The organism is Streptomyces sp. UG1, from assembly GCF_049974585.1.
In the GTDB taxonomy this organism is placed as follows: domain Bacteria; phylum Actinomycetota; class Actinomycetes; order Streptomycetales; family Streptomycetaceae; genus Streptomyces.
This window is the reverse complement of the sequence record NZ_JBNGGG010000037.1, coordinates 1-56,269: the sequence shown is the minus strand read 5'-3', so window position 1 is coordinate 56,269 and position 56,269 is coordinate 1. Positions and strand designations below refer to the sequence as shown.

The 56,269-nt window shown below is 70.9% G+C and carries 49 protein-coding genes (1 of these 49 cut by a window edge); 21 read left to right on the top strand and 28 right to left on the bottom strand.

The genetic code is table 11. The features are described 5' to 3' along the window. Both aspS and ACP4J3_RS35235 read left to right on the top strand, forming a co-directional pair. A protein-coding gene (aspS, locus tag ACP4J3_RS35240; RefSeq protein ID WP_426540378.1) for an aspartate--tRNA ligase crosses the window boundary here: on the top strand, positions 1-1,010 show its 3' portion. Its footprint begins 754 nt before the window's first position; the window shows 1,010 of its 1,764 coding nt (coding positions 755-1,764); its start codon lies beyond the left edge, outside the window; its stop codon occupies positions 1,008-1,010. A gap of 127 nt (positions 1,011-1,137) precedes the next feature. Beyond that, complete coding sequence (locus tag ACP4J3_RS35235) at positions 1,138-2,064, top strand: intradiol ring-cleavage dioxygenase (RefSeq protein WP_426540377.1); 927 nt, start codon at positions 1,138-1,140, stop codon at positions 2,062-2,064. A 516-nt stretch (positions 2,065-2,580) separates the two neighbouring features. On the opposite strand, the gene ACP4J3_RS35230 is transcribed toward ACP4J3_RS35235, so the two are convergent. Beyond that, on the bottom strand, positions 2,581-3,996 hold the full coding sequence (locus tag ACP4J3_RS35230; protein WP_426540376.1) for a VCBS repeat-containing protein: 1,416 nt from the start codon (positions 3,994-3,996) through the stop codon (positions 2,581-2,583). Between the two features lie 214 nt (positions 3,997-4,210). Between ACP4J3_RS35230 and ACP4J3_RS35225 the strand changes: the two genes are divergently transcribed. Further along, positions 4,211-4,621, top strand: a complete 411-nt coding sequence (locus ACP4J3_RS35225) for a hypothetical protein (protein WP_426540375.1) — start codon at positions 4,211-4,213, stop codon at positions 4,619-4,621. A gap of 13 nt (positions 4,622-4,634) precedes the next feature. Here ACP4J3_RS35225 and ACP4J3_RS35220 read toward each other — a convergent pair whose 3' ends face one another. Then, on the bottom strand, positions 4,635-5,336 hold the full coding sequence (locus ACP4J3_RS35220; protein ID WP_426540374.1) for a nucleotidyl transferase AbiEii/AbiGii toxin family protein: 702 nt from the start codon (positions 5,334-5,336) through the stop codon (positions 4,635-4,637). 204 nt (positions 5,337-5,540) lie between these two features. Between ACP4J3_RS35220 and ACP4J3_RS35215 the strand changes: the two genes are divergently transcribed. From ACP4J3_RS35215 to ACP4J3_RS35205, 3 genes are read left to right on the top strand one after another with little or no spacing between them, the layout of a single operon-like run. Then, positions 5,541-6,143, top strand: coding sequence for a DUF4956 domain-containing protein (locus ACP4J3_RS35215; protein WP_426540373.1), 603 nt, complete (start codon positions 5,541-5,543; stop codon positions 6,141-6,143). Further along, on the top strand, positions 6,140-6,934 hold the full coding sequence (locus ACP4J3_RS35210; RefSeq protein ID WP_426540372.1) for a polyphosphate polymerase domain-containing protein: 795 nt from the start codon (positions 6,140-6,142) through the stop codon (positions 6,932-6,934). The genes ACP4J3_RS35215 and ACP4J3_RS35210 overlap by 4 nt, the downstream gene beginning before the upstream one ends. Further along, entirely contained in the window at positions 6,931-8,778 is a 1,848-nt protein-coding gene (locus ACP4J3_RS35205) for a carbohydrate-binding domain-containing protein (protein WP_426540371.1), read from the top strand. The genes ACP4J3_RS35210 and ACP4J3_RS35205 overlap by 4 nt, the downstream gene beginning before the upstream one ends. Before the next feature lie 37 nt (positions 8,779-8,815). On the opposite strand, the gene ACP4J3_RS35200 is transcribed toward ACP4J3_RS35205, so the two are convergent. The 5 genes from ACP4J3_RS35200 to ACP4J3_RS35180 form a co-directional block, all read right to left on the bottom strand. Continuing rightward, the gene (locus ACP4J3_RS35200; RefSeq protein WP_426540370.1) at positions 8,816-9,442 is read right to left on the bottom strand and encodes an RNA-guided endonuclease InsQ/TnpB family protein; all 627 of its coding nucleotides are present in this window, start codon (positions 9,440-9,442) and stop codon (positions 8,816-8,818) included. Between the two features lie 801 nt (positions 9,443-10,243). Further along, positions 10,244-10,609, bottom strand: a complete 366-nt coding sequence (locus ACP4J3_RS35195; protein ID WP_426540369.1) for a PH domain-containing protein — start codon at positions 10,607-10,609, stop codon at positions 10,244-10,246. Positions 10,610-10,649: 40 nt separating this feature from the next. After that, positions 10,650-11,126, bottom strand: a complete 477-nt coding sequence (locus ACP4J3_RS35190; RefSeq protein WP_426540368.1) for a hypothetical protein — start codon at positions 11,124-11,126, stop codon at positions 10,650-10,652. A gap of 209 nt (positions 11,127-11,335) precedes the next feature. Beyond that, positions 11,336-12,952: a methionine--tRNA ligase gene (gene metG, locus ACP4J3_RS35185; protein WP_426540367.1), complete on the bottom strand. Its 1,617-nt coding sequence runs from the start codon at positions 12,950-12,952 to the stop codon at positions 11,336-11,338. A 118-nt stretch (positions 12,953-13,070) separates the two neighbouring features. After that, positions 13,071-14,999, bottom strand: coding sequence for a VWA domain-containing protein (locus ACP4J3_RS35180; protein ID WP_426540366.1), 1,929 nt, complete (start codon positions 14,997-14,999; stop codon positions 13,071-13,073). 274 nt (positions 15,000-15,273) lie between these two features. On the opposite strand from ACP4J3_RS35180, the gene ACP4J3_RS35175 reads away from it, so the two are divergent. After that, positions 15,274-17,343: a PhoX family protein gene (locus ACP4J3_RS35175; protein ID WP_426540365.1), complete on the top strand. Its 2,070-nt coding sequence runs from the start codon at positions 15,274-15,276 to the stop codon at positions 17,341-17,343. Between the two features lie 16 nt (positions 17,344-17,359). Here the strand turns inward: ACP4J3_RS35175 and ACP4J3_RS35170 are convergent, their stop codons facing one another. After that, positions 17,360-18,304, bottom strand: a complete 945-nt coding sequence (locus ACP4J3_RS35170; protein WP_426540364.1) for a LysR family transcriptional regulator — start codon at positions 18,302-18,304, stop codon at positions 17,360-17,362. A gap of 172 nt (positions 18,305-18,476) precedes the next feature. On the opposite strand from ACP4J3_RS35170, the gene snpA reads away from it, so the two are divergent. Continuing rightward, on the top strand, positions 18,477-19,139 hold the full coding sequence (gene snpA, locus ACP4J3_RS35165; RefSeq protein WP_426540363.1) for a snapalysin: 663 nt from the start codon (positions 18,477-18,479) through the stop codon (positions 19,137-19,139). Between the two features lie 172 nt (positions 19,140-19,311). Here the strand turns inward: snpA and ACP4J3_RS35160 are convergent, their stop codons facing one another. Both ACP4J3_RS35160 and ACP4J3_RS35155 read right to left on the bottom strand, forming a co-directional pair. Then, positions 19,312-21,255: an FUSC family protein gene (locus ACP4J3_RS35160; RefSeq protein WP_426540362.1), complete on the bottom strand. Its 1,944-nt coding sequence runs from the start codon at positions 21,253-21,255 to the stop codon at positions 19,312-19,314. A gap of 60 nt (positions 21,256-21,315) precedes the next feature. Next, entirely contained in the window at positions 21,316-22,317 is a 1,002-nt protein-coding gene (locus tag ACP4J3_RS35155; protein WP_426540361.1) for an endonuclease/exonuclease/phosphatase family protein, read from the bottom strand. Positions 22,318-22,407: 90 nt separating this feature from the next. Here ACP4J3_RS35155 and ACP4J3_RS35150 point away from each other — a divergent pair, with 90 nt between their 5' ends. Then, positions 22,408-22,956, top strand: a complete 549-nt coding sequence (locus ACP4J3_RS35150) for a DinB family protein (RefSeq protein WP_426540360.1) — start codon at positions 22,408-22,410, stop codon at positions 22,954-22,956. A 57-nt stretch (positions 22,957-23,013) separates the two neighbouring features. Here ACP4J3_RS35150 and ACP4J3_RS35145 read toward each other — a convergent pair whose 3' ends face one another. Beyond that, positions 23,014-23,793: an alpha/beta fold hydrolase gene (locus tag ACP4J3_RS35145; protein WP_426540359.1), complete on the bottom strand. Its 780-nt coding sequence runs from the start codon at positions 23,791-23,793 to the stop codon at positions 23,014-23,016. 92 nt (positions 23,794-23,885) lie between these two features. Here ACP4J3_RS35145 and ACP4J3_RS35140 point away from each other — a divergent pair, with 92 nt between their 5' ends. Beyond that, positions 23,886-25,205 (top strand): PLP-dependent aminotransferase family protein, encoded by a 1,320-nt coding sequence (locus tag ACP4J3_RS35140; RefSeq protein WP_426540358.1) that lies wholly within the window; start codon positions 23,886-23,888, stop codon positions 25,203-25,205. Positions 25,206-25,238: 33 nt separating this feature from the next. On the opposite strand, the gene ACP4J3_RS35135 is transcribed toward ACP4J3_RS35140, so the two are convergent. Together ACP4J3_RS35135 and ACP4J3_RS35130 are read right to left on the bottom strand one after the other, a co-directional pair. Further along, entirely contained in the window at positions 25,239-26,183 is a 945-nt protein-coding gene (locus ACP4J3_RS35135) for a hypothetical protein (RefSeq protein WP_426540357.1), read from the bottom strand. 253 nt (positions 26,184-26,436) lie between these two features. Continuing rightward, the gene (locus ACP4J3_RS35130; RefSeq protein WP_426540356.1) at positions 26,437-26,898 is read right to left on the bottom strand and encodes a hypothetical protein; all 462 of its coding nucleotides are present in this window, start codon (positions 26,896-26,898) and stop codon (positions 26,437-26,439) included. A 179-nt stretch (positions 26,899-27,077) separates the two neighbouring features. On the opposite strand from ACP4J3_RS35130, the gene ACP4J3_RS35125 reads away from it, so the two are divergent. Both ACP4J3_RS35125 and ACP4J3_RS35120 read left to right on the top strand, forming a co-directional pair. Further along, complete coding sequence (locus ACP4J3_RS35125; protein ID WP_426540355.1) at positions 27,078-28,292, top strand: PP2C family protein-serine/threonine phosphatase; 1,215 nt, start codon at positions 27,078-27,080, stop codon at positions 28,290-28,292. Between the two features lie 70 nt (positions 28,293-28,362). After that, positions 28,363-29,562, top strand: coding sequence for a hypothetical protein (locus ACP4J3_RS35120; RefSeq protein ID WP_426540354.1), 1,200 nt, complete (start codon positions 28,363-28,365; stop codon positions 29,560-29,562). 31 nt (positions 29,563-29,593) lie between these two features. Here ACP4J3_RS35120 and ACP4J3_RS35115 read toward each other — a convergent pair whose 3' ends face one another. The 4 genes from ACP4J3_RS35115 to ACP4J3_RS35100 form a co-directional block, all read right to left on the bottom strand. Then, positions 29,594-29,848, bottom strand: a complete 255-nt coding sequence (locus ACP4J3_RS35115; protein WP_426540353.1) for a Txe/YoeB family addiction module toxin — start codon at positions 29,846-29,848, stop codon at positions 29,594-29,596. Beyond that, positions 29,845-30,120 carry a type II toxin-antitoxin system Phd/YefM family antitoxin gene (locus ACP4J3_RS35110; protein WP_426540352.1) on the bottom strand — a complete coding sequence of 92 codons (276 nt, stop codon included), beginning with the start codon at positions 30,118-30,120 and terminating at the stop codon, positions 29,845-29,847. Before ACP4J3_RS35110 ends, ACP4J3_RS35115 begins: the two co-directional genes overlap by 4 nt. A gap of 127 nt (positions 30,121-30,247) precedes the next feature. Beyond that, a complete protein-coding gene (locus ACP4J3_RS35105) occupies positions 30,248-31,027 on the bottom strand; it encodes an NPP1 family protein (protein WP_426540351.1) in 780 nt (259 codons plus the stop codon). A gap of 142 nt (positions 31,028-31,169) precedes the next feature. Then, positions 31,170-31,643, bottom strand: a complete 474-nt coding sequence (locus tag ACP4J3_RS35100) for an ATP-binding protein (protein WP_426540350.1) — start codon at positions 31,641-31,643, stop codon at positions 31,170-31,172. A gap of 86 nt (positions 31,644-31,729) precedes the next feature. Here ACP4J3_RS35100 and ACP4J3_RS35095 point away from each other — a divergent pair, with 86 nt between their 5' ends. Both ACP4J3_RS35095 and ACP4J3_RS35090 read left to right on the top strand, forming a co-directional pair. After that, entirely contained in the window at positions 31,730-32,578 is an 849-nt protein-coding gene (locus ACP4J3_RS35095) for a helix-turn-helix domain-containing protein (protein ID WP_426540349.1), read from the top strand. Beyond that, positions 32,538-32,732, top strand: coding sequence for a DUF397 domain-containing protein (locus tag ACP4J3_RS35090; protein WP_426540348.1), 195 nt, complete (start codon positions 32,538-32,540; stop codon positions 32,730-32,732). The genes ACP4J3_RS35095 and ACP4J3_RS35090 overlap by 41 nt, the downstream gene beginning before the upstream one ends. 380 nt (positions 32,733-33,112) lie before the next feature. Here the strand turns inward: ACP4J3_RS35090 and ACP4J3_RS35085 are convergent, their stop codons facing one another. Continuing rightward, positions 33,113-34,087 carry a ribosome-inactivating family protein gene (locus ACP4J3_RS35085; RefSeq protein WP_426540347.1) on the bottom strand — a complete coding sequence of 325 codons (975 nt, stop codon included), beginning with the start codon at positions 34,085-34,087 and terminating at the stop codon, positions 33,113-33,115. Positions 34,088-34,366: 279 nt separating this feature from the next. On the opposite strand from ACP4J3_RS35085, the gene ACP4J3_RS35080 reads away from it, so the two are divergent. From ACP4J3_RS35080 to ACP4J3_RS35070, 3 genes are all read left to right on the top strand, one after another. Next, complete coding sequence (locus ACP4J3_RS35080; protein ID WP_426540346.1) at positions 34,367-38,143, top strand: hypothetical protein; 3,777 nt, start codon at positions 34,367-34,369, stop codon at positions 38,141-38,143. 125 nt (positions 38,144-38,268) lie between these two features. Beyond that, positions 38,269-38,844 (top strand): hypothetical protein, encoded by a 576-nt coding sequence (locus ACP4J3_RS35075; protein ID WP_426540345.1) that lies wholly within the window; start codon positions 38,269-38,271, stop codon positions 38,842-38,844. Positions 38,845-38,952: 108 nt separating this feature from the next. Further along, a complete protein-coding gene (locus ACP4J3_RS35070; protein WP_426540344.1) occupies positions 38,953-39,732 on the top strand; it encodes a hypothetical protein in 780 nt (259 codons plus the stop codon). A gap of 7 nt (positions 39,733-39,739) precedes the next feature. On the opposite strand, the gene ACP4J3_RS35065 is transcribed toward ACP4J3_RS35070, so the two are convergent. The 7 genes from ACP4J3_RS35065 to iscB all read right to left on the bottom strand — a co-directional run bounded on the left by ACP4J3_RS35065 (position 39,740) and on the right by iscB (position 46,189). Next, positions 39,740-40,018, bottom strand: coding sequence for a ribosomal protein L7/L12 (locus ACP4J3_RS35065; protein WP_426540343.1), 279 nt, complete (start codon positions 40,016-40,018; stop codon positions 39,740-39,742). Positions 40,019-40,029: 11 nt separating this feature from the next. After that, a complete protein-coding gene (locus tag ACP4J3_RS35060; RefSeq protein ID WP_426540342.1) occupies positions 40,030-40,758 on the bottom strand; it encodes a GAF and ANTAR domain-containing protein in 729 nt (242 codons plus the stop codon). Between the two features lie 158 nt (positions 40,759-40,916). Then, complete coding sequence (locus ACP4J3_RS35055) at positions 40,917-41,648, bottom strand: TIGR03943 family putative permease subunit (RefSeq protein ID WP_426540441.1); 732 nt, start codon at positions 41,646-41,648, stop codon at positions 40,917-40,919. Beyond that, positions 41,645-42,664 (bottom strand): permease, encoded by a 1,020-nt coding sequence (locus ACP4J3_RS35050; RefSeq protein WP_426540341.1) that lies wholly within the window; start codon positions 42,662-42,664, stop codon positions 41,645-41,647. Before ACP4J3_RS35050 ends, ACP4J3_RS35055 begins: the two co-directional genes overlap by 4 nt. 65 nt (positions 42,665-42,729) lie before the next feature. Then, a complete protein-coding gene (locus tag ACP4J3_RS35045; protein ID WP_426540340.1) occupies positions 42,730-44,079 on the bottom strand; it encodes a tetratricopeptide repeat protein in 1,350 nt (449 codons plus the stop codon). A gap of 239 nt (positions 44,080-44,318) precedes the next feature. After that, positions 44,319-44,861, bottom strand: a complete 543-nt coding sequence (locus ACP4J3_RS35040) for a Uma2 family endonuclease (RefSeq protein ID WP_426540339.1) — start codon at positions 44,859-44,861, stop codon at positions 44,319-44,321. A gap of 26 nt (positions 44,862-44,887) precedes the next feature. Then, positions 44,888-46,189, bottom strand: coding sequence for an RNA-guided endonuclease IscB (iscB, locus tag ACP4J3_RS35035; protein WP_426540440.1), 1,302 nt, complete (start codon positions 46,187-46,189; stop codon positions 44,888-44,890). Between the two features lie 668 nt (positions 46,190-46,857). Between iscB and thrS the strand changes: the two genes are divergently transcribed. After that, positions 46,858-48,123, top strand: coding sequence for a threonine--tRNA ligase (thrS, locus tag ACP4J3_RS35030; protein ID WP_426540338.1), 1,266 nt, complete (start codon positions 46,858-46,860; stop codon positions 48,121-48,123). Between the two features lie 146 nt (positions 48,124-48,269). Continuing rightward, complete coding sequence (locus ACP4J3_RS35025) at positions 48,270-49,259, top strand: nucleoside hydrolase (protein WP_426540337.1); 990 nt, start codon at positions 48,270-48,272, stop codon at positions 49,257-49,259. On the opposite strand, the gene pglX is transcribed toward ACP4J3_RS35025, so the two are convergent. Beyond that, positions 49,256-52,783, bottom strand: a complete 3,528-nt coding sequence (pglX, locus tag ACP4J3_RS35020) for a BREX-2 system adenine-specific DNA-methyltransferase PglX (protein ID WP_426540336.1) — start codon at positions 52,781-52,783, stop codon at positions 49,256-49,258. The two genes, ACP4J3_RS35025 and pglX, sit on opposite strands and share 4 nt — an antisense overlap. Before the next feature lie 198 nt (positions 52,784-52,981). Between pglX and ACP4J3_RS35015 the strand changes: the two genes are divergently transcribed. Both ACP4J3_RS35015 and ACP4J3_RS35010 read left to right on the top strand, forming a co-directional pair. After that, positions 52,982-53,161 (top strand): hypothetical protein, encoded by a 180-nt coding sequence (locus ACP4J3_RS35015; protein WP_426540335.1) that lies wholly within the window; start codon positions 52,982-52,984, stop codon positions 53,159-53,161. A 59-nt stretch (positions 53,162-53,220) separates the two neighbouring features. Further along, complete coding sequence (locus ACP4J3_RS35010) at positions 53,221-54,732, top strand: AAA family ATPase (RefSeq protein ID WP_426540334.1); 1,512 nt, start codon at positions 53,221-53,223, stop codon at positions 54,730-54,732. 153 nt (positions 54,733-54,885) lie between these two features. On the opposite strand, the gene ACP4J3_RS35005 is transcribed toward ACP4J3_RS35010, so the two are convergent. Then, the gene (locus ACP4J3_RS35005) at positions 54,886-55,431 is read right to left on the bottom strand and encodes a GNAT family N-acetyltransferase (RefSeq protein ID WP_426540333.1); all 546 of its coding nucleotides are present in this window, start codon (positions 55,429-55,431) and stop codon (positions 54,886-54,888) included. Then, entirely contained in the window at positions 55,428-56,102 is a 675-nt protein-coding gene (locus ACP4J3_RS35000) for a hypothetical protein (RefSeq protein WP_426540332.1), read from the bottom strand. Before ACP4J3_RS35000 ends, ACP4J3_RS35005 begins: the two co-directional genes overlap by 4 nt. Between the last annotated feature and the right edge of the window lie 167 nt (positions 56,103-56,269).

The window sequence follows — 56,269 nt, the reverse complement described above, 5'->3', positions numbered from 1 at the left end:
CGGTCGAGAAGCTGATGACCGAGCTGTTCGAGGAGTTCGGCAACGGCCGCCACGTCACGTCGCCGTTCCCGCGGATCCCGTTCCGCGAGGCGATGCTGAAGTACGGCTCCGACAAGCCCGACCTGCGTGCGCAGTTGGAACTCGTCGACATCACCGACGTCTTCGAGGGCTCGGAGTTCAAGGCGTTCGCCGGCAAGCATGTGCGCGCGCTGCCCGTGCCGGCCGTGCAGGACCAGCCCCGCAAGTTCTTCGACCAGCTCGGTGACTTCGCGGTCTCGCAGGGCGCCAAGGGCCTGGCCTGGGTGCGGGTGACCGAGGACGGGTCGCTCACCGGCCCGATCGCCAAGTTCCTCACCGAGGAGAACGTCAAGGTCCTCACCGAGCGCCTCGGCCTGGAGGCCGGTCACGCCGTGTTCTTCGGGGCGGGCGAGTTCGACGAGGTCTCGAAGATCATGGGCGCGGTGCGGGTCGAGGCCGCCAAGCGGGCCGGGCACTTCGAGGAGGGCGTCTTCCGGTTCTGCTGGATCGTCGACTTCCCGATGTACGAGAAGGACGAGGACACCGGCGCGATCGACTTCTCGCACAACCCCTTCTCCATGCCGCAGGGCGGCCTGGAGGCCCTTCAGACCCAGGACCCGCTGGACATCCTCGGCTGGCAGTACGACATCGTCTGCAACGGCGTCGAGCTGTCCTCCGGCGCGATCCGGAACCACGAGCCCGAGATCATGCTGAAGGCCTTCGAGATCGCGGGCTACGACCGCGAGACCGTCGAGGAGAAGTTCGCCGGCATGCTGCGCGCCTTCCGCTTCGGCGCCCCGCCGCACGGCGGCATCGCGCCCGGCGTCGACCGTATCGTCATGCTCCTCGCGGACGAGCCGAACATTCGCGAGACCATCGCCTTCCCGCTCAACGGCAACGCCCAGGACCTGATGATGGGCGCGCCGACGGAGCTGGAGGAGGCGCGGCTGAAGGAACTGCACCTGTCGGTGCGCAAGCCGCAGCCGAAGTAGCCCCGGCACTGGAGTGGCTCGGAACCGTCGTCGGTTCCGAGCCACTTTCGTTTGCGGGGTGCATGCAGGGCTCTCACCCAGCTCTTACTCATGCTCCTGACAGGCGCCGTCCCTAACTTCCTTGCCCATGACGGGAAACCAGACGGCCGAAGGGCCGAAACACAAGAAGGACCTCACGCGGCGCAAGGTCATGGCGGCCGGCGCGGGCGCCGCGGTCGCGGTGGGTGTGGGCGGCACCCTCGTGTCCGGCGCCTTCGCGGGTGAGAAGAGCGCGACGGGCGCCAAGGCCTCGGCGAGCGGCAGCGCCGGTGAGGCCTGTTACCAGCTCACCTCGGAGACCACGGAAGGTCCCTACTACATCGACGCGGACAAGCTCCGCCAGGACGTGACCGAGGACCAGGAGGGCATCCCGCTCACCCTCCGCCTCAAGGTGATCGACTCCGAGACCTGCAAGCCGATCAGGAACGCCGCGGTCGACATCTGGCACTGCAACGCGCTGGGCGTGTACTCGGGCTATGAGTCGATGGGCAGCGGCGGCGGTGGTGGCGGGGGCGGTACCCCGCCGTCCGGTGAGCCGACGGGCGAGCCCCCGTCCGGTGAGCCGTCGGGTGAGCCGGGTGGCGGAGGCGGCGGCGTCCACGAGGAGCCGACGGACGACGAGCGCTATCTGCGCGGCACGTGGAAGTCGGACAAGAACGGCCAGGTGGTCTTCAAGACGGTCTTCCCCGGCTGGTACCAGGGCCGTTGCGTCCACATCCACACCAAGGTGCATGTGAACGGCACCTGGACGGACGCGGGGTACGAGGGCGGCAACACCTGCCACACCGGTCAGCTCTTCTTCGACGAGGAGAGCGTGCTGGCCTCCGCGGAGGTGGAGCCGTACTCCACCAACACCGCCACCCGCACCACGCTCGACGAGGACACCATCTACCCGGACAACGGGACCGAGGGCGGCCTGCTGAAGCTGAAGTACCGGAAGAACGACATCGCGAAGGGCGTCGTCGCGACGATCACGATGGGCGTCGACCCCGAGGCCACCAACACCGGAACCTGACCGGCGGACGTACGGGACGCGGGGCGGATGTGCGCGCACATCCGCCCCGCGATCACATGTATGGACTTCACCCAGTGGCTGCCCGACTCCAGCCGGGGCCGGCGAGCGCGGGGCGGGCGGGATCGCCGGCTGGCGCTGGATGTTCGCGCTGGAGCGAGGAGGAGAAGGACACGCTCGGCCAGGCGATCGCCCGGGACGAGGAGGCGCGTGACCGGGCCCCGAGGACATCCCGGCTGAAGCTGGTCCTCCACCCCCAGGTCGCCCTGCTGACCGCGGTGTTCTTCGCGATGCCCTCACCGGGTACACGATGGCCCACTTCACCGACCGCGCCCCGGACCGCCGCCCTAGTGCGCGGCCACGCTGTTCCTCCAGGACACCACGGGCAGCACCAACGGGGGCCTGTACACCCTCTCCGCCGCCTCCGTTCTCGCGGTGTGCGGCGTGGCGTTCATCCGCCGGTCGCGGACGGCCGCCGTCCCGGCCTCGGAGACGGCGGCGACACGGGCGTGACCGCGGTCAGATCACCCAGAGCAGACCGTTCCCGCCGAGGAGCGTGCCGTGCTGCTGGGTGAGGCCGACGGTGTTCGCCGTGAACAAGCGGCTGTTGGTGGCCGTCGGGCGCGTGGAGCCGCCGGGGAACACCCAGACGGCGCCGGTGAAGTTGTTCTCCTGCGCCGAGCCGACGAACAACTCGGGCCTGCCGTCCTTGTTCACGTCCCCGGCGGCGACCGTCGTACCGAAGGCATCGTCGGTCTCGGAAGCGCCGGGCACGCCGGAGGTGTCCTGGGTGAAGGCGTACGAGCCGCTGCCGAGCGCTCCCGAGGCGCGGCCCGGGATCACGGTCACCATTCCCGCCCGGCGCTTGGTACCGAGTGCCTCGTAGGGCGTGCCGACCACGAGGTCGGCCAGTCCGTCCCGGTTGAGGTCGGCCACGGCCAGGGAACCGCCGAAGGCGTCGCCCTTCTCGCTCGCGCCGGGGACCGAGGAGGTGTTCTGCGTGATCTGCACGGGCCGCGCGTCGGCCGCGATGCCCGTCGCCGAGCCGTACCAGACCAGCACCCGCCCGCCCGACGCGCCGTCGGCGCCCGCGACTTCGGGTTCGTCCGGGTCGCCGACCGCGAGATCGGCGTAGCCGTCGCCGTTGATGTCGCCCGTGGCGGCGATGAGACCGTTGCCGGCCTTCAGGGGGGTCGGCGGGAACACGGGATCGATGTGGACCTCGCCGCCGGAGAGTCCGCTCAGGCGGGTGGTGACGACGACCCGGTTCGGCGTGGTGTTCCCGTCGAAGTCGCCGAGCGCGACGGTCTCCACGGAGGGGGTGGCCTGGTTGAACGTGGCCGAACCGAAGGTGCCCGTGCGGCTGAACGGCCCCTGGAAGAGCACCGATCCGTCGTATCCGGCGACCGCGACCTGGGTCTTCGCGCCCGCGCCGGTGCTGAGCGCGGCCACGTCCAGGCCGTAGTACGTCGGGGCGCCACTCGGCGTCGGCAGGTTGGTCCCGCTCGTGAGACCGCCGCTGCTGCCCCACAGCACCGTCACCAGCCCCGCGTTCCTGCCATCGGCCGTGTCCTCGTACGGCGTGGAGACCACCAGGTCGGCATACCCGTCCCGGTTCAGGTCCGCCGTGGCGGTGGCGGCGCCGAAGCGGTCGTACGCCTCACTCGTGCCCGGGACCCCCGAGGTGTTCTGTGTGATGGTCTTGCGGCGGGTCGCCGACAGGCCGGAGGCCGAGCCGTACAGGACGACGACGGCGCCCGCGGCCTCCTTGCCGGAGACGTTCGCGCCGGGTGCGGGCAGGACGGCGTCGCGGTATCCGTCGCGGTTGAAGTCACCGGGGACCGCGCCGTGCACGGCGGTCGCGGGGCCGGCGGGCAGCAGCATCCCCCCGATCAGACCGACGACGACGAACGCGGACGTGCTCCATCTGCCCATGTGAGTCCCCTCCACCCCAGACGCATCACCTGTGCGCCGACAACACGCGGGAAGTGTAAAGGCGCCCGGGGATCATTGCCCCCGGGCGCCTCAAGGTTCTCCGGAGCATCTCATGGGCACGGCACAGAGTCCTCGCGGGACGCGCACAGAGGAAGGCGATGTCCTGGCGGATGTCATGAGGCGACCGATCACTGAACCGTCGAAGGAGGACGCCATGGCCTTCACCATCGTGCTGTCCCTGTTGCCGATTGCCGGAGCAGTGGCAGCAGCCGTGGCGCTCCGGCGGTCCTACCGGGCGCAGGGCCCGTCCGACCTGGACGCTGAGGTCGAGGCCAACCGCTGGGTCGTACGGCTCGGCGGCAGCCTGTCCACCCTCGACCCGCGGACCTGGGCAGGCGCCGACCAGAGCGTGACCCGAGCCCTGGCGGACGCCTCCGAACGCCTCCACACCGCCCGGGCCCGGCTCCGGGCCGCCCACACCGCCCCCGAGTACGTCGAGGTGACAGCCACGGCGATGGAGGGCCTGGACCACATCCGCTCGGCCCGCACCGCCCTGGGCCTCGACCCCGGCCCGCCACCGCCGCCTCCGGGCCGGGCCGCCCGAGACGTCGTACCGACGGGATGAGTGCCGACCGACGTCACTCCTCCGCCGGCGGTCTGAGTGCCTCCTCCTCCAGCAGCCGCTCCGCGATGTCGTCGGCCCACGCCCGGGCCCACCCGCGCAGTACCGGCACCGACTCCTCGGCGAGGCCCCGCGCGGTGAACTCCCGGTCGTCCAGGAGTTCCGTCGCCTCCAGGCGGGACTGGAGGTCGGCCAGGTCCAGTTCGTCCCACGCGTGACGGCGGCCCAGTTCCTCCAGATCGGGGAAGCTGAAGTGGGCGGCGGCGGCGTGGACGTCGATCAGGTCGCGGGCGGCGCCGCGGTCGGTGAGGGCGCGGACCTTCGTGCCGATGAGGTCCTCGAGAGCGAGCGCCGGGCCGAGGTCGGTGATGACCGGCGGGCGCCAGAGCGTTTCCTTCAGGAGGTCGACCGTACGTTCCTCACCCGTGCCGGGGTCCGTGACGAGCAGGCGGGCGGAGAGCGGGTCGGTCTCCAGGGGGCGTACCCGCAGGCCGCGTTCCGTCAGGCCGTGGCGGACCATGGCCGCGATCCGGTCCATGGGCTCGGGGCTTTCCGTCGCCAACTCCAGGGGCACCGTCTCCCGAGCGGGTCCCGGGGCCAGACCGTGCGCCCGGACCGCGCAGTCACCGGCCAGGACGAGCGGGTAGCGGGCGCCGACCGTGAGGATGTCGGTCAGCAGATCGCGCGGCGGCGGGGGCGGGGGCGGGAGCGGGAGCATGGTGCGCCGATTATCGCGGTCGCGTCCGCATCAGCCGGACGCCAACATGCCGCCGTACAGGTGTAGTTCACCTCACGTCCTGTCGGCGTATTTCTCAAGGCCGGTTAAGGAATCCCAAAGGGTTCTCACAGGCCGCTCCCCGATCGTCCTGGACATGAGCCCACACAGCCCACGCCACGACAGACCCGGGGAGCGGTGACTGCCATGAAGCAGCTGGTCCTTGTCGCCGTCGACCTCGCGGCCATCTCCCTGCTCACCTTCGGCGTCTACTTCCCCCGCCACCACCGCCGGGACCTGATCGCCGCCTTCCTCGGCGTGAACGTCGGTGTCCTCGCCGTCGCGACCACGCTGAGCTCGGCCTCCGTGGGGATCGGGCTGGGCATGGGCCTGTTCGGGGTCCTGTCGATCATCCGGCTGCGGTCGTACGAGATCGCGCAGCATGAGATCGCCTACTACTTCTCCGCCCTCGCCATCGGGCTGCTCGCCGGGCTCCCCACGAGCCTGACCGTGCTGACGGCCGCCCTGATGGGGCTGATCGTCCTCACCATGTACGTCGCCGACCACCCCCGCCTCTTCGGCCGGCACCGGCAGCAGAGCCTGAAGCTCGACTCGGCGTACACCGACGAGGACGCCCTGCGCGCGCACCTGGAGGTGCTGCTGGGCGGGCGCGTGGTGAATCTGTCGGTCAAGGGCATCGACCTCGTCAATGACACCACTCAGGTCGAGGTGCGGTATGTGGTGACCGAGGGCGCGCGGGTCCCCGAGGAGGCCGGCTCCGCCGTCACACGGCAGGGGGCCCGGGCATGAGCGCCACCGACTCCCTCACCCCCCTGATCGGCGGCCTGCGGCCCATCGGGCTCGACGAACTCGTCGAACGTGCCTCGCTGCTGACCCGGCTGGACCGCAAGTACATGCTGCCCGTCAGTGAACTGCCGTACTTCATCGCAGGGTTGGGGGAGGACGTACGGGTTCTGGAGATGGACCGGGAACGTCGCTTCGGGTACCGGTCCGTGTACTTCGACACGCCTGAGCTGGACGGGTACCTGGGCGCCGCGCGCCGTCGCCGGCGGCGGTTCAAGCTCCGGATCCGCACCTACCTCGACTCCGGCGACCACTACTTCGAGGTCAAGACCCGTGGCCCGCGCGGTACGACCGTCAAGCAGCGCATCCCGTACGAGGGAAGCGAGTGGCGGCTCGCATCCGAGGCGCGGGCGTACGCCGACGAGACGCTCGCCGCGGCCGGCATCAACCCCGACGGGTTCCGGTTCACGCCCTCGCTGGTCACCTCGTATCGGCGCACGACCCTGTTCCTGCCCGCGAGCGACACCCGGGTGACCGTCGACACCGACCTGACCTGGGCCCTTCCCGACGGGACCGCGCTGCGCACCCCGGACAGGGCCATCGTCGAGACCAAGTCGGGGCGGGCCGGATCCGGCGCCGACCGGCTCCTGTGGTCCCTGAAGCACCGGCCCTGCCCGGTCTCCAAGTACGGCACGGGGCTCGCCGCGCTGCGCCCCGAACTGCCCGCACATCGTTGGCTGCCCGTTCTGCGGCGCCACTTTCCCAGCGCACTCGCATGGAACGGGAGTCCCGCATGAGCATGAGATCGGTGCGCAGGATGCGCACGATGCGCACGAAGCTGATGGCTGTCCTCGCCTCGGTGGCACTCGGTACGGCCGTGCTGGCCGGGTGCTCGTCCGGTGACAGCTCCTCGTCGGCCGCGGCGGGTTCGTCGAGTACGTCGTCGTCGGCCGCCGCGTCCGTGGACGGCTCTCTGCAGGCCGCCGCCGTCCTCGCCGACAACCAGGACGTCCACGCCGAGGACGGGGACACGGACGTCAACGCGTCCGAGGCCGTGGAGATCGAGCTGAACGGCGACTCCGCGTCCGCCCAGGGGGACGGGGTCAGCGTCGACGGGGCGACCGTCACCATCACCGCGGCCGGTACCTACCGGCTCAGCGGCAGTCTCGACGACGGGCAGGTGGTGGTGAAGGCCCCTGACGCGAAGGTGACCCTCATCCTCGACGGAGTCGGGATCTCCAACTCCAAGGGCGCCGCGATCGACATCGCCGACGCCGACGAGGCCGTGGTCGTCCTCGCCGACGGCAGCGAGAACTCGCTCGCCGACACCGACTCCTACGCCGAGGACGCCGAGGCGAACGCCGCCCTGTACAGCGCCGCCGACCTGACGATCGGGGGCGGCGGCTCGCTCACCGTGAAGGGCAACGGCAACGACGGCATCGCGAGCAGCGACGGCCTAGTCGTCCAGGGCGGCACCGTCACCGTCGACGCCGCCGACGACGGCGTCCGGGGCAAGGACTACCTGGTCGTGAGCGGTGGCACGGTCACGGTCACGGCGGGCGGCGACGGGCTCAAGGCCGACAACACCGAGGACGCGGACCGGGGGTACATCGCCGTCAGCGGCGGCACCGTGAAGGTCACCGCCGAGGGCGACGGCGTCGACGCGGCCACCGACGTGGTGGTCACCGGCGGGAAGGTGAACGTCGCCGCCAAGGCCTCCGGCGACTCCTCGGCGCACGGCCTGAAGTCGGGCGTCATCACCGTCCTCGAAGGCGGCACCGTCGACGTCGACGCCTCCGCCGACGCCCTGCACAGCGACTCGGCCGTCCACCTTGCCGGGGCCACCGTGACGGCCGCCGCCGGGGACGACGGGGTGCACGCCGAGGGCGACCTCGTCATCAGCGACGGCGCGCTGGAGATCACGACGTCGAACGAAGGGCTGGAGGGCAAGGACATCCTCGTCAGCGGCGGTTCGACGACCGTCACCTCCCGCGACGACGGTGTCAACGCGTCCGGCAGCGAGACCTCGTCGAGCGACCAGGGCGACCAGGGCGGGCAGGGCGGCTTCGGTGGTGGCGGCGGGGGCGAGAACGTCGGCGACTACACCGCCAAGGTCACCGGCGGCACCCTCGTCATCAACGCCGACGGCGACGGCTTCGACTCCAACGGAACCGCCGAGATCACCGGCGGCACGGTCGTCGTCAACGGCCCGGAGATGAACGGCAACGGCGCGCTGGACGTCAACGGCAGCTTCACCGTGAGCGGTGGCACGCTGCTTGCGGCCGGCAGCGCGGGCATGGTCGTCGCACCGGACAGCGAATCCGGGCAGGGCTGGCTGTCGGCGACCCTGGACTCGTCCGTCCCGTCCGGCACGACCCTGCACGTCGTGGACGCCGACGGCAAGGTCGTCGCGACGTACGTGACGTCGAAGACGGTCCAGAACGTCGTCTTCTCGTCCTCCGCGATCGAGAACGGGGAGGAGTACCGCATCTACTCCGGCGGTTCGGCGTCCGGCGAGACCACCGGGGGCCTGGCACAGCAGACGGGCGAGCTCGGTTCGGCAAAGGAGATCACCACGGCCACGGCCGGGGACGCCCCGGAGGGAGGGTTCGGCGGTGGGCCGGGCGGGGGCCGGAGCTGAGCGCTCCCCCAGTGCTGTGCTTGACATCCTCCCCCTCTTAAAAGAGGGGGATTCCAACCCAGGCGGGTTGAGGTTCACGGGCGCTCGAACGGCCGGTGGCCGCTGTCACCCCTCCGGCACCGGCTGTTCGCCGGGGGCGGGGGATTCCGCCCTGTCCTGCCGCGACGTTGTGTGCTGCGTTCTCGTCCGCGTTGCAGGTGAAGCCGCAGGACACGCAGACGAAGTCGGCTTGGCTCTTGCGCGACTTCTTCTCGATCCATCCGCAGGCGCTGCACCGCAGACTCGTGTAAGGAGCGGGGACGTCCTCGACCCGGCCCGGCGCTTTGTGCTCCGTGCGCTGCCGGAGCAGGCCCCAGCCCTGGGCGAGGATGCCCCGGTTCAGCCCGGCCTTCTGCGCCACGTTGGTGCCGGGCTGCTCCACGGTTCCTTTCGCGGAGCGGTTCATGTTCTTGATGCTCAGCTTCTCGAACCGGATCACGTCATACGTCCTGGCGAGCAGGGTGCTGGTCTTCTCGCACCAGTCCTTGCGCCGGTTCGCCTCCCGGGCCTTGAGCTTGGCGGCCTTCGCATACGCGGAGGTCTTGCGCGCGCTGCCCTTCGATGCCGATGACCTTGCCCGTTGCGGGCGCGGGAGTCGGCTCGGGGATGACCGCGAACGCCGCATGCCACTGGCCGCTGCGGAAGGTGACCCGGAACGTCTTGGCGTCGGGAAGCTGCGCGCCCTTGCCCCTGGCGCTGAGGCGGAAGCGGACCCAGCCGCAGCCGGGCACCTTGACCTGCGCCCACCGGCGGTTGAGCTTCTGCACGACCACTGACCGGCCCATAACCTGCTTGCCGGTCTTCGCATTCAGCTTCGGGCTGCCGTCCGGCTCGTACTCGGGTACCCGGTCGATGCCGATGACCCGGAAGCCCTCGTGCCGGTACTTCCTGCGCCAGGTCGGCTCACCCGCGTTCCCGGCGGCCGGCCACTCGTTCTCCCGCCGCGCTTCGGTGAGCTGGCGGCACTGCTCCGCGAAGCCGGGCGCGTACTTGCGCCACCTGCGCCAGTGCGCATGCTGCTCGACAGCGAGGTTCCACACGTACCGGGCGTGTGCGCAGTGCAGCAGCATCTGCTCCGCCTGCTCGCGCGTCGGGTACATCCGAAACCGTGCCATGCCGCGAACCTAGCCTGTGCGTTCTTCAGCCGCGCACGCCATCGATCACTATCACCGTGTGAGTGATCGTTCTCGGCTGCCGCCCCGCCCCGCCCGGCCCCGCCCCGCTCCGCGGGAGCGGGCATTCACGCCGGCCCTGAAGGACCGGGCACCCTGCCGAGCAGTGGAAGCACAAGCGCCCGAGCTCGATCTCCGGGTAACGACGGTCTGCGGCTGTGCTGATCCGCGGTATCTGACGCGCGTGCGTCACGTGCGTCGCATAACTGGTGTGGCTTCCCAAACTCGATCTTCGGGAAGCCACACCCGTCAGGTTAGGCCGCCACGAACTGCGTCAGGATCGCCTGCACCTCGTAGATGTCGACGCCCTTGGTGAACGTCTTCTCGATCGGCGTCGCCGAGCCCGAGAGCCAGATCTTCAACTCGGCGTCCAGGTCGAAGGTGCCGGCGGTCTCCACCGCGAAGTGCGTGATGCTGCGGTAGGGGATGGAGTGATACTCCACCTTCTTGCCGGTGATGCCCTGCTTGTCGACCAGGATCAGACGGCGGTCGGTGAACAGGATGGTGTCGCGTATCAGCAGGTACGCGGCGTGAACCTGCTCACCGTGGCCCAGCAGCCGCGCGTAGTCCTGCTGCGCCTGCCCCTGGTCGATGGTGTGCGCGTTGCCGAAGAGCGCCATGGACGTATCCCCCCACTCAGTGGCTTGTCATGGTAAGGGGTCAGGTGTCGTACGAACCGTCCCAGGGCGCGCCGAACCCGAGGTGGTCGGGGTACAGCTCGGCCCAGGGCTCGCCCTCGTCCTCCCCGCTCACCAGGCCGAACAGCACGCCGTCGACGGTGAGTTGGAAGGGACGTATCGCGATGTCGGTGTACGTGCGCCGGGGGAGGCTGCGCAGCAGGGTCGCGAGGTGGGCGCGGGCGCGGGCGAGGACCGAGTCCGGGCCGTGCGGGGCGCGCTGCTGCTCGGCCCAGGTGCCCGCGCACCAGATCTCCGAGTCGCGGTACCTGCCCTCGGCGTCGAAGGTGTGCAGCACCGCGTAGAGACGTTTGTGCTCTTCCCAGCCGCGGTCGAGGTCGAAGTCCTTGGGGAAGGCGTACGTGACCGATCCCATGAACTGACCGTCCGCGTAACAGCCGATCGCCTCGGTACGGCCGTGCGGCTCGTAGGCGATCGGAATGACCTCAGGGACTGCCATGGCGGAAACCATACGATCGTGCGGGGGGACATGGTGGCGCCGGGGTGAGATCGATGCCAACCGGATGGACAACATCCCCGTGATGTCCCCGAGGTGGGCACAGATCAGTCAAGAAATCCACGGCGGTCCTGCCGATCTCCGTGACCACGAAGGATGCGGAAGCCCGGGAAGACCGCCTTCCCGGGCCCCGGTGCCGACTGCCGTGGGTGTCAGGCCGTCGGCTTCTCCTCCAGGCGGGGGAACAGGACCGCGCCCTTGGTGACCGTCGTGCCGGCCGGGAGCCTGCCCCACTCGCCGGACTCCTGGACCTTCTGGTCCGCGAGGGCGCCGAGGGAGGCCTGTGCGCCCAGGGAGTCCCAGAGCTTCTGGGAGGTCTGAGGCATGATCGGGTTCAGCAGGACGGCGACGGACCGCAGGGACTCCGCGGCCGTGTAGAGGATGGTGGCGAGGCGCGCCTTGCCCTCCGGTGAGTCGTCCTTGGCGACCTTCCAGGGCTCCTGCTCCGTGATGTAGCCGTTGACCTGCTTGATGAAGTCGAAGACCGCCAGGATGCCGCCCTGGAAGTCCAGCTCCTCGCCGATCTTCCGGTCGGCCTCCGCGACCGCCTTGGCCATGCCGGCGTGGACCGCCTTCTCCGCCTCGCCGTCGGCCGTGGCCGCCGGCAGCTCGCCGCCGAAGTACTTGCCGACCATCGCGGCGACGCGGGAGGCGAGGTTGCCGTAGTCGTTGGCCAGCTCGCTGGTGTAGCGGGCGGAGAAGTCCTCCCAGGAGAACGAGCCGTCCTGTCCGAACGCGATCGCGCGCAGGAAGTACCAGCGGTACGCGTCCACGCCGAAGTGCGAGGTCAGGTCCTGCGGCTTGATGCCGGTCAGGTTGGACTTGCTCATCTTCTCGCCGCCGACCATCAGCCAGCCGTTGGCCGCGATCTTGCCGGGCAGCGGCAGGCCGTTCGCCATCAGCATGGCCGGCCAGATGATCGCGTGGAAGCGGAGGATGTCCTTGCCGACGAGGTGGACGTCGGCCGGGAAGGTCGACTCGAACTTCTCCGGGTTCTCGTTGTAGCCGACCGCCGTGGCGTAGTTCAGCAGCGCGTCGATCCAGACGTAGATGACGTGCCCGTCGTCCCAGGGCACCGGAACGCCCCAGTCGAAGGTCGACCGCGAGATGGACAGGTCCTGAAGCCCCTGCCGTACGAAGTTCACGACCTCGTTGCGCGCGGACTCGGGCTGGATGAAGCCCGGGTTGGCCTCGTAGTGGGCGAGCAGCTTCTCGGCGTACTCGCTCAGCTTGAAGAAGTAGTTCTCCTCCTCGAGGAGCTCCACCGGCTTCTTGTGGATCGGGCACAGCTTCTGGCCCGCGTACTCGCCCTCGCCGTCGAGCAGCTCGCCGGGGAGCTTGTACTCCTCGCAGCCGACGCAGTACGGGCCCTCGTAGCTGTCCTTGTAGATCTCGCCCTTGTCGTAGAGATCCTGGACGAACTCCTGCACGCGGTCCGTGTGCCGCTTCTGCGTGGTGCGGATGAAATCGTCGTTCGCGATCTCCAGGTGCTCCCAGAGGGGCTTCCACGCCTCCTCGACGAGCTTGTCGCACCACTCCTGCGGGGACACTCCGTTGGCGTTCGCGGTGCGCATGATCTTCTGACCGTGCTCGTCCGTGCCGGTGAGGTACCACACCTTCTCGCCGCGCTGACGGTGCCAGCGCGTGAGCACGTCCCCTGCGACGGTCGTGTAGGCGTGGCCCAGGTGAGGAGCGTCGTTGACGTAATAAATGGGGGTGGAGACGTAGTACGCCTTTCCACCCTGCTTCTCGGATCCAGTGGCCGCCATGGTCGAAATCCTACTGGCCCTCTGAAGATCGACTCACACGCGTTTCGGGGGGTGGACGGGGGTGACGGGGGGTGGACGAGGTGGGGGACTCTGTCCGACTCTGTCCACCCCCTGGGGGTCACGGGCGCCAGTTCGCCAGGATGCCTTCGTAGACCTGCTGGTCGGTCAGCTCCAGCGGGGTCTCGCCGGCCAGGAAGAGGGACGTGTTGTCCCGCTTCAGCTTGCGGAGGTAGTCGAAGGCCTTCTGCTCGGGGTCGCCGAAGGCGACGAAGGAGAAGAACACGGAGGGGTGGTTCTTCGCGGCCTCCGTGAGGGCGTGGGTGGCGGGGGTCTTGGCGTCGGGGGCGCCGTCGGTCTGGAAGACCACCAGGGCGGGGGTGTCGGGGGCGGTCTTCTGGTGGTGGGTGATCACTTCGTCGACGGCCACGTGGTAGCTGGTACGGCCCATGCGGCCGAGGGCGGCGTGGAGCTCGTCGATCTTGTTCTCGTGGTCGGTGAGGGTCAGCTCGCCGGTGCCGTCGAGTTCGGTGGAGAAGAAAGCGACGTGGACCGTGGGGTCGGCGGACTCGGGGTCGAGGTGGGCGGCGAGGGCGAGGGTCTGCTCGGCGAGGGCCTGGGCGGAGCCGTCCTTGTAGTACGGGCGCATGGAGGCGGAGCGGTCGAGGACGAGGTAGACCTTGGCGTGGGTGCCGGTGAGGTTCTGCTGGTGCAGGGCGGTTCGGGCGGCGTTGTAGGCGGTGAGGAGGCCTGGGGGGAGGGTGGGGGTGGGGGTGGGGGCGGGGGTGACTGCGGCCCCGACCTCGGCCTCGGCTTCGCCTTCGGCCTCGGTGTCGTTCCCACCCGCACCACCCGTGCGGGTCTCGTCGTCGACTGCGGGTGCCTCCTGTGGGGCGCCTTCACCGTCGGCGGCTACCGGCTCGGGGGTGGCCACGGGTTCGGAGTCGGCCACGGACTCGGTCTCGGCGGCGGGCTCGGGCTCGGCGGCGGGCTCGGGCGCCGTGGCGGTGGCGGGTGCGGTGGTGGTGTCGGGCGCCGTGGCGGTCTCGGGCTCGGGCTCGGCGGCGGGCTCCGGCTCGGGGGTGACCTCTACGGCGGGCTCCGGCTCGGGGGTGACCTCCACGACGGGCTCCGCCTCAGCGGCGGGCTCGGACTCGGCGGACGCCTCGGGCTGGGCGGATGCCTCGGGCTCGGGGGTCGCGTCCGGCGTGACCTCGGCGATCGGCTCCGACTCGGCAGTCGTCCCCTCCGCAGCCGCGACCGGCGCGGGCTCCTCCACCGCCGGCTCGGGCGCCGCCTCCTCGGCCACGCCCGGCGTCTCGGCAGCCGGGGCTTCGGCAGCGGGCGTCTCGGTGACCGTCTCCTCAGCGACGGGCGTCTCGGTGACGGGTTCGACCGCAGCCGACTCGTCAGCGGCGGACGTCTCCGCAACGGGCTCGACCGCGGCCACCTCATCAGCGGCGGACGCGTCGGCAGCCGGCTCCTCAACAGCGGTCGTCTTCTCGACCACCGACGTCTCGACCACCGGCGTCTCGGCAGCCGGCGTCTCGCCCACCGACGTCCCGGCGACGGGCGTCTCGGCCACCGGCTCATCGGCAACCAGCTCAGCCGCAGTCGGCTCCTCAACCGAAGTCGGCTCCTCAGCCGTACTCGCCCCCGAATCAGCCGCAACCGTCCCCGGAACCGGCTCCTCGGCCCTCGCCTCCGCCGGCTTCGCCGGCTTGGGGACCGTCACGTTGTCGAAGGCGGCCGAGACCAGCTCATGCTCGTCCTCGTCCTTCTCTGCCCCGCCCGCTGCCTTATCCGTCTTGTTCGCGGGCTGCGCCGCCGGCTCGGCCCCCTCGGCCTCCTCCGAGCCGCGAGGCTGCGCCCCTCGCGCCGCCGAGCTGCGCGGCTCCGGTACCTGGGCGGTGGCCGTCGGCTGGGGTTCGGGGGACGGAGAAGGAACCGTCGGCTGCGGTTCCGGCGAAGGAGTCGCACCCTCTGCTTCGGCGGTACGCCCCTTGCGTGACCGGCCGAACGCGTTCCGCAGGAGAGTCAGAATGCCCATGTGCGCAACCCTTCGCGTGAGTTATGCCCGTCGATCCCTGGCCAGGACGGACACGTAAGGTTAGCGGTCCCGCGTGGCGATCTTGGGGAGGGGCGGGCACAGGAGTCACGCTGCGTCAAGGGTGCATCGCGCCGTAGTCAGCCCGCGCGGCCAACTCCCCGACGGACTCCTCCAGTTCACCTGTCGTTCATCATTCGGCCCCGCTTCCGCACACGCGTGCCCCTAACGTCCCCCACGCTGCACACGACGGGAAGCAAGGGGAGTACACAGCGACATGCGCATTCAGCTGCCGATCATCAGAGTCAACGGTGGGTCGCATCCCGGTGGGCGGTCAGCTCTGACCTGCCGCAACCGGTGCGGCGACGCCTGTTTCCACGAGGCGCCCAACACCACCACCAACGAATACGTCGGTGACGTCATCGCGGGCGCCCTCAGCCGCCGTTCCGTGATGCGTGCCGCCGCCGTCGTCACCGCAGCCACCGCGGCCGGTGCCGCCACCGTCGCCGCCGCCCCGCAGGCCGACGCCGCGGCCGCCGACACCTGGTGGCACAAGCCGGGCGGCGACGGTGCGCGTGGACTGCGATTCGCTCCCGTCGCGCCCAACACCGAGGACGCCGTCGTCGTCCCCCAGGGCTACGAGCAGAACGTCGTCATCCGCTGGGGCGACCCCATCCTGCCCGGTGCCCCCGAGTTCGACCCGGACAACCAGACGGCGAAGGCGCAGGCCGGCCAGTTCGGGTACAACAACGACTTCCTCGCCCTGCTTCCGCTCCCGGGTGAGTGGAACCGCCAGATCCTGGTCGCGAACCACGAGTACACCAGCGAGGACATGATGTTCCGGGGCTACGACCCCGAGAACCCGACCCGCGAGCAGGTCGAGATCGCCTGGGCGGCGCACGGCCTGGCCGCCGTCGTGGTCGAGGAGGACCGCCGTACCGGCAAGCTCACCGCCGTGCGGCGCCACCGCCTCAACCGGCGCGTCACCGCCACCACCGAGTTCGAGGTCACCGGTCCCGCCGCCGGGTCCGACCTCCTCAAGACCTCCGCCGACCCGACCGGCACCAAGGTCCTGGGCACCCTCAACAACTGCGCCGGCGGCGAGACCCCCTGGGGCACCACGCTGCACGGCGAGGAGAACTTCAACCAGTACTTCGCCAACGGCAGCCGGGACACGGACGCGCGCTACGGCATCGGCAGCGGCGCCTCCGGGCGCAAGTGGGAGCGTTTCGACAAGCGGTTCGACATCGCCCAGGAGCCCAACGAGCCGCACCGCCACGGCTACGTCGTCGAGTTCGACCCGTACAACCCGGACTCCACGCCGCGCAAGCACACCGCGCTCGGCCGCTTCAAGCACGAGGGCGCGACCGTGCGGCTCACGTACGACGGCCGTCCCGTCGTCTACTCCGGCGACGACGAGCGCTTCGACTACTTCTACAAGTTCGTCGGCAGCAAGCGGATGAAGCACGGTCACAGCCGCGCCGTCCGCGAGCACAACTTCTCCCTCCTCGACGAGGGCACGCTGTACGTCGCCAAGCTCACCGGCGACTCCCCGGCCATCGAGATCGACGGCACCGGCAAGCTGCCGAGCGACGGCGAGTTCGACGGCAGCGGTGAGTGGATTCCGCTGGCCACCGCCACCGCCAAGGGCGCCGTCTCGCATGTCGAGGGGATGACGGCCGAGGAGGTCTTCGTCTTCACGCGCCTCGCCGGTGACAAGGTGGGCGCCACCAAGATGGACCGGCCCGAGGACGTCGAGCCCAACCCGGTCACCGGCAAGGTCTACATCGCGCTCACCAACAACTCCCGCCGCGGCACCGCCGGCAACGCCCCCGTCGACGAGGCCAACCCGCGCATCGGCAACAAGCACGGCCAGGTCCTGGAGCTGACCGAGCGCTGGAACCGCGCCGACAGCACCAAGTTCGCCTGGACGCTGTTCCTCGTCGCGGGCGACCCGGAGGACCCGGCGACCTACTTCGCGGGCTTCCCGAAGGACCAGGTCAGCCCGATCTCCTGCCCGGACAACGTCGCCTTCGACGACTACGGCAACCTGTGGATCTCCACCGACGGCAACGCCCTCGGCTCGAACGACGGTTTGTTCGGCGTTCCGGTCAAGGGCGGCCGGCGCGGTGAGCTGAAGCAGTTCCTGACCGTGCCGCTCGGCGCCGAGACCTGCGGCCCGATCATCCAGGACCGCCGTGTCGTCGTCGCCGTCCAGCACCCGGGCGAGGTCGACGGCGCGTCCGCCGACAACCCGGTCAGCACCTTCCCCGACGGCCCCGGCAAGGCGGTCCGCCCGTCCGTCGTCGCCGTGTGGCGCAAGGACGGCCGCCGCATCGGCTGCTGACAGCGGTCGCCGACCGCTACGGGAGTGCTGGGACCGGCGGCTGCCGCTCGCCGTCGCGTTCCAGCCACTCCCGGTACATCGGCGCCTGCCGCGCCGCCTCCCGGTACGCCTCCTCCAGCGCGGGATAGACATCGTCCAGGTCCGTCTCCGTACGGGCCGCGAGGAGCAGGCGTACGCCGAGGGGGTCGCCGTGCAGGCGCCGTACCGCCATCGTGGGGCTGTCGGCGTGGGTCGGCTGGCAGACGGCGACCACCTCGCCGGTGGCGACCAGGGCGTCGGCCGTGTAGTAGTCGCCGTGCAGGACGTGCGGGTTGACGCCGGCCGCGCGGAACATCCGCTGCACGGCGTCCCACTCGCCGTCGACGGTCGGGTCCACCATCCAGCGGTCTTCCGCCAGGTCACGCAGGTGGACCTCCGATTTCACCGCCGCCGGGTGGTCGGTGGGCAGCGACACGAACTGCGGCTCGCGCTCCATCAACACGCGTAGCCGGAGTTCGGGCGGGATACGCAGCGGACAGCCCTCCACCTCGTGCACGAAGGCGACGTCGAGCTGGCCGTCGGCGACCATGCGGAGCAGGGCGTTCGGGGAGACGTTCATATGGAGCGTCGGGTCCTGGCCGTGGCCGCGCAGCCTGCGCAGCCAGCCCGCGAGGGCCTTGCTCGCCGTCGAGCCGATCCGCAGCTCCGCGCCGCCCACCGCGGCCGCCCTCGCCTCGGTGACAAGCGCACGCATATCAGCCACCAGCGGACGGGCGCGGCTGAGGACCAGACGGCCCAGCGGGGTGGGGCGGCAGCCGGTTCTCGCGCGCACGAACAGCGCGCCGCCCAGCTCCTGCTCGATCCGCCGCAGTTGGGTGCTGAGCGAGGGCTGGGCGACGCCCAGTTGGCGCGCGGCCCGGTGCAGACTGCCGGTGTCGGCTATGGCGCACAGGGCGCGCAGATGTCTGACCTCGAGCTCCATGCCAGGGGAGATTAAAACGGAATCAGGGCTTTCACCAGACGCACAAATCCTCCCTGATACCTGTGAATTGGGGCCCCGATAGGGCCGGGCTATCGCCGATTGCCATCATCACAGCGGCCATACAGGCGTCGACACTCGCCTTGACGACTCACCCCCCACCTAGGAGTCATCGATGCGCATGTCCTTTGCTCTGTCCGCCCGTTCGCTGACAGCGGTCGGTCTCGGCGTCGCGGCGCTCGGCTTCGGCACGGTCGCCCCGGCGACCGCGGCCCCGGCCCAGGTCCAGGCCGGTTACGACGTCAAGTCCGCCGAATCCGACTCCAGCCGGGCCTTCTTCGAGGCCGTGCTGAAGTCGGTCGCCGAGAAGCGCGCGGCGAACCCGAGCCTCGCGGCCGTCACGGTCACCTACGACGCGTCCGCCGCACCGCAGTTCAGCGAGCAGATAGCCCGCAGCACCCAGATATGGAACAGCGCGGTGTCCAACGTCAAGCTCCAGGAGGGGTCGAACGCCGACTTCACCTACCGTGAGGGCAACGACCCGCGTGGCTCGTACGCCTCCACGGACGGGCACGGCAACGGGTACATCTTCCTCGACTACCAGCAGAACCAGGAGTACGACTCGACTCGCGTCACCGCGCACGAGACGGGACACGTCCTCGGGCTGCCGGACCACTACGAGGGGCCGTGCAGCGAGCTGATGTCGGGCGGCGGTCCGGGTCCGTCCTGCACGAACGCGCAGCCGGACGCGAATGAGCGGGCCCGCGTGGACCAGCTCTGGGCCAACGGGTTCGCCGCGGCGATGGACAAGGCGCTGCACAAGGCCGCCCGCCAGTAACGCCGGCACCGTCAAGACCCACCCCCCACATGGCGCGGTCGCCCTCCTGCACAGGGCGGCCGCGCCTATTTGTCTGGACGGTTCGCCCAATAGCTCGGGGGCTTCTTCTTGTGGGCGGCTGCGGGTTGTCTGTGGTTGGTCGCGCAGTTCCCCGCGCCCCTTGAGGGCGCTTTCAGTGCGGGGACGCGATTGATCTTGCCGCTGCCACCTCTTGGCGTAGGGGCTCCAGGACGCTGGTCGGCGGGCCCGTCAGGTCGGTGCGGACCGGGTATGGGGTCTCGGTCCTGCGTACTCCCTCCGCCAGTTCCCTGAGCTGGCGTACGACCTGGGTCACCTCGGCGGTGGACGGCGGGGTGGCCCCGTGGCGTACCCGTACCCTTGCCGCGGTCGTCGCGTCCACGATGCGCTCCACCGCCACTACCAGGGGCCACCACGCGGCCGCCTTCCGGCCGGTGGGCGGGGGTTCGGTCAGGGCGCGTTGGAATTCCGTGCGGATGGCCGAGAGGTCGCGGTAGAGGCGGCGGCGCATGCGGGCGCGGGCCGGTGGGTCCACGGCGTTCGGGCCGAAGGCGCTCTCGACGTAGTGCGCGGTGCCGTCCACGGCGTCCGCGAGACGGTCGCCGACACGGGTGTGCCAGCTCTCCGGCCACAGCAGATACCCGGCGACGAGGGCGATCGCGCAGCCCATGAGGGAGTCGACGAGGCGGGGCAGCAGCAGGGCGGTGCCCTGGCGGTTCAGTACGTCCGACACGAGCAGGATGACCGGGGTGATGGCGGCCGTCTGGTAGCCGTATCCGCGCGGGGTGAGCGCCGGGACGAGCGGTGCGAGCAGGAGCAGTACCGGTACGTCCCACCAGCCGCGCGGCACCTCCGCCAGCACCGCCGCCGCGACCACCAGGCCGGCGACGGTGCCGAGCGCGCGCAGCAGGGCGCGGGAGAAGACCGAGCCGAAGTCGGGCTTGAGGACGAAGGTGATGGTGAGGGCGACCCAGTAGGAGCGGGGGACCGGGACGATCGACACCAGGGTCTGGGCCAGGCCGATGCACAGGGCGAGGCGCAGGCCGTAGCGCCAGGAGGCGGCGGAGAGGGTGACGCCGCGCAGCGCACGGGCGGCGCGGGTGTTCAGGGCCGCGGGGCGGCCGAGGCGGTCGTCGATGCCGCGGGGGTCGACGTCGGGGGTGGTGACGACCTCGGCGGCGTGGCGCAGGGCGTGGTCGACGGCGCGGGCGGTCTCGGTGGTGGGGGTGGGGAGCTTCAGGCCTATGGGCCCCGGGTAGCCGGTCTCGACGGCGGAGGCGAGGTGGCGTACCGCCTGCGGGACCTCGGGCGGGAGCGGGGCGCCGGTGAGATGGGCGGCGGGGGCGGCCTCGACGACCGGGGTGATGGCGTTCAACTGGGCCACCAGGCGGGCCAGTTCGGGGCTGCGGCCGTGGTGGGTGGCGCGGTGGGCGAGGACGGTGTCGTACGACTGGTTCAGGGACCGGGTGACGGCGTGCCGAGCGTCGTCGTACGCCTGGGTGCCGCCGCCGACGGCCGTCAGCAGGCCGGCGACCGTCCGGTAGGTGTCGGCGACCGCCGTCCGCTCCGGCACCCCCGACCTCAGCGGCCAGGCCAGCAGAGCCAGGACCAGGACGAGCAGCCCGCCGCCGGACATCAGCAGCGGCGCCAGCCACCACTCGCCCGGCATCGGCAGACCCGCGCCGACCACGCAGGTCAGCAACAGCACCAGCCCCGCCGCGGAGGCGACCGCGCCGATCGTCGAGATCATCCCGGAGACCAGCGCGACGCCGGTGACGGCGGCGACGGCGACCCAGCCGTGGCCGTGGACCAGGACGCCGAGGGTGACGCCGACGGCGCCGAAGAGCTGCGGGACGGCGATGGTGGGGATGCGGACGCGGTAGGCGGCGGCGGTGTCGCTGATGACGCCGTTGAGGGCGCCCATGGAGGCGAGGGCGCCGTAGGAGGGGCGGCCGGCCGCGAGGCCGATGGCCAAGGGGAGGGCCATCGCGACGGCGGCGCGGATCACGGCAGGCCGGTTGACGGGGGCCGGCTGGGCCCGGAGGTTCCGCACGAGCCAGTCGGGAGGTGTGAGACCGATGGGGAGCTCGCGGGACATGAGCCCCATTATGGGCACTCTTGTTCTTCTATGAGCCCCCTTGTTCCTCCCCCGCTCAGCTCATCGTCGCTGGTGAAGCGTGAGGTCGGTGACGAGGGCGCGGTGGTCGGTGTCGGCCAGGTCGAGGAAGCGGGCGGCGCGGACCGAGAAGTCCGCGGAGAGCAGCACGTGGTCGATCTGCACGCCGAACGCCGGTGCCGTGCGGGCCGGCCAGCTCACCGTGCGGTCGTGGCCGGCGAGCCGGGCGGCGTCCTGCAGACCGGTGTCCAGGATGCGGCGGAAGGCGGCGTGGTCCTGGGAGGCGTTGAAGTCCCCGGCGACGACGAGGGGTGTGCGCCGGTCCTCGGCGGCGAAGTCCCGCAGCTCACCCAGCTCCCGCCGCCACCGGTCGGTCCGGCCGGGCAGCGGCGGCATGGGGTGCGCGAGCTGGAGCCGTACGGCGTGCCCGCGTACGTCGGCGACGGCGCCGGGCATGGCCATGGTGCCGGCGACTTCCTCGGCGGGGTCGAGCGGGAAGCGGCTGAGCACGACCGACCCCTCCGAACCGCCGGCCACCCGGGCCGCCCGGTGCGGATACTCGCCGCCGAGGGCCTTCTTGAGCTTGCCGTCGCAGGTGAACTCGCACTCCTGCACGAACACGATGTCGGGCCGCTCGCGGCGGACGGCGGCGACGAGGGCGTCGGTCGCGTGCCCGAACTCGACGTTCGAGGTCATCACCCGGAACGAGACCAGCGGCGCCCCGCCCGGCTCGGTGCTCTTCCCGTACGGCTCGATGAACCAGGCCAGCAGCCCGAGCAGCGCGAGCGCCCACACGGCACCGAACCACCAGCGCGAGAGCACGGCGATGAGCAGCCCGAAGCCGGCCGGCACGAGCAGCCACGGCAGAAAGGCCAGGAGCTGGGGAACCGGGGTGACCCCGTCGACGCCGGCGACCCGGCAGCCGACGACCACACTGACCCCCAGGAACAGCAGCCCGGCCCCCCAGGCACCGCCCCGCCGCCGGGCCCGCCCCCCGGCGGCACCGTCCGGCGGCATCGTCCACTCGGCAGCCACAGTCTCCAAGTCCCGACCTTCCACTCGCGGGTGGGATGCCCGAATCCTCCCTCAAAGACGGGGGGTGTGGGGGGAAGGTTGCGCGGGAGGGGTCCGGCGATGCCCGGCTGGGGGAAGGCCGTCCGGGGTGTGTCCCGGATATCGGGTAACTCCCTGCGCGGCCACAGAGATTGGGGAATCCTGGGTGGCCGTGACCGAAAATTTGAGCGAAACGATTCTCTCGACGGGCTCGACGCGAAGGATCTGCGACGGCCCGTGCTGCCTTCCGGATGGCATTGCCTGGGGCTGGTCCAGCACCTCGCGCTGGATGTGGAGCGGTTCTGGTTCCGCGCGGTCGTCGCCGGGGACGAGGAGGTCATCCGCGGTCTGACGAGCGGCGACGAAGCGTGGAAGGTGGCCCCGGAAGTGCCGGCCACCGACGTGCTCGACCTATACCGGCAGGAGGCGGAACTCGCCGATGACGTCATCACCGCGACCCCTGCCGACGCCACATTGACCTGGTGGCCCCACGACCAGTTCGGTGAACCGCACCTGCACACCCTGCGCGACGTCCTGCTGCATGTCATCACCGAGACCGCGTGCCACGCCGGCCACCTCGACGCAGCCCGAGAGCTGATCGACGGCCGCCGCTGGCTGGTCCTGACCTAGCAATCCCGGTCCGGCTGTCACCAAGGGATGTGTGACGACACCAATCGCACTGGAGTGCTAGACGTCGACCCTGGCCAGCAACGCCCCCAACGCCTCGTTGAACTCCTCCGCCCGCTCCAGGTTCGGCATATGCGCCGCGCCCTCGATCACCCGGAGGGTCGAGTCCGGGAGGGCCGTGTGCATCGCCTCCGCGTCCGGTACTGGGGTGTAGGTGTCGTCGGCGCCCACGACGACCAGGGCGGGGACCGTGACGCGGGTCAGCAGGGCGCGGTAGTCGGGGCGTTCGGCGCGGCCGCGCAGGGCCGCCGCGGCGCCCTCGGGCGGGGTGGCCGTCATCATGCGGTGGACGTGGGCCTTGACCTCGGCGGTCGCGTACGGCGCGACCATCTTCTCCAGTACTTCGTCGGCGTATCCGCGCATGCCCTCGCGCAGCAGCCGGTCCGCCATGGCGTTCCGTGTCCGCTTGCCGTCCTGCGTCTCGGCCGCCGGGAAGGTGTCGGCGAGGACCAGGCCGCGGATGCGGTCGGGGAAGCGGGCGTAGCACTCCATGACGATCTGGCCGCCCATCGACAGGCCCGCCAGCACACAGGTCGCCACCTTGAGGTCGTCGAGCAGGGTCTCGATGTCCTCGGCGAAGGCGGCGAGCGGGGTGATGCCGGGGACGACCGGGGAGGCGCCGTAGCCGCGCAGGTCGGGGGCCACGACCCGGCGGGTGGCGGAGAACTTCTCGATCTGCGGGTTCCACATCGTGCGGTCGAAGGGGTGGCCGTGGACGAGGACAAGGGGGACTGAAGGGAGATCAGCGCCTTTGTCCTCGTATGCGAGGAAGGGGCTCATGCCGACGACCCTAGGACCGCCCAACTCCTCGGTGCAATAAAATCTTTGCCCTCGGTGCAATGTCGGGGAGGGGCTGTGGAGGGGGTGGGCTTGTGAGTGACTTTCGGCGTATCGCCGATCGCATCGCCGACGACATCGCCGCGGGGCGGCTCAAGCCGGGCCAACGGCTGCCTCCGCAGCGGGTGTTCGCGCGGCGGCGCGGGATCGCCGGGTCCACCGCGGGGCGGGTGTACGCCGAGCTCGTGCGGCGTGGGCTGGTCGTCGGGGAGGTCGGTCGCGGGACCTTCGTGCGGGCCGCTCCGGAGGGAGGCGGGCGGGCCCTCGTCGAGGCGGCGACCGCGGCGCCGGTCAACCTGGAACTCAACTACCCGTCGGTGCCGGGTGAGTCGGAGCTTCTCGCGTCCGGGCTCGCGCCGCTTCTGCGCCCCGACGTTCTCGCGGATGCCCTGCGCCCGGTCCCTGCCACCGGCACCCCCGAGGCCCGGCGGGCGGTGGCCGGCTTGCTCGCCACCGGGGGCTGGCAGCCCGACCCCGACCGGCTGCTGTTCACCGGCAACGCCCGCCAGGCCGTCGCCGCCATCCTCGCCTCCCTGGTCCGGCCGGGCGGCCGGGTCGGCGTCGAGGCGCTGACGTATCCCGTGGTCAAGGAGATCGCCGCCCGGCTCGGCATCACCCTGGTGCCGCTGGCCACGGACGAGGAGGGCCCACTCGCGCAGTCCGTCGCCGCCGCCCACCGCACCGCTGCCCTGGCCGCGCTGTACCTCCAGCCGACCCTGCACAACCCGACCTCGGTCACGACCGGTCCCGAGCGGCGGCGCGAGCTCGCGCGCACCGCGCTCGATCTGAACATCCCCGTCGTGGAGGACCGCATCTGGTCGTTCCTCACCGATGACGATCCCCTCGCCGTCCATGCGCCCGGGCTCGTCCATGTCGTCGACGGTCTCTCCAAGCGGGTCGCGCCCGGACTGACCGTGGGCTTCGTCGCCGTGCCGGACGGGCGGGTGGAGCCGGTGGCCGAGGCCGTGCGGTCCGGTGGGTGGAGTGCCGGGCGGTTCGCGGTGGAGGCCGCCGTGCGGTGGATCGGGGAGGGGGTGGTGGAGCGGCTGGTCGGGGCGAAGCGGGCTGATGCGCGGGGGCGGCAGCGGGTGGTGGCCGAGGAGCTGCGGGGCTTTGTCGTACGGTCCGATCCGCGCGCCTGTTTCGCCTGGTGGGAGCTGCCCGCGCCGTGGCGGGCCGACACCTTCACGGCCGCCGCGGCCGCGCACGGCATCGCGGTGACGCCCGGTCCCGCCTTCACCGTCGACCCCAACCGCACGCCGGACGCGGTCAGACTCGGCCTCGCGTCCGCTCCCGAGCCGGATCTGCGGAGGGCGCTGCGGACGCTCGCCCGTGTTGCGCGAGAGGTTCTGTGACCGGGCGGACGGAGGGCGTGGTCAGGGTTGTCGTCATACTCGGGCTCGGGGCTGGTCGGGTGCCGGGTCCGCGGTGGGTGCCGCCCCGGACGCTCGTCGGCGTTGTGCGAAGTACTCCGTGACCCGGCAGATCAGGGCCACCGCCATGCCGAGGGTGAAGAGGAGCCAGGACACCGTGCGCAGGGTCGCGGTCAGGGCGTCGTAGATCGCGCCCGCCGCCGGGCGGTGGGCCGCATCCGGCAGGTCGGCCAGGGTGAGCCGGCGGCCGATCACCACCGCCAGGGCCAGGAACGCGCCCCCGAGCGCCGTGCCCAGGGCGGTCGCCATGACCGCGCGGCGGCGGCACGCGGCGATGGCGATACCGGTGACGGCGAGCACGGCGCCCGCGACGGGCAGCCAGAATCCGGCGACTTCGAGCACGTGGTAACCCTTTCTGAGCCGGTTCAGTTCATCGGCCGCGAGGACGTCGACCTCGGCGTGTGCGACCGGGAGGCGGTGTGCGAGCGAAGCGAGATGGGGGTCCCCCCGGCCGGAGGCTGGGGGAGGGACGTGGTCGGCCGTGAGGCGGTGCTTGACCTGGGCGGTGATCGGTGCCAGGTCGACGGTGACCGCGCGCTCGCGCTCGTCCCGCAAGGCGCGCAGCACGGCGCTGTGCAGCTCCCGGTTGCCCGTGTTCCACGCCGTGCGGAAGGCCTCGGTGCGGGTGAAGGAGCGGACCGCGTCGTCCACGAAGGGGCGCACCGGGGCGGACGATCCGGCCGGCCGGTCGTCGACCACCCGCAGCACCCCGGCCTCCACGGCGTCCGCGACCGCGCCCCGCACCGCCGGATCGGTGGCGAGCGGCGCCATCGTCGTGACGTATCTGCCGGTGTCGGCCAGCCCGTGGACCACCCAGGCCGCGAGCACGCCGAACGGCACGAGGAGGCACGACAGGGCGATCAGCGCTGCCGACAGGGCGTTCCGCAGACGGGTGGGCACCCGTTCAGGCAACGGTCACGGGGGCCGGGGTGCCAGCGGGGTGCCTGCAGACGGCGGCACGGCGTCGCTCTCCGGTGGAGGGTTCACCCGAACGGGTGTCTCATGGATCAGGAGGGGGTGAGGAGGGCCGGCCGCCGGGCCACGTGGGTGGGTGAAAAGGGGATGAAGGGGGATGGGTCGGCCCCGGCGCCGTGTGGGCGAGCGACCGGGGCCGAACCGTGGGCGCGTGTAGGTGTACGTGTGTGTGCGGCCTTCAGGCGGTACGGCGGCCCTGGGCGTCCTCGTGCGTGTAATAGCGGTAGAACAGCACGGCGAAGAAGGCGGCGCCGATCACCAGCCCCATGATCGCGGAGCGCAGCACCGTCTTGTCGGTCTGTTCGTAGAGGAAACCGAACGCGCTGCCCGCGAAGGCGGACCACAGGATCGCGTGCACCTCGCGGATCGTGCGCGAGGCGACCCAGCGCACGGCGACGTAGAGCACCATGAACGCGGCCGCCGTGACGAAGCCGAAGAGCAGGTTCCAGCCGGTGATCTCACCGCCGGAGCGCCGGTTCGCCGCGGCCCAGTAGCCGTAGACCAGCCCGAGGACGACCGGTACGGCCACACTCGCGACGCGGTGCGTCCGCTCGCTGAACACATCGGGCAGGGCGCCCCTGTCGGCCGCCGTACCCGTCCCGGGAGCCCGTCCGCCGGGCGCGGGTGCCGCATGAGCCATGAGAGCACTCCTCTCTCCTCGCCCCCGCCCTCCAGGGCACACCTGGGGCGGCCGCCAGGCAAGTCGACGGCAGGTGTCGATTCCGTCGCATCACTGGTGAGGTGACACCGGTGTCACTGGTGATACGACGCCCGGGTACCCGGATGCGGCGCGGCGAACGCCGTGTTTCGCTGAGGGCCATGAGGGCGGTCAGCGACGGGGCGACCGGGCTGAAGGGCGACGCGGAGCGGCCGGAGCTGCTGCGGGTACGTGGCCGGAGCGTCGCCTGGGTGCCGCCGCTGGTGCTGCTCGTCGGCATCGTGCTCGTCGACTTCAGGACCAGCGAGGACTTCCGGATCCTGTCCTGGATCGTGCTGGTGCCCGGTATCGCCGCCGCGATCTGCGGGGTGTGGGGCACGGCCTTCTTCGCGGTGCTCGCGCCCGCCACCTACCTCGCCGCGGACGCCGTCCTGCCGCACGAGTACCAGGCCGGCCTGCCCGACCTCATCCTCGCCGGCATGGGCGGGGTGCTGGCCACGCTGGCCTGTGTGGTCCGGGTGCGCGGCGAGCGGCGCATGCTGCACATGCAGGACGTCGCCGCCACCATCCGCCGCACCGTGCTGCGCCCGCTGCCGCCGGGCTGGGGCGGCCTGGAGCACGCGGCCGTCTATCTCGCCGCCGACAGCGAGGCGAGGGTCGGCGGCGACTTCTACGACATCCAGGCCGGCCGGTACGGCACCCGCGTCATCCTCGGCGACGTCCAGGGCAAGGGGCTGGGCGCGGTGGAGGCGGCGGCCGCGCTGCTCGGCACCTTCCGCGAGGCCGGCTACCACGAACCGGAGCTCGCGACGGTCGCCGAACTGCTGGAGGTGCGGATGCGGCGGCACTGCCGGATGCGGGTGGCCCTCGGCCGGGAGGACGGCGACCGGTTCGCCACCGCCGTGCTGATCGGCTTCCCCGACGGAGACCGGGACGGCGGGGACCGGGACGTGGTGGACGCCGTCGTCCTCGGCCACGAAGGCCCGCTGATCGTCGGCCCCGGCGGGGTACGGTCCCTGCCGCCCGCCCACGGCCTGCCCCTCGGCTTGGCGGAGCTCGCCCCCGCCGACGGCCCGCCGCCCGTGCTCCGCGTGCCGCTGCGCCCCGGAGAGACCCTGCTGCTGACCACGGACGGCGTGACCGAGGCCCGGGACGGCGCCGGCGACTTCTACCCGCTCGCCGCCGACGTCGCCGAGGCCGTCGCCGCCGACCCGGAGATCGCGTGGCCCCCGCGGCTGGTCGCGTTCGTACGGGAGCGCACGCTGCGGCACTGCGGCGGGCGGCTGGCCGATGACACGACGGTGTTCGCGGTACGGCGGAGAAGTGGCGTGGGGAATGCGGGGAATGGGGACGGAAACGGACGTTCGCAGGCCTGAGATCCCCCCTTTGCACCCGCAGCGGTTACGGTGCTGCCGTACGTGATCGACGGGGGATGGGGAGGGACCGATGCCCGGAACCGTGCTGCTGCTCGCCGCCGCACCGGTGGGCAGGGGCTGTCTGGTGGACGCCGCCTCCGTGCTCCCCGTCCTGGCCGCGGTCCCGCCCGCGGTGCTGTCCGGCACGGACACGGCGAACGTCGTCGAACTCGCCGACCCGCTGGAGCCGCAGGCCGTCCTGACCCGCCTGCGCGCCGCCGCGGCCGCCCCCGCCCCGCTCACCGTCTTCGTCACCGGCCAGCTCCACCTGGACCGCCGCCAGCACCTGCCCCACCTCGCCCTGGCCCGCTCCACGCCGGCCACGGTCCGCTACACCGGGTTCCCCTGGCACTGGTTCCGCGAGGAACTGCGCCTGCGCGCGCCGGGCTCGACGGCTCTGCTCGTCGATCTGCACGCCGACGCGGAGACCTGGGAGTGGCTGCGCGCCAACCCCCTCGACTCAGGCCGCAACAGCACGGTCTACGGCCGTGTCGCCCCGCCGCCGAACCGCCGTACGGTGGCGGTCCCGGCGTACATGAAGGCGGTCGGGACCCTCTTGCGCAGCGGCCACCGCCCACCTCTGGACCAACTGCACCAGATGGCCCTGGCGCGGATCGCGCCCGAGGCCGGGGCGGGCACCGACATCGTGCTGACCGCGCAGCACCCCGTACAGAAGCCCGCGCAGCACCCCGTACAGAAACTCCCGCCGATCCCCGAGCAGAGCCCCGCCCCGAGTACCCCGCCCATGCCCGTGCAGAGCCCCACGCAGAGCACCACTCCGCCACCCCCTGCGCCGAGCAGCGTGCCGAGTGACGCGCACGCGGCCATCACCGCCGCCGTCGAGTCCGGCCGGCACGGCGAGGCCGACGCCCTGGCCGCCCACCACGAGCAGACCGCCCTGCGCACCCATGGCCCCGCCTCCGAAGAGGCCCTGCACTGGATCGAGGTCCGCGCGGATCTGGCGATGATGGCGGGGGACCCGGTGCGCAGTTGCCGCTCCTGGCTGACGGTCGCCTCCGCCCGGCTCTCCGCCGGACAGTCCCCGGAGGCGCCCGCCGTGGAGGCCGCGGTCGACCGCGCCCACCACCAGTGGGGACAGATCCGCGACGCGGCGCTCGCGCGGGAACTGGGGCCCACCTTGGCGGAGCTGCGGGCCCGCGTCCCCGGCCGGCGGAAGGGCGCCCTGGAGAGCGTTCACCGGCAGTTGCGGCAACTGCAGGTCAGCGGGTGACGGAGACCGCCGTGCCTCGTGCGGTGTGGCGTCAGTAGTGGTAGCGGGCCTGGGCGATCTCCACCGCCCCGTCCTTGACCCGGTACACCAGGCGGTGTTCGTCCGTGATCCTCCGGGACCACCAGCCCGACAGGATTTCCTTCAGCGGTTCGGGCTTTCCCGCACCCTCGAAGGGCGTCCGCTGGATCTCCTTGACCAGGCGGTTGATCCTCTTGAGGATCTTCGGATCGGCTGTCGCCCAGTACGTGTACTGCTCCCAGGAATGGCTGGAGAAGACGACCTTCATACGGTGGACCCCTCAGCGTCCTCCGTGTCGATCAGATCCCTTGCCTGGCCCTGACCGGCGTCAAGTTCCGCGACGGACTCCATGAGCAGCCGTGCGTTACGCGGCGAGCGCAGCAGATAGACCGTTTCCTGCCAGGCACGGAAGTCCTCGGCGGACATGATCACGACATCGCCGTGCTCGCGGGAGGTGACCTCTATGGGTTCGTGGTCTTCGTTGACCCGCCGGATCAGCGGATAGAAGCGCTGCCGGGCCTCGTTCGCCGAGATCGACATCGGACTGACCTCCGAGCGTTTCCGAATAATGCGGCTAGTCGTACGGCTTTACCGTACCAGTGTGGAACCGCCCCCGGCGGGGCAGTGGGAAGTGTCCCGCCGGGGGCGGCTCGGGTGCGGGCCCGTGTCAGAACGCGGGCACCTCGCCGGGCCGGGCCTTGTTGATGTTGCTGACGAGGTTGTTGGTCAGCGGGAAGTTGGCCCTGCCCCACTGGGAGTTCCACAGGGCGTCGCGCGGCGTCTTGGCCATGTTCTCCATGGTGACCAGGGCCGGGGTGTCCCACTGGTTGCCCGGGCCCCAGGCCTCCGTGTCCTCGCCCCACTTGGCGAAGCGGAAGGCGTGCGTGCTCGCGCCGTCCTTGTGGTAGACGATCTTGACGTGGTTGCCGTCCATCGGCACCTCGTTGATCGGGTGGGTGCTGTAGCCGCCGTGCCGGGACGCGGCCAGGTAACGGGGGCGCTCCTCGCCCTGCTTCTGGAAGACCACGACGGACTCCCAGTCGTGGCGGTGCCCGAAGGCGTCGGCGCCGTTGAGCGTCTGGTCCTTCTCGAAGTACAGCGCGTAGACGTAGGCGCACCAGCCGTTCGCGCACCGGGACTGCGAGTACGTGTTGGCTCTGCCGAGGTGGCCGTCCCGGCAGTCGCCGGTGATCGGGCCGGTGGGCTTGAGGCCGCCGTTGAGGTGTCCGCCCGCGTCCACCGCCGCCGCGGGGAAGCAGCCGTCCCCGTCGTAGTCGAACCGCGGCATGTACTTGTTCTGGAAGGTGCTCGCGTTCCACGGCAGCGGGTTCAGGACGCCGGCGCTGGCACTGCCCGTCAGACCGACGGTCAGCGCGGCGGCGCTGCCCAGGACGAGGGCGGCCTTGGCGATACGGGACCGCCGGCGGGGCTTCGCTGTCTGCGACATGTGGGTGCTCCAGTGGTGGCTGGTTCTGCCGGGATTCCGGCGGGACGAGACCGAGACTGGAGTGCGGGGAGTTGATTGGCGGCATGTTCTGAACAGGGCGATCAATCGTCCTGGGCATTTCGGGGGGATATTCCTCGTGGCGTCAACATCCGTTCCCTTCGCGCGGTTTGCCGTTCACCTCGCCTTCTCCTGCCGCCTTCACGCCACACTCGAACCAGACGGTCTTGCCGGGCCGGTCGGTCAGCGGGACCCACCCCCACCGATCCGTGACGGCCTCGACAATCCCCACTCCGCGCCCACCCTCCGCGAGTTCGTCCACAGCTGTGGACAACGGCGGGCACGGGCTCGCGTCGGTGACCTCGATGCGCAGTCCCCGCTCCTCCGGCAGCCGCAGGATCAGCACCGCGGCACGCCGGTCGGGGCAGTGGCGTACGACGTTGGCGATCAGCTCGGTGAGGGCGAGGGACGCCGCGTCGTACAGGTCGTCCATCTCCCAGGCGGCGAGATACAGGCGGAGGATGCGGCGCAGGTGCCGGGCGGAGTGCTCACCGAGAGTGAAACCGGTGCCGTAACGGGCGCCAAGTCCTTCCTCGTGAGAGGCAGTTACGCGATTCATGTCACCAGCGTGGAGTCATGTGATTACGCTCGGCCACAGACCGAAACGAACGCCGCGCCGCGTTCTGACCTGGGGGTGACCGCCGCATGCCCAACATCCGCAAACTCGACCCCACCGCCTCGCCGCTGGACTACTTCGGCTCCGAGCTGCGCCGGTACCGGGAATCGGCGGGGATGTCCCAGGGCGACCTGGGCGACTGCATCTTCTGCACCGGCTCCCTGGTGGGCCAGATCGAGACCGCCCACAAGGTGCCGACCAGGGAGTTCGCGGAACGGGCGGATGCGGCGCTGTTGACGGACGGGTGTTTTTCGAGGCTGGTGGGGTTGGTTTTGCGGACCCAACTGCCGACCTGGTTTCAGCCGTTCGCGGACATGGAAGCGAAGGCGACGTACATCTCGACGTACCAGTGTCAGTTGATATACGGGCTTCTCCAGACGCGGGAGTACGCGGAGGCGCTGCTGAGCTTCGACCATCCGGACAAGGTCGAGGAGATGGTCGCGGCCCGCATGGACCGGCAGCGCGTACTGAAGCGGGAGCAACCGCCCGCGGTGTGGGTCATCCTGGACGAGTCGGCGCTCTTGCAGACTGTGGGCAGCCGCCTGGTGATGCGCAAGCAACTCGCCCACCTGTTGAGCTTCCGGGACGATCCTTGGGTGCACATCCAGGTGCTGCCGTTCGACGTGGGCCCCCACGCGGGGATGATGGGTTCGTTCACCCTTCTGCGTTTCGACGACGACCCCGACATTCACTACAGCGAGAGCTATGACCAGGGGCACATGACCGCCAACCCGCAGGTAATCAGGGAGCGTTCGGTCGGTTACGCTCGCTTGCAGGCCGCCGCCCTCTCGCCGAGGGACTCGGCCGACCTGATCGCCCGCGTAATGGAGGAACGCTATGGAGACCGGCCAGCAGCTGAAGGCAGCAGCGTGGCGTAAGTCCAGCTACAGCGGCACCAGCGGCGGCGAATGCGTCGAGGTCGCCCACCTCACCCCCCACATCGCCGTCCGCGACTCCAAGAACCCCGAGGTCGGCACCCTCACCCTCTCGCCGGAGGCGTACGTCGCCTTCGTGAGCCACGTCGGGCGCTGACGGCCACGCCAGAAGCCGCCGGCGGACGGGGGGAGTGTCCGCCGGCGGCTGTCTGCCCCTCGGGGGGATGAGGGGCACGGGTCCAAGACTGGCAGCCGGAGAGTTGATCGGCAGCCCGTCCGATCAGGGCAATCAATCCCTCGGTGGTGAGCGCCCGCGTCCTGAACCCGGCCAAGAGCCACCTACGCCCTGCGCCCCGCCCCGAGCCCGCTGACCCGCCGGGAACAGGAAGACGCCGCGCTGGTGGCCAAGGGCATGAGCAACCGGCACTACCCCCTGGACCTACCGGGGGCCGGTGCCGGTGCCCGGAGGAACACCGCTGCCCCGGCGGGATGGGCGCCGGGGCAGCGGTCGGGCGGTGGATCAGACTCCTGTGGGGGTCAGCGGCCCTTCGACGTGTGCAGGACGTAGTCGGCGTACATGATCGCCGTGAGGATGCGGAAGGGCACCGACTCGCCGAACTGGCCTGAGCGGTAGCCCCACAGGGGACTCGGGTCGACGTAGCCCGGCGCGTGGTTGCGGAGCAGGTCGTTGAACCGGCGGCTCAGGGCGTCCCACGAGTTCTCCTGCTCGACGAAGTCCCTGGGGAGGCGCAACTCGCCGCCGTCCATGACCATGCCGATGTCACGGCCGATCGGCCGGAACCGGGCCGCTTCCGCGACGAACTGCGTCATGACGAGGAACGCGCGTGCCATCTGCCTGGGGTCCCTGGCGTTGTAGAGGTCCCAGACCGCCGTGTTGACGTTCTCCCTGCTGAACGTGATGTCCGTACGGGCGGTGTTCGCGGCCCTCTGGAGGCTGTCGTAGCCCTCCCCGGCTCCGGGGAGCTGCCACGTGCTGTCGGCCGCCAGCCACCCTTGGGTCGTCCACCGCCCGGACTCGCTGCCCGGCGGCGGCAGCGGCCGCCCGTTGCGGTCAGTCCCCCGCGAGCCGACGTAGTTGTAGACGTTGCTGCCCGTCCACCAGCCCATGATGTACATGTCCGAGCGGCGGATGTTCAGACGCACGAACGTGTCACTGCCCCACGCCTGGACGTCCACCTGGAAGAAGCTGGAGCTACTGGGATCGGTGTGGGCGACTTCGGAAGTGGTTCTCGGCACGTCGCTGCTGCCGCTTGCGGCTCGGTCGGCTACCGCGTCGAGGAAGCGTTCGTACGCATCTTGTCCGGCGGTCTCTGATCCGCCGATGCCGATCTGGTAGGTGGGGTTGCCGTCGGCGGCGTATGCCTTCGACGCGTTTCCGAGCGGACCGAGCAGAGTGAGGAACAGCGCGCCAAGGACGGCGGCGATGACGGACGAAGTCAGCCTCTTGTGTCTGCTGAGTGGGGACGGACCGGCGACGAGGTCGGTGCTCATATGCGTCTTTCGTTCGGGTCGAAGGGAAGGAACTGCCCGCAGCCCGCCCCCGTACCATCGGCGGCGTTCGCGGCCTTGCTCCCTCGACGCTCGCAACCGGAACGTTGATTGCCACGTCCCTTTTGTCAGGTCAATCAATCTCGTGGGCGGAAGGAGGCTTGATGGACGTCACATGCTGCATCGCCCGTACGTCACCCGTTGGCCACCTTGTCGTCACCCGGCGGCTTGTACGTTCGTCGCGCTCGATGTCCCTTTCGCCGGTCATACGGAGGTGTGCGCATGGGGCGCCCGGAAAGACCGCTGGACCCGACGGCCGGTCCCGTGTCGCGGCTCGCGCACGAGCTGCGGGAGCTGCGCAAGGCCGCGGGGAGCCCCTCGTACCGGAAGATGGCCGAGGCGGCGGGCTTCTCCGCGACAACGCTGTCGCAGGCCGCGGCCGGTGAACGGCTGCCGTCCCTCGCCGTCGTCCAGGGCTATGTGCGGGCCTGCGGCGGCGACCCGGACGAGTGGGAGCCGCGGTGGAAGGACGCCGAGGCGGAGGTGGCGGGGGAGGTCCGCGAGGACGACGAGGAGGCGGCGCCGCCGTACCGGGGCCTGTCCCGGTTCGAGCCGGCCGACCAGGGGCTGTTCTTCGGCCGGGACCGCCTGACGGAGGACCTGCTGGAGCTGGTGTGCGGGCATCGGTTCGCCGCGGTGTTCGGCGCCTCCGGGAGTGGGAAGTCCTCGCTGCTGCGGGCCGGACTGATACCCCGGCTCCAGGAGGAGATCGCGGAGCGGGGGCGTCCGGCTGTGCTGCGGGTGCTGACCCCCGGCGACCGGCCGGCCGCCACGTACGGCCATCTGCTGACCCCGGCGGCGGACGAGCCCGAGAGCTGGGTGGTCGTCGACCAGTTCGAGGAGGTTTTCACCCTGTGCCGGGACCGGGCGGAGCGGGCCCGGTTCATCGACCTGCTGCTCGCCGCCCGCGACCCTGACAGCCGGCTGCGTGTGCTCATCGCCGTACGCGCCGACTTCTACCCCCGCTGCGGCGAGCACCGCGGCCTGGCGGACACGCTGTGCGGCGCCGGGCTGCTGGTCGGTCCGATGACCGCGGAGGAGCTGCGGGAGGCGGTCGTCAAGCCGGCGCAGGAGGTCGGGCTCCTGGTGGAGCGTGAGCTGACCGCGCGGATCGTGGACGAGGTCCTTGACGAGCCCGGCGGCCTGCCGATGCTCTCGCACGCCCTGCTGGAGACCTGGCGGCGACGCAAGGGCCGGGTGCTCACCCTGGCCGCATACGAGGCGGCCGGGGGCGTGCGCGGCGCCATCGCGGCGAGCGCCGAGGAGGCGTACGGGCAACTCACCGGGGAGCAGGCAGACGCCGCCCGGCGGCTGCTGCTGCGGATGGTCGAGCCCGGCCAGGGCACCCCCGACACCCGGCGCCCGCTGACCCGGGCCGAGCGCGACGTGTGGGCGTGCACCCACGTGCCCGTGGTGGTGGAGCGGCTGGCCCGCGCCCGGCTGCTGACCGTGGACGAGGACGCCGTCCAGCTCGCCCACGAGGCGCTGATCACCTGCTGGCCGCGGCTGCGCGGCTGGATCGAGGAGGACCGCGAGCGGCTGCGCCACCACCGCGCGCTGACCGATGCCGCCCGCATCTGGCTGGAGCACGAGCGCGACCCCGGCGCCCTGTACCGGGGCACCCGCCTGGACCGTGCGGAGGAGCTGTTCCCCGACCATGAGCACGACTACTCCCTGACCGTGCCGGAACGCGAGTTCCTCTCCGCCGCGCTGGCCGCCCGGGAGGCGGAACGCCGGGCCGCCGCCCGCTCCACGCGCCGGGCACGGGCGGGGACGGGCGCACTGGCGGCGGTCCTCGTGGTGGCGCTGGTCGCCGGTCTGGCCGCGTGGACGCAGGGCCGGGACAACGAGCGCCGCCGCATCGACGCCGCCGCCCGCCGCATCGCCGCCGTCGCGGACGGCCTGCGCACGACCGACCCGCGCACCGCACAGCTGCTGGGCGTCGCCGCCTGGCGCGTGTCCGAGCTGCCGGAGACCCGGCGGGCGCTGCTGGGCTCGCTCGGCCAGCAGGAACTGGACACCTTCAGCGACCGGACGCCGGGCGACGGCCCCTTCCGCCGTCTGACGGACTCCGGTCGCACCCTGCTCAGCGTCGAGGGGCGCACCTGGCGGACCTGGGACGTGGCACGGCACCGGCGGATCGCCGAGGGGCGGCTGCCGCAGGCCGGCACCGCGGTCGGGGCGAGCCCGGACGGGCGCCTGCTGGCGATCCACGGGCGGCATGGCCGGGGCGAGGGGGTGCGGCTGTGGGACACGGCCGCCGGACGATGGGCCGGTGACCGGCTGCCGGTGTCGTCCGTCGTGGACTTCGGCGAGAGCACGTACGCCGTGCGCGGTGTGGACGAGTTCCGGGCGGGGGTGCACTCGGCCGCGGACGGGAAGCTGTTGTTCGAGGCGGCGGACACCGCGGCGCCGAGCGAGGACGGCCGGCTGATCGCGGTCTGCCCCCTCGGGGAGGGCGGCGCGCCGCAGGTGCGGGACCTCACGGACCGGCGCACGGTGCACGGGCGCTGGGAACGCGTGGGCGACGTCTGCGGCGAGGAGCGCCTGCAGCTGGTGCTCGGCGGTGGTGGACGGTGGCTCGCCGCGGTGATGCCGAGCGGCGTGCGGGTCTGGGACGTCCGGTCGGGGGAACGGCTGCCCGACCTCCCCCACACGGGAGTGGGGTACGCCGCCTTCAGCAAGGACGGGAAGTTCCTGGCGACCGTCGACGGGGAGGAGATCAGGGTGTGGCGGCTGGGCGTCGGCTTCCCGGTGTTCCGGCACTCCCCCAACAACCAGCACCTCGGCGATCTGGCCTGGGACCCCACCCGCCCGGTACTGCGCTATCTGGAGGCCGGCACGGTCCACGCCCTGGACGTCGCGACGGCCGTGACGTCCGCCTGGCAGGACGAGCCCGCGGACAAGGTGCTGATCAGCCCGGACGGCCGCACTGTCGCCACCGCGCGACGCACCGGCGACACCTACCGCTTCGAGCTGCGCGACACACGCGACGGACGACTGCTCAGGGCACTGCCGCCCACGCCGCCGCTCAGCGTGTCGCGCGACCCCTCCCGGCCGGCGCTCCCGGAGTACACCCTCCCCCAGCTGGCCTTCACCCCCGACGGCAAGGCGCTCGCGTACGGCGTCACGGCGCCCGGTCACGAGGCGTCCCCGCAGCGCCTCACGATCTGGGACGTCACCCGGGGCCGGGCCCGCACGACACTGGACCTGGCGGTGAAGACCTCGGCCGGGGCGGTGATCACGATCGCCCTCGGCCCGGACGCCCGCACGCTCCATGTCACCCGCACATCGGATACCGGCGAGCTGACCAACGAGACCTGGGACATCGCCCGCCACCGCCGGACGGTCCTCCCCGGCCTGTCCAGCGGTCACCTGGCCGTCCGCCCCGACGGCGGGCTCCTGGCCGGCGACAACCGGACGGCGAGCCTGCCGGACGGCAAGACCACCGGACGCGACCTGGTCCAGAGCGACGACATCGGCGCCGTCGCCTTCGCCCCGGACGGTTCGCGGCTCGCGGCGGGGGACCTGACGGGCCGGGTGGCGCTGTGGGACGCAGCGGTCCGGCAGCGGGAGGGCACCATGCCGAACGTCTTCCCCGCGGTCCCGGAGGGAGAGACCGGCGGGCCGGACGACGGCTCCTACCCGGTCAGCGACGACACCTCCGAGGCCGTCAGCGCCCTTGCCATCAGCCCCGACGGCCGCACGCTGGCGGTGGGCGGCGAGGCGGGAAGCCTCCAGCTGTGGGACATCGCCACCCAGCAGCCGCTCGGCGGCCTCCTGACCACACCCGGCGACACGATCGAGACGGTGGCGTTCGGCGCGGACAGCGGCACGGTGTACGCGGGAAGCGCGCACGTGCCTCTCCAGCGCTACCCGATCGACCCGGCCCGGGCGGTCGAGTCGGTGTGCGCGCGGGCGGGAGCGCGCGAGCTGACGCGGGCGCAGTGGCGGACGTACGTGCGTGACGTGCCGTACCGGAAGGTGTGCGGCGACTGATGCGTCCGGCATTGGTTCGCCATCGCCTGGTCAGAGGCTGTTGATCGACCTGATGGAAAGGCCGGCCGATCAACTCCCGGCCCCTTGATGATCGACCCGTCGAGGAATCCGACGGGAGATCCCCCATGAAGATCCTGAAGAACGGCCGTCGCCGGATGGCGATGCTGACGCCGGCCCTCGCCCTCGCGCTGATCCCCTTCTCCACGGGGACCGCCAACGCCAACACCAGCCCCGGCTGGGGCGACGACAAGCCCGACGTGATCTGGGACTGCAACAACAACAACTGCGCGGGCAGCAGGGACCAGGGCTTCGACCTCACGTTCAGGGTGGACCGCACCACCGAGTACTCCTTCCAGCAGACGACGGGCGTGGAGGTCTCGGCAGGCTTCTCGGACGTTCTCGAAGGAGGCATGTCCGCCAGCTCGTCACAGTCGGAGACCTGGAAGGCCGGCACGACCACCAGCGCCAGCACCACCCTGAAGGGCACCATCCCGCCCGGCGAGGCCGGCGGCTACTGGTTCGCACCGTACGAGCGCCACTCCCAGGGCTGGCTCGAGGTCCACTACGGCAAGCGCAAGAACGGCCACTACTTCTGGTACTACCCGGGCCAGGGCTCGACGGGCGTCAACATCAAGACGCCGGTGACCTGGCCGGACGGCACGATGAAGGGGAAGTGGTACTGGGCGACGTGGAAGTGCTGAACCAGGCGCTGCCCGTCACCCGGACGGACCGGCGCACTGGTGGTCGTACTCCCGCAGTGGTGCCTTAAGAACACGTACCGATCTTGAGCCCGCTCAGGAGGCCCCGCGATGTCACGTCCCCCGGCCCGTGCAGTCGTCGCCTCGGCGTTCTCGGCAGGCGTGGTGCTGACCGCGTCCGCCTGCTCCGTCGCCGGTCTGGGGACGGTCGGCCCGGGGCCGCGCACCCCGGCTTCCCCCGCCTCCCCCGGCACCGCGTCGCACGCCCCCGTCGCCGCGCCCACGCTGACGGAGGCCCAGGTGCGGGCCGCGCTGATCACCGAGGACGATCTCGGCGAACCCTGGGTGCCGACCGAGGGGTTCGCGACCTGGCGGGAGACCGTGCTGAAGGCGAGCACCGAGTCGCGCGCGTGCGGGCGGCTGCTCGACGCCCTGTACGCGGAGGAGCTGTTCGGCCCCGACGCCCGTACGCGCGCGTCGATCGGGCTGGACGACGCGTGGGGCGGGGCCCAGATGCGCTACCGGATCGTGGCCCATCGCCCCGAGGACGTGGACCGGACGCTGGCATGGCTCGGCGGTCTGCCGGACGAGTGCGGCCGGTTCACGGCCACCGCGCGCGGCGGGCAGCTCGCCGTGGAGGTGACACAGGCGGACATGCCGCGGGTCGGGGACGCGGGGCAGGCGCTGCGGATCGTCCTCAGCGGTGTCTCCGAGTACGAGGACGCGCCCACGCTCACCCTCGACGTCGCCGCCGTCCGCGTGGGCGACGACGCGATCACCGTCACCAACGGCGGCCTCGGCGAGGTGTCGGCCGACGCGACCTGGACGGCCGTCGAAGTGGGCGCCCACCGCCTGGCGGAGGCCGGGAAGCAGAGCCGGCGCTCCATCTGATGTAGCGTCAGGCCAGCTGCTCCACCGCGTCCTTGGCCTCCTTCAGGCCCGCCCCGGTGATCTCCCGGTAGAGCTTGATCGCCTGGATCTTCCTGTTGTCGCGCAGGAGTGCCACCACCTCGTCCATCCGGGGGTCGTCCTCGCGCAGCCCCAAGTGGTCGATGATCAGGTCGAGTTTGCGCTCGATCCGGGCAACCCGCTTGTCGGCCTGGGAGAACCGGCTCTGGACGCCCAGCAAAAGGGCCAGTACGCCGAACAGCACGAAGAAAAGAACCGTCATGTCCATGGCCGACGATCTTAGGTGGGATCGAACCGCAACCGGTGCGCCACCACGTCCCGCGCCACGTCCAGCGCCGTACGCTCGTGCGCGAACGCATGCGCCCGCAGCCGTGCCAGCGCCTCGTCCGTGGCGACGCCGAGCTGGGCCATGATCATGCCGGTGGCCTGGTAGACCTGGTCATGGTCGGTGGTGAGACTGTGCAGCCACCGGTCGTCCCCCAACTCGCCGGCGTCCTCCACGCGCGGCAGCGCCATCAGCGCCACCGTCATCATCTCGGCCATCAGCCGCGCGGTGCGCAGCTCCCGGTCGTCGAGGTCGCCGGGGGAGTCGCGGTAGAGGTCGAGCGTGCCCACGCACACCGTGTCGTTGCCGAGCGGCATCGAGTACACCGCCCGCACCCCGGCGGCCGTGGCCTGCTGGGCGAAGACCGGCCAGCGCTGCACGTCCTGCCCGGCCGTCAGATCCCGGGCGAGCACCGGCGCCCCGCTCTGCGCGGCGGACTGACAGGGGCCGTCGCCGAGGGTCGCCTGGAGCTCGGTCACATACGCGGCCTGCGCACTGCTCGCGCCGAGCTGCACGGGCATGCCGTCACTGTGCAGCGACACACTCGCGCCGGTCACGGGCAGCAGCTCCACGGCGACACCGCACAGCCGCGCCGGTATCTCGCCGGCCCCGGCCCCGCGCACACCGTCGGCGATCGCGTCCGCGGGCCCCGCCGGCTCCTCGTGCTCGTCTCTGGGCCGCACGGCAGCCTCCTCTTTCACCGCTCGCCCTGGCCGACGCCCGACTACCCGTAGCCGGTACCTCGAAACCCCGGTCGGCCACAGCGCCCCTCAAGGGGCGCGGGGAACTGCGCGACCAGCCACAACGGCGCCGCAGCCAACCGACGACCGAACCCCGGCACTCACCGCTTCTCATACGGATTAGCCGGCTCCGCAACCCGCCGCACCGCCACCGCATCCAGCACCGGCGGCCACGCCGCCTCCGCGCCCAGCCCGCCCTTGGGCCGCCACGTACCGGTGACGGAGACCCACGCCTCAACCGGCGGAGCCACCTCGCCCTGGATCTCGACCTTGCTGGTGCTGGCGTCGGCGGCGCAGCAGGCGATGAGGAGCCGGGTGACGTACCAGGTGCCGTCGTCGTCCCGGGTGACGAAACCGGTCAGCCGCACGGTACGGCCCGACAGCGACCGCCCACTGTCATAGAGCGCCCGCGAGCCGAACTCGTCCAGCGTCAGCTCCACCGGGTCCCCGGCCGGCAGCGCGGGGAAGGTCCCGACACCCTGCTCGGCACGCCGCTCCGCCTCGCGCTCGGCGCTGTAGGAGCCGAGGGCAGGGGGCGGGAAGAGCAGAAGGGCGAGGGCGGGCAGGGTGAGCAGCCAGGCGATCCGAGGGCTGTGGCCATGGTCGTGACAACCCGCATCCTCATGCCCTTCGTCCTGCGCCCCCTCCCGCCGCCGTACGACCCCCGTGACCGCCGCAATCGCACCCAGCACGACGAGCACGCACCCGGACACCACCAGATACGGCCGCAGCGCCGGCTGCACATACCGCAGGTACAACTCGCTGAACAGCGATATCCGCAGGATCGCCGCGCCCGTCAGGAGCAGCAGCACCGCCGGCCCGTACCGCCTCACAGCAGCCACCACCCCACCACCACACTGCTCGCCACGGCCACCACCCACGTCACGGACGAGAACCGAAGCGCGAAGGACCGCCCGAAGGTGCCCGCCTGGAGGGCGATCAGCTTCAGGTCCACCATCGGGCCGACCACCATGAACGCCAGCCGCGCGGTCGGCGAGAAGCCGCTGAGGGAGGCCGCGACGAACGCGTCCGCCTCGCTGCACACGCACAGCACGACCGCCAGCACCGCCAGCAGCAGCACCGACAGCCACACCGACCCGGTGAACAGGTCGAGCACGGACCGCGGCACGACGATGTTGAAGGTCGCCGCGGCCGCCGCACCCAGCACCAGGAAGCCGCCCGCGTGCAGGAAGTCGTGCTGCAGGCCGGCGGTGAAGGCGCGCAGGCCGGTGGCGGTCGCATCGGCGTGCCGTTTGGGCGGCCGCAGCCACTCCTCACGGCCGAAGCGGACCCACAGCCAGCCCATCACCACCGCTGTGGCCAGCGAGGCGACGAGCCGGGCGAGCACCATCTCGGGCTGCCCGGGAAAGGCGACGGACGTGGCGACCAGGACCACCGGGTTGATGGCGGGAGCGGAGAGCAGGAAGGCGAGCGCGGCGGCCGGGGCGACTCCGCGTCGCATCAGGCTCCCGGCCACCGGCACGGACGCGCACTCACACCCCGGCAGGACGACACCCGCCGCCCCCGCGACGGGCACGGCGAGCGCCTGATTCCGGGGCAGCAGCCGATTGAAGACCTTCTCCGGCACGAAGGCCCCGATCGCCGCCGAGACGACGGTGCCGAGCAGCAGGAAGGGCACGCCCTGCACCGAGATCGCCGTGAAGACGGTCCACCAGGCGGCGACGGCCGGGGTGTAGAGGCCGAGCGCGAGCATGGGCCCGAGGACGGAGGCGACGGTGGCGATGGCGATGAGCGCGGCGCCGCCGAGCACGGCGTACACGAGCGTACGTATGCCGAGCCGCAGCCCGTCGCCCACGGTCCGCTGGTTCTCCACCGTGTCTGTCCCCACCCTGTTCGAATATCTCTGCGAAGGCTAGCCGGTCCGAGCGGTGCGCGGGCTCGGGTTCGGGTTCCTCACAGAGGAGGCTGCGCGGGCGCGGGCCCCAGGGTGGTGGTGCCGGGGGCGGTACGGTGCCCGAGCCCCGTCCGGTACGCGTCCAGCGCCGCCTCCACCCGGCCGGTGCGGCGCAGCAGATCGCCCAGCAGCCGGCACAGGTCGGCCAGGTCACCGGCCGCGCCCGCGCGCTCCAGCAGGCTCAGGGCGCGGACGTAGTGCTCCTCGGCGGCCTCGCTGTCACGGGCGTCCTCGGCGATGATGCCGAGGAGGCGGTGGGCGGCGGCGGAGTGCAGCGCGCCGCGCTCCGGGCTGAGGTCGCTGAGCACCTCGTGCAGTAAGCCGGCCGCCTCCTCGGACTTGCCGCGCCGGTGCAGCACGTCGGCCAGCTCGACGGCGACCTGGCTGGTGTAAAGGGCGGCGCGCTTGGCGGTGAGCATGGTCTGCGCCTCGCGCAGCTCGGCCTCGGCGCGCTCCAGGTCGCCGTTCTGGGCGTAGACGTAGCCGCGCATCCAGTGGCAGTTGGCGAGTTCGGTACGGATCTGCAGTTGCCGGTACAGCTCGGCGGCCTTGGCGAGCGAGGCGTCGGCCTCGGCGACACGGCCCTCGGCGAGCAGGGTGCGCGCGACGGACCGGTGCATGCGGGCGACCAGGGCCGGGTCGCCTGCCTGCGGGGCGAGGGCGAGGGCGTACTCGGCGGCCTGGGCGGCGCGGGCGTGGGCGCCCATGTCCATGTAGGGGCCGATGACGCTGGCGTAGAGCAGCAGCAGGGCGTCGGGGTCGTGCAGTCCGCCGCGATTGAGCTCGTCGAGGGTGGATTCGAGGAGGTAGACGGCGTACCGCAGCTCCCCTGCGAGATAGTGGGACACGGCCCGCCCGCGCAGGGCCGGGACGCGGGCGGGCAGTGGCGCGCCGGCCTCGGCGAGGACCTGCTCGGCGCGCTCGAAGTGACCCCGGGCGGCGGTGAGTTCCCCCGCGTCGATCCCGCACTCGCCGAGCCCGAGCAGCGCGGCGGCCCGCTCCTCGGCGAACCCGTGCGCCTCCGCCTCCGCGAGCAGCGCGGTGTACTGCTCCACGGCGGCCTCGGCGTCGCCGGTGGCGAGGACGCGCTGGGCCTCGGTCAGTCGCAGCCGCAGGTCGGTGACAAGGTGCGCGGGGCGCCCGGTGGCGAGCTCCTCGAAGGCGACGCCGAGCCGTTCGGCGATATGCCGCAGCGCGTCGTCGGAGGCGCGGACGCGGCCGGCCTCCAGGGTGGAGATATAGGCGGGGGTGTAGGCCGGCTCCGCCAACTGCCGCTGCGTCAGCCCGCGATCGGCCCGCAACTGCTGCACTCTGCGCCCGATCGTCCCCGGGTCGTCACGGTCCGACATCGCTCAACTCCCCCTGGCCCCCTTGCCGTTAGCGTCCGACAGCCCCTAGGTTAAACCGCGTATTAAACATGGTTAACCCAATGCTGTTGCGAGGTCGCCATGCAGGAACGCACCAGCACCGCCGGACGTTACACCCGAGGCGCCGCCGCCGCGGTGGTCGCCGTGACGACGCTGATCCTGGCGGCCAACGCGGGGCCGGCGCGGGCGTCGGCCCTTCACCACCAAGGCGCGCGGCAGGCTCAGAACTCGGCGGTGTCCAGCTCGAAACCGAGCGGGGCGGGCAGCGGGACGGTGAGCCCGAGCTTGTACTTGGGGTTCTGGGTGTACTCGTCACCGGACGGCTCGGAGTAGACGACGACCTCCGACTCTTCCCGATCGATCAGCAGATAGACAGGGATACCGGCGCGGGCGTAGCCGTGCATCTTCTTTTCGCGGTCGCGGGCGGCGGTGCTGTTGGAGGTGACCTCGGCGACGAGGAGGACGGCGGACGGGTCGTGCCACTCTTCCTGGTCATGGAAGCTGCCCTTGGGGGCGATGGTCAGGTCGGGGAGGACATGACCGGTTCCGGAGGCGCAGGGGATGTTCAGGCCGATGCCGGTGTAGGTGAACAAGAAGTCGCCGGGGTCCTTCCGGACGATCTGGTGATTGACCTCCGACACGATCTCCGCGTGCTGCCCGTCACCGGGTGGCGTCACGCAGGTGATTTCCGCTTCGATCAGCTCCACGCGCCAGCCCTCGGGAGCCTTCGCGCTGGACAGCTCGAAGGCCTGCGCGATGCTCACGCCGCCTGGGCGGGTGGGCTCGTTAATCACAGTCGTCCTTCCGCCCGGCTGGTGTAGGCGTATCCATCTGCTCGCTGGAGCAGGGTGAGATTCCTGTATGAGGTGTCCACGGGCCCGGCCAGGGTTGGGATGCGGTGCCGTCCGGTGGAGCGGACCATGACGCGGCCCGTGTGGATTCCCCGGTACTTTCCGGCGGGTACGTCGGCTCGGACGAGGTCACCGGTCTGGTAGCCAAAGAGTTGTTTCTGCCGGGGCATGTGGAGGCGGGGAAAGCCGTGCTTGTCGGTGCGGGTCCGGCAGTGGGTTCCGCGTCCCGCGCACCCGGCCACAAGCACCCTCGAGACCACCTCGGTGACGACATCGAGCTTGCCGACGTTGAGCGCGTCGAGCGTGTGCGACTTGGGCAGGTGGTTGCGGGTGCGGTTCCACTTTGTCCGGCCCCCCGACGCCGCGTGGGTGGGCAGGCGGGTGTCCAGTGCCCTCCAGAGGGCCCAGCGCACCGATTGGACAGCCGCCGCGTCCCGCAAGGAGGACTTGGCCTGTTCCTTGATTCGGGCGAGGAGCTTCGGCTGCTGTGCGAGGAAGTCCTCCACCGACTGGTTGGACTTGGCCCGGTTGCACGGGACGCAGGCGAGGCACAGGTTGCTGACACGGTCGCTGCCGCCCCGTGACCTGGGGTGGATGTGATCGATATTGAGCGGCACCCCGGAAGCCCCGCAGTACGCGCGGCGGCGGTCCCACTTGGCCAGCAAGTACTCACGGACCTCGTACCCGGCGAGGGCGCCCTGCTGGTACTCGGCTCCCTCCAGCGGCTGTCCGGCCGACAGAGCGTGAGTGTCGAACGCGACCCGCTCCACATGCACCGCCCGCACCGGGGCCCAGCGCGACAGCCGATCGATCCACGACACCGTGGTGTCGACACGGTGCCGCAGGCTCGGGGCCAGCCAGCCGTCCGGCCTGCGCCGGTTGAGGAAACGCGGGGCCCGGTAACGCAGGTTCTTCGAACGGCGGCGACGCCGGTAGGCAGCGCGCTGCCCCAGCTTCTTCCGGTTCTTCCGGATGATGGCGCCTCGGTGGTCGAGCTGCACGGCGAACCTCGCTCGGCGCTCCCCGGCCTGCGTGGTGAAGACGGCCAGGCCGGTGTGCTTGGAGCCCGGGTCAACGCCCACCTCGACACCGTCCACCTCCGACTCGGCGATGGTGCGGTCTGTGAGCCGGATGACGAACGGCGTATGCCGGTGAACAACAGCGCGGCCCTTCCTGAGGAGTTTGCGCGCCCGAGCGGGGGTGCAGGGCTGCAAGGGATGGTGGTGCTTGTCGAGTACCAGAACGTACGGGTGGGACTCACGCCCCTTCTCCCCAACCCGGCGGTTGGGGGTGACGCCCGAACCGCCAGGTGAAACGGTGCGGGTCTCCTCTCGCACATGTCCCGCGCCCGATACCACCCCGTGGTGGTCTTCGAGCCCCGTTTCGTCCCTGCTCCCGGGGTTGTCTGCTGACTCGAATTCGAGAGCGAGCTGCTGAGGAAGCACAGCCCGGTCGGTCTTCTGTCGCACGCGGAACGTAGCCAACGTCGGTCACCTCCTTGACGTGTCGTGTGGCTGGTGCTGGTCACACGAGGGCTCGGCCCCTCACGGGGGACAAGCTCCGGCCCGGCAGGCCGGGGAGCGTGTAACGGCAGACCTCCTTCGCTAGCCCGACCGTCTCAGGGCGGACCGGCAGCCCGCGCAGGGAATCCGGAGTCGTTCACTCGAACGAGTGTGCTGTTACGTTTCCGCGGCGTGCCCCAGGCAGCGTAGGTCGAAATCTCCGCGACATCCGCACCCACCCGCTGTTACGGTCCCCTCATGCAGCGCGCCAACCCGTCTCTCACGACGACGCCGGACCCCGTCCCGGCGCGCTGACACCTGAGCGAAGAACCGAGCCCCGGGGCGAGTGCCCCGGGGCTTCGGCGTGTGGGTGTTCGTCCCTTCGGCTCTCAACCGGAGGAGCAGCTATGCACGACCACCGCCGCCTCGGCCGCGAACTGGACCTTTTCGACACCGATCCCCTGATGGGCGCGGGACTGCCGTACTGGCTGCCGGACGGGGCGGTCGTCCGGCATGTGCTGGAGGAGTACATCCGGGAGGTGGAACGCGAGGCCGGGTACCGGCATGTGTACTCGCCCGTGCTCGGCAAGCGGGAGCTGTACGAGATCTCCGGGCACTGGGAGCACTACAGCGACGACATGTTCCCTCCGATGGAGCTGGGCGGTGAACAGGTCGTGCTGCGTCCGAGCCTGTGCCCGCATCACGCCCTGATCTATCGCTCCCGGGCTCATAGCTACCGCGAACTGCCCTTTCGCATGGCGGAGTTGGGTGGCATGTACCGGTCCGAGCTGTCGGGGGTCCTGGGCGGACTCACCCGTGTCCGGGCGATCCATCTCAACGACGCCCATGTCTTCTGCACTCCCGACCAGGCGGTCGACGAGGCCCGCGCCGCCCTGAAACTCATCGCCCGCGCTTACGCCGATCTGGGGATCGGGGCCGTGCGCCACCGTCTCTCCCTCCCGGTTGAGGGCGGCGACGCCGGCAAGTACGTCGCCGGTCCCGCGCTGTGGCGCCGTGCGATCGCGCTGCTCAGGGAGGTCCTGGACGGCTCCGGTGTTCCGTACGAGGCGGTCGAGGGCGAGGCAGCGTTCTACGGTCCCAAGATCGACGTCCAGATCGCCGACCCGGCGGGGCGCGAGGCGACCCTGTCCACCGTGCAGATCGACTTCCACCAGCCCGAACGCTTCGACCTGCACTACATCGGCCCCGACGGGGCCCGGCACCGCCCGGTCATGGTGCACCGCAGCATCATCGGCAGCGTCGAGCGGGCGGTGGCGCATCTCATCGAGCAGCACGGCGGCGCCTTCCCGGTCTGGCTGGCGCCCGTGCAACTGCTGATCCTGCCGGTGGTTCAGGCACAGCGGGGACCGGCCGAGAAACTGCTGCACCGAGCCCGCCGAATGGGTCTGCGCGCCGAACTCGCCGGTCCCGAGCACGGCACCCTGGGTGCCCGCGTCCGCGCGGCGCGCCTGGTGCCGTACCAGGCGGTCATCGGGGAGCGGGAGGCGGCGGCGGACGGCGGGCCGGCGGCCGTACGGCTGCGGGACGGGCGCAGGCCGGGGGCCGTACCGGGAGGGGAGCTGGTGGCCAGGGTCGCGGCCCGGGCGGCGGATCGCGGCCCCGGACTCTGGGACGCCCATGACGCCCATGACGTCCACGCACACACCCCATGACGGCAAAGACGCCGTATGGCGTCGTCGCCGCGCACGCACAAGACCGCGCGGCGATGACGCCATACGACGACGCACTCCACCTACAGCACACCGTAAGGTCGCTCTCGTAGCGCCCGCCACCGCACCCGTGACGAGGGGAGCCCGCCGTGACGAACGCCGGCCGGTCAATTCCGGTGATCATCGACTGCGACACCGGCGTGGACGACGCGCTGGCTCTGCTGTTCGCCGTACGCCATCCGGGGCTCGATCTGCGCGCGGTCACCTGTGTGGCCGGGAACACCGATGTGGACGGCGTCGTCCGCAACACCCTGACCGTGCTGGAGCAGGCCGGCGCCCCCGAGATCCCGGTCGCCCGGGGCGCGGCCCGTCCGCTGATCGAACCGGCCCGCGCCGCGCGGCATGTGCACGGCGAGGATGGTATGGGCGACCTCGGCCTGCCGGCCCCGCGGCGCGCCCCCGTCGACGTGGACGCGGTCACGCTCCTGCGCCGTGAGATCCTCGCCTCCCCCCGCCCGGTGACGCTGATTCCCACCGCGCCCCTCACCAACATCGCCCTGCTGCTGCGCGCTCACCCCGAGGTGACCCGCAACATCGAGCGGATCGTCTTCATGGGCGGCGCGGTGGCGTGCGGCAACGCCACGCCGGTGGCGGAGTTCAACATCTGGCACGATCCGGAGGCGGCCGCGATCCTGCTCACCGCTGGGGTGCCGATCACCATGTACGGCCTGGACGTCTTCCAGCAGGTCGTGGTGGACGGCGCGGACGTACGGCGCCTGCGCGCGAGCACGGACGCCGGCACCCGCCTCGCCGGCGAGCTCCTGTCCCACCGCCCGGCCGCACCGGACGTCACCCCCGACTCCGAGGCCGGCGGCATCGGCGACGCGGGCGCGGTCTGCGCGGTCGTGGACCCGGCGGGCATCTCCACCAGTCTCCTGCCCGTGGAGGTCTCCCTCGCTCCGGGCCCTACCCGAGGCCAGACGATCGTCGACCGGCGCCCCCGTCCCGGCGAGTCCGAGATCCACGCGGGCGTGCGCGAACAGCACCTGGTGGATGTGGCCCTGGACGTAGACGTGGACCAGTTCGTGAAGTTGTACTTGGCGACGGTCGAGCAGGTCAGGAACAGTACTGTTCCTTAGACGCCCCGGCGGGGCCTGCCTCGTCTTGGCGCTGGTGGCCGCCAGGAACTCACGTCCTCGGCCGAGAGGCCCCGGCGGAGGAGGTGTTCCTCATATACGTGTCTCAGCGTGCTCTCGTCCGGCGGCGAACCGGGGGCGGGCCCGTCGTCGTACGACGTGACCCACAGGAGGAGGTCTGCCAACGCCCTGAGCAGCGGAAGAGCGGACTCAGGACGATGCGCGTGGGCGTGGGACTCGGCTTCCAGGAGATCGAGGACCACCCCTGCCCGCTCATGAGCGTTCCAGCCGGCCCAGCCGATCGGCGTTGTGGGCGACAACGGCGAGACGGTCGACCCGAATGAGACGAAACGCTCGTTCGGGATGTCGAACTTCCCGCGCTGTTTCCAGTACGACAGCCTGAAGAAATCCGCGGATGTGAAGCGCGGGGGTAGCTCACGGCGTACGTCGGAGCCGACTGGCCCCCTTCTGTCTTCCTGGCGCTGGGCCTCCCACAGTTCCTCCCACTTCTGCCGTTTGCCAAGGCCCGATGCCTTGTACCGGAGCGGGGCTGCCTGCGGTACGTGCTCGTCGGCGAGGAGATCCAGAAGGATTTCGGCCACTCCCGTACCGGGCGCGTAGTGTGCCGCTGGTTCGGTGAAGTCCTTGTCATCCCCTAGCAGTTCGGTCAGTTCCCGAACGGTCCGGGCGACGGCGCGCCGTCCCCATGGGGATGTTTCCCACCACAGTCGGGGCGACTCGCAGTGGTCCAGCAGGCGTTCGCGCAGGATCTCGCTGATGATGACGTCCCACGGGGGAGCCGACCAGCGGCGCTTGTACTCGGGCTGTTCCAGCAGCGACAGCGAGGCGTTCTCCCGGATCGCGTTCACTCGGCGTTCCACCACATCCCGGTAAGTCCGGGGCCAGTGGTCAGGGATCTCGGGCACAGGTGCCGTCCCATGGCGGTGGAACCAGTCCGTCTGCGCCTCGCCCGCCGCGACCCTCCTGGCCAGTGCAATCTCGAAGGCCCGCTCGCCGAGGGCGACCTCGGGCAGGTCCTTCGACGGAGCGAGCAGCTCTTCTCCGTGGGAAAGCAGCCCGTAGAGGCTGTACACCTTCCAGTCGAGTTCCTCCTGGATCGCGATCATCCGCGCCCGGATCGAGGACCATCGACACTGAGCCGAGGCGAGGAACTGTCCGGTGATCCGCGTCCTCGTGTCGGAGATCTCCCGCAGTACGTGCCTCGACTCGGCCGCCAGACGGTCTAGTTCCCTCGCCTCGTCGACCGGGAATGTGGAGGGGAGCGGCAGGTCGAGGAGTCGGGTGGAGGTGAACTCGTAGATCTTCTCCCAGGCCTCACCGCCGCGGAGCTGGTCGATACGGGGCTGTCCCTTGCTCTGACTCATCTGTTTGAGCCAGAAACACACGGCCGAGCTGTTGAGAGCACCGAGGAGTTCGAGATGAGGCTCCTCGGTGTCGCTCGCCGAGAGCTTGATCACCGGCGCGGAGTTGAGCGGGACGGCGGAGCCGCGGAGCAGGCTGAAGTGAGGGTGCGTGGCCACCCAGGGAAAGACGATGGACCACGGATGCGTGTCCCATCCCGACGTGGACTGGTGCCAGTCGTACCACGGAGCCGTCCTCTTCGCGCCCTGCCTCTGCCGCAGCACCGTCCGGTACGGCCACAGGCGCCGGTGATGGCCTGGAAGCAGCCGCAGGTCGACGGGTTCCCGGACGTTCTCCGCGCGAGGATGGAACGCCATGAGCGCTGGGGACGCGGACCAGTCGCGTACCTCGGACCCGGTCAGCACGGGGACGGTGGCGGACTCCTCGGCGCCGCTGCGTCGGAAGGCACGGGCGGTAGCGCAGAAGAGGTCGTCGGACCCGGTGTTGGCGGCGTATCCGATACGGACGACTCGTTCACGGAGCCGTCTGCCGGCCTCCATGCGGTGCAGCAGGTCTCTGGCCGCCGACGGCGTGAGACTCCAGGGGAAGACGCTCAGATGCTCGCGTTCCTGGAGGTAGGACTCCGCCCACTGACGCGTGGCGCCTGCCGTGAACGACAGCTCTCGCAGCGACCGCCAGACGTGTCCTTCCGAGGGCACCGCCGGTGCTATGGGCTCGCCCTGACGGCCAACCACCACATGAACGGGTACGCGAGGGTCGGGTACGCGGTTGCGTCCCACGAGAATGGCGGTGGGGGTGCCGTGTCCCGGGATGTACGCCCCGGACGCGTCGATGATGTGCGAGACCTGCACTCCGGCCAGGACACGTTCGATGAGGTTCCGCCCGAATTCCCGCTTCATGAAGGAGTTGGACGTCAGAAGGCCGACGTAGCCCGCCCTCTCCCCCGCCAGCGCGAGACCGAAGGCGAGTTCCGTGAACGGAACCGAAAGCGGATAGGGGCCGCTACAGCTCTCGTACAGGTCCCGGTAGGCCGTGGACAGTGCCTTGTCCTTGACGGTGATGTAGGGCGGGTTCGTCGTCACCACGTGGTAGGAGGCAGGGCGGAGAAGCCCATGACGAGTGGCGTACTCGTCGACGTCGTCCGCTGGATCGAACCGTGCTGTCGTCTCGGCGCGGGCATCGGCACGGCCGTACAGGAGTGAATCGCCTGTCGCCACCACCAGGGGCAGGTCCGGAACGTCTTCCAGTCGCCGCTCTCCGGTACTGTTCATGGCGGCCAGCAGCAGGCGGAAGCGTGTGATGCTGACTGCGCACGGGTCGATGTCGCAGCCGTGCACGGACCGCAGGGCTCTCGCTGCACGTTGCCACGGGCTCATCTGCGGCCTGGCCTCGGACCACCGCAGGAAAAGTCGCTCATAGGCGTCGATCAGGAACGCGCCCGAGCCGCAGGACGGGTCGATGATCCGGAAGCCGGACAGCCCCGCCGCGTCGGATGCGTGGTCGGCCAGGGCAGGTTCGAGCGTGAGGTCGTGGATCAGGCTGACGACGAAGGGTGGGGTGGAGACCTGGCCGTACGCCTTGAACGCGCGATCGTTGATCACCGAGTGCAGATCTGCCAGGAATCGGGTGGAGCGTGCCGTGTCGGCGAAGTCGTGCACGAGGGCACCGTCCGGCGTCCGGCGGCGCCAGAAGGAGAGCAGTGCCTCGCAGGCATCGTGGCTGGGCCGCATGCGCCACAGAGGATGGCTGGTCCTGTCGAACACCGACGCCATGGGCGGCTGCGCGCAGAGGCGGTCGACGGCGTGGGCGATCAGGTCGCCGGCCGATGCCCCCGGATGGGCCGCGTAGAAGGTCTCGTCCGCGGTGTCCGCCGTATCCGTGACGAAGGACAGGTCGAGCAGACCGTTGTCCTCGCAGAACCGGATCATGGCGGTGGCGAGCACCCACGCCGTTGCGGTCCGGGAAAGCTGCGCATCCTGCCATGACTCCCAGGTCTCGGATGTGAGGCCGCCAAGCCTTGCCGTCTCGTACTCGTCCCGCAGCTTCTCGGTGGCCGGGTCGGTGTCGGCGCGCCCGTGCAGGTCCCGTTCGATGCCGGCCGTGAGTCGCCGCAGTTCCTCAGTCAGGACATTGTGGGCGGACATATGGCCCTTCCTGGTCGGTATTACTGCGCCTCGACTCACTAATTGTGATTCTGCGGCGAGGTTATCACTGTGAGAGTGTCGTAAATACTTGAGAGTGTTGGACTCTCTCGCTACGCTCCTGTCCTCGACGGCGGACAGACCGCGTCCTAGGTGAAGGGATGGCCCATGGGTGGCGGCGGGGGCCTGAAGGAGGTGTGGGTGGCGATCATCTTGCTCGTCGCCCTGTTTCTCGGGGGTGCTGCCGCCGTTGTCTTCTGGGCTGCAGGGCGCGGCAGTCCGGTCGAGGCTCGCGTCAAGGGCGCGCTTGCGGCGGGAGGAATGACGTTCCTGGGTGTGGCGTCCCTCGGGGTCACCGTGGGGATTTTCTTGAGTGGCTGATCGCAAGGAGAGTGAGGAGTATAGTCCTTAGAAGTGTGCCCCTAGCGAAGGAGGATGCTGTGCGACGTCAGACGGGGCTGGGCAAGCCCTCACGCGTTTTTGACCGGGGCACCGAGTGGGACGGGCTGACCGCCTTCCTGAACCGGCCCCTGCCGCATGCCATGCTCGGGATCGTCAGCGGCAGGCGGCGCATGGGCAAGACGTACCTCCTTCGAGCACTCGTCGAGCAGTGCGGCGGCTTCTACTTCGGGGCCACGGCCGGGACGGAGACGGAGTCCCTCCGGCAGTTCAGCACGGCTCTGGCCGAACACGTGGGCTCTCCCGCGCCTTTCACCTTCTCCTCCTGGGACGACGCGATCTCCTATCTCTTCGGCCTCGCTGCCCCCGGCCGGGGGAACGGGCCGTTCCTCGCGGTCATCGACGAGTTTCCGTACCTGGTGAAGGTCTCCCCGGAGCTTCCGTCGCTCATCCAGCGCGAGATCGACCGCTGCCAGGTGGAGGAGAGCCGCATGCGGATGCTCCTGTGCGGCTCGGCGATGTCGGTCATGGGCGGCCTGCTGGCCAGTACCGCGCCTTTGCGTGGACGGGCTCAGCTTGAACTCGTCGTCCGGCCCTTTGGATACCGGGCAGCCGCGGACTTCTGGGGAGTCGCCGGTGAACCGGCGCTCGCGGCCCGACTGCATGCCGTGGTCGGAGGCACGCCCGCGTACCGCCGTCAGTTCCTGGCGGACGACATTCCGGTGGATCCCGGCGACTTCGACGACTGGATCTGCCGAACGGTCCTCTCGCCGCTCAGCCCGCTCTTCCGGGAGGCGCGCTATCTCCTTGCCGAGGAGACAGACATCCGTGACACCGCGCTCTATCACTCCGTTCTCGCGGCGGTGGCGCAGGGCAATACGACGCGCGGGGGCATCGCCGGCTACATCGGCCGTAAGTCCGTTGACATCTCCCACCCGCTCAACGTCCTTGAGGACAGCCACCTCCTCGCGCGCGAGGCGGATGTGTTCCGGGCGGGGAAGTCGCAGTACCGCATCACCGAACCACTGATCAACTTCTACGAGGCCGTCATGCGTCCCGCCTGGACGCGGTTGGAGAGTGGCCAGGCCGTGGAGGTGTGGGCCCAGTCGGCCGAGCGGTTCGCGGCTCAGGTGGCGGGGCCGCATTTCGAGGCCGTGTGCCGCGAGTACGTGCTTGGGCCGGGCCGGTCTCTGCTCGGCACGTCACTGGGGCAGGTCGGAAGCGGGGTGGTGACCGACCCCAAGGCGCGGAGGCAGATCCAGGTCGACGTGGCCGTGGTCGAACCGGGATCCGGGGGGGCCAAGCCGTCTGTCGCTCTGCTCGGGGAGGCGAAGTGGGGGACCGTCATGGGGATGAACCACCTGGAACGGCTCGCCCGGGCCCGGGACGTCCTTACCCAGAGGGGCATGGACACGACGGTATGCGGGCTGGCGTGCTTCAGCGGGGCAGGCTTCAGCGATGCCTTGCGGGCCGAAGCAGAACGAGGTGGTGTCTTGCTGATCAGCCTCGACGAACTCTACGGTCGTGTCATGCCGACGGTGGTGCTCCCGTAGCTGGGTCAGCTCCAGGGGGCAATGCCCTGGGAGGCCGGGAAGGCGGCTTGCCCTTGTCCAATCGCATAAAGGCTCCGCTTCGGAGCCTGTGACGTGCGGTTTTCCTGGCCGTTGGCACCGTGCTGGTACGGCCGGGGTGAGGGGAACAGTGCCTCAGCGCAGGACGAGCACCATCGCGCACAGCTCCGGCGCACCCTCGAACGGCACCGTCTCCCCGACCGTGCGGTAACCCCATCCCTCGTACATGGCCCGCACCTTGCCGTGCTCCTTGTGCACCAGGAGCGTCACCCGCTCCTCACCCCGGCCGTGCAGCAGCTCGTCATGGATCGCCCTCGACGCCCCGGTGCCGCGCCATGGGCGGCGAACCATCAGCTCGGACAGGGCGAATGTCCGCCCGCCGGTCTCCGCCGTGAACTCCCCCGACAAGGCCGGCGTCACCTTCGCCCACCACGTGGTGACCGCGCTCAGCGGGGCGCCGTACGCGTAGCCGACCGGCTCGCCCTGGTCGTAGCCCACGACGCACGAGAAGCCCTCGCGGGCCGACCAGTGATCGACGAACTTCGCGAACTCCTCCCGCCCGGCGAGCGGGTCGTCACTGCCTTGGTACACCTCGTCGTGCATGTCGAGGAGGAGTCCACGGATCTCGGCAGCGTCGGCGTGGCCGTAGTGCTTCAGGTCGAGTCGGGTGGGCGTGCTCACGAGGGGCGTCCTTCCTGCTGCTGGGCGGCTTTGGCCACTCGGTGGAGGCGGGCGGTGATACGGCTGCTCGCGACTCCGGAGACGGGCACGGTGGAGGCGGTCTCTGCGGCCTGCCCCCTGTGCCCCTGGGCGAGCTGGAGCTCGGCGAGCAGCACCGTGTAGTAGGCCCGGTTACGGGAGAACCGCGTGTCGAGGAGGTCGAGGGCCTGCGCGGTCTGCTGCTCGGCGCGTGCGTACTGGCCGGCGCTCTGGTGGGCGATGGCGCCGAGCCCGGTCAGCTCCGCCGGGGTGAGGAAGCTCAGCCAGCTCGGGGCGCCCACAGTGTCGGCGCGATCGTAGGCGCGTTCCGCAGCGGCGAGCTGGCGGCCCATCCCGGTGGCGTCCCGGGTCTGTGCGAGGCAGTCGGCGAGCCGCGCGTGCAGCAACGCCGTGATGAGCGGCTGTGCACGCAGGTGCCGTTCCGTCAGTGCGGCCCGGTTGATGCGCGCGGCCTCCGCGGGGCGCCCGGCGTGCTCGGCCTGGGCGGCGAGGTCGGACCATGCCCGGGTCACGGCGAGGGGCTCACGTGCCAGCAGGGCGGCCTGCAAGGCTTGGTTGCGGAACTGATCCGCGCGGGCGTAGTCGCCGCAGTCGTGCGCGGACCGGCCCGCGCACGCGGCGACGTCGGCCACGGCGCGGGTCAGGGCACGCTCGACGCGGTCGCCGTACGTGCAGTCGTTCAGGGCCCGCTGAAGCCGCGTGAGGTAGTCGGCGGCGACGTCGACTAGGGCCTGTTGTGAAAGTGCTGGTCACAGCCACTCGTTGATGGCTGCGACCAGCACGGTCGCTTCGTAGCGGA

Excerpts from the sequence above, each read along its gene's own strand:
- ACP4J3_RS35235 (WP_426540377.1), top strand. The coding sequence starts at position 1,138 with ATGACGGGAAACCAGACGGCCGAAGGGCCGAAACACAAGAAGGACCTC.
- ACP4J3_RS35230 (WP_426540376.1), bottom strand. The coding sequence starts at position 3,996 with ATGGGCAGATGGAGCACGTCCGCGTTCGTCGTCGTCGGTCTGATCGGG.
- ACP4J3_RS35225 (WP_426540375.1), top strand. The coding sequence starts at position 4,211 with ATGGCCTTCACCATCGTGCTGTCCCTGTTGCCGATTGCCGGAGCAGTG.
- ACP4J3_RS35220 (WP_426540374.1), bottom strand. The coding sequence starts at position 5,336 with ATGCTCCCGCTCCCGCCCCCGCCCCCGCCGCCGCGCGATCTGCTGACC.
- ACP4J3_RS35215 (WP_426540373.1), top strand. The coding sequence starts at position 5,541 with ATGAAGCAGCTGGTCCTTGTCGCCGTCGACCTCGCGGCCATCTCCCTG.
- ACP4J3_RS35210 (WP_426540372.1), top strand. The coding sequence starts at position 6,140 with ATGAGCGCCACCGACTCCCTCACCCCCCTGATCGGCGGCCTGCGGCCC.
- ACP4J3_RS35205 (WP_426540371.1), top strand. The coding sequence starts at position 6,931 with ATGAGCATGAGATCGGTGCGCAGGATGCGCACGATGCGCACGAAGCTG.
- ACP4J3_RS35200 (WP_426540370.1), bottom strand. The coding sequence starts at position 9,442 with ATGCGGCGTTCGCGGTCATCCCCGAGCCGACTCCCGCGCCCGCAACGG.
- ACP4J3_RS35195 (WP_426540369.1), bottom strand. The coding sequence starts at position 10,609 with ATGGCGCTCTTCGGCAACGCGCACACCATCGACCAGGGGCAGGCGCAG.
- ACP4J3_RS35190 (WP_426540368.1), bottom strand. The coding sequence starts at position 11,126 with ATGGCAGTCCCTGAGGTCATTCCGATCGCCTACGAGCCGCACGGCCGT.
- metG (WP_426540367.1), bottom strand. The coding sequence starts at position 12,952 with ATGGCGGCCACTGGATCCGAGAAGCAGGGTGGAAAGGCGTACTACGTC.
- ACP4J3_RS35180 (WP_426540366.1), bottom strand. The coding sequence starts at position 14,999 with ATGGGCATTCTGACTCTCCTGCGGAACGCGTTCGGCCGGTCACGCAAG.
- ACP4J3_RS35175 (WP_426540365.1), top strand. The coding sequence starts at position 15,274 with ATGCGCATTCAGCTGCCGATCATCAGAGTCAACGGTGGGTCGCATCCC.
- ACP4J3_RS35170 (WP_426540364.1), bottom strand. The coding sequence starts at position 18,304 with ATGGAGCTCGAGGTCAGACATCTGCGCGCCCTGTGCGCCATAGCCGAC.
- snpA (WP_426540363.1), top strand. The coding sequence starts at position 18,477 with ATGCGCATGTCCTTTGCTCTGTCCGCCCGTTCGCTGACAGCGGTCGGT.
- ACP4J3_RS35160 (WP_426540362.1), bottom strand. The coding sequence starts at position 21,255 with ATGTCCCGCGAGCTCCCCATCGGTCTCACACCTCCCGACTGGCTCGTG.
- ACP4J3_RS35150 (WP_426540360.1), top strand. The coding sequence starts at position 22,408 with ATGCCCGGCTGGGGGAAGGCCGTCCGGGGTGTGTCCCGGATATCGGGT.
- ACP4J3_RS35145 (WP_426540359.1), bottom strand. The coding sequence starts at position 23,793 with ATGAGCCCCTTCCTCGCATACGAGGACAAAGGCGCTGATCTCCCTTCA.
- ACP4J3_RS35130 (WP_426540356.1), bottom strand. The coding sequence starts at position 26,898 with ATGGCTCATGCGGCACCCGCGCCCGGCGGACGGGCTCCCGGGACGGGT.
- ACP4J3_RS35125 (WP_426540355.1), top strand. The coding sequence starts at position 27,078 with ATGAGGGCGGTCAGCGACGGGGCGACCGGGCTGAAGGGCGACGCGGAG.
- ACP4J3_RS35120 (WP_426540354.1), top strand. The coding sequence starts at position 28,363 with ATGCCCGGAACCGTGCTGCTGCTCGCCGCCGCACCGGTGGGCAGGGGC.
- ACP4J3_RS35115 (WP_426540353.1), bottom strand. The coding sequence starts at position 29,848 with ATGAAGGTCGTCTTCTCCAGCCATTCCTGGGAGCAGTACACGTACTGG.
- ACP4J3_RS35110 (WP_426540352.1), bottom strand. The coding sequence starts at position 30,120 with ATGTCGATCTCGGCGAACGAGGCCCGGCAGCGCTTCTATCCGCTGATC.
- ACP4J3_RS35105 (WP_426540351.1), bottom strand. The coding sequence starts at position 31,027 with ATGTCGCAGACAGCGAAGCCCCGCCGGCGGTCCCGTATCGCCAAGGCC.
- ACP4J3_RS35100 (WP_426540350.1), bottom strand. The coding sequence starts at position 31,643 with ATGAATCGCGTAACTGCCTCTCACGAGGAAGGACTTGGCGCCCGTTAC.
- ACP4J3_RS35095 (WP_426540349.1), top strand. The coding sequence starts at position 31,730 with ATGCCCAACATCCGCAAACTCGACCCCACCGCCTCGCCGCTGGACTAC.
- ACP4J3_RS35090 (WP_426540348.1), top strand. The coding sequence starts at position 32,538 with ATGGAGACCGGCCAGCAGCTGAAGGCAGCAGCGTGGCGTAAGTCCAGC.
- ACP4J3_RS35085 (WP_426540347.1), bottom strand. The coding sequence starts at position 34,087 with ATGAGCACCGACCTCGTCGCCGGTCCGTCCCCACTCAGCAGACACAAG.
- ACP4J3_RS35080 (WP_426540346.1), top strand. The coding sequence starts at position 34,367 with ATGGGGCGCCCGGAAAGACCGCTGGACCCGACGGCCGGTCCCGTGTCG.
- ACP4J3_RS35075 (WP_426540345.1), top strand. The coding sequence starts at position 38,269 with ATGAAGATCCTGAAGAACGGCCGTCGCCGGATGGCGATGCTGACGCCG.
- ACP4J3_RS35070 (WP_426540344.1), top strand. The coding sequence starts at position 38,953 with ATGTCACGTCCCCCGGCCCGTGCAGTCGTCGCCTCGGCGTTCTCGGCA.
- ACP4J3_RS35065 (WP_426540343.1), bottom strand. The coding sequence starts at position 40,018 with ATGGACATGACGGTTCTTTTCTTCGTGCTGTTCGGCGTACTGGCCCTT.
- ACP4J3_RS35045 (WP_426540340.1), bottom strand. The coding sequence starts at position 44,079 with ATGTCGGACCGTGACGACCCGGGGACGATCGGGCGCAGAGTGCAGCAG.
- thrS (WP_426540338.1), top strand. The coding sequence starts at position 46,858 with ATGCACGACCACCGCCGCCTCGGCCGCGAACTGGACCTTTTCGACACC.
- pglX (WP_426540336.1), bottom strand. The coding sequence starts at position 52,783 with ATGTCCGCCCACAATGTCCTGACTGAGGAACTGCGGCGACTCACGGCC.